Here is a 51,561-nt window from a genome sequence, read left to right on the forward strand (position 1 = left end):
CGGAAGGTGTCGCGCCCAGTCAGCTCGCGCACCGCGCCAAGCTCAACCAGCCGGTCGCAGAGACGTCGCGCGGCGCGATCCGGCAAGGGCAGCGCCGAGGGCGCCACCGCATCGCGGGTCAGGAACATCTTGACCGCGTCCCCGGCCCCCTTGGCCCGCAGCTTTGGCGCAACCGCTTTCAGATGGGCCGCCCGGCGTGCGAGGTCGGCGGAGAGACGCTCGGCGTCGACCGCCGAAGCAACAACCGCACGATGACAGGCCACGCGCAGATCGTCGCCCCGCTTGCGCAGGTCGGCGCGCTTCAGGTCCATGGCCAGGAGCGGCACGAGATGCTCCCATCCGAGCATCTGGGCAAGGGCGGCGTCAGCGAGGACGAGCGCCGGAACCTCCGCCCGTGGCGCCTCCGCGAGCACCGCCTCCAGCACCATTGCGGCGCGGGTCATCGGCGCGCCCTGCCCCGCGTCGAGCCAGCCTGCGATCTGTTCTGGTGGATGCGTAGGCAACGCACGGCCCAGTGCGTTGACCGAAACCGGCCGCTCCACCGCGCGCCGCCAGGCCATGTAGGTCTCGCCCGCCGGGCCGGGCAAATCCCCTGGGCGCAGGAGGTGCACCGCGTCGCGCAACTCGCTTGCCCTTTCGGGCCGACCGGAGAACGCGACGCAGGCCTCTGCTGCGTGCAGCGCCAGGCGATCCCGCAACAAGCCTTGGGGCACGTCCCCTCGTGCCAACACAAGATGCAGGTGAGCGAGCGACGCGCCCGATAAAAACGCCACATCTTCAAGCCTTTCAGAACGGGCGGAGGTGACCCAGGCGGGCATCCGGGGTAACCTGTCGAGGTCGTCGATGGGAGCGTGCCGGGCAAATGTCATGCTTGGAGCCTACATCTGCACGGCGCTTTCTACCAGAAAATTGCATAAAAAACGCCCCGCCTTGCCGATCTCGTTTATGTCCAATAAGTTTGCATTATCGGACATGACGCAACACGATACATGACCCGGAACTGTCGTTTTAGTTTCATGGGTGGATTCGGCCGAAATCGCCTCTCTCGTCGAGGAAATTTCCATTTAACCGGTGGACGGGCCTCTTGCTCAATCTGTGGACTCGTTCCGCTCCAGCGTCAATCGCGCGCCTTCCTTTGCCGTTCCGTAGATCTCGCCCATCCGTGAGCCACGGCAGCGGCGCCGCACGCCTGAACAGGACGAGGGCTGCCTCAGGCAAGACTGCATTGGGCACGAGGTCTGGTCCGAAGAGATCCTGCAGGATCACCAGTGTCAGGGCCCTCCAGCGCACCGATAGGTGCTGAAACGGCGCAGGCCGGCCGACGGCTGCGCGGGCCTCGTAAGGGCAGTTCCACCCCGGTTCATCGTACCAGAGCGCGAGGACAGGCCGGGCCGCCCCATCGCGATCAAGCGGCGCCCACAGAGTGCGAATTCCATGATTGAGTCGATCAAGACGGCCTGGGCCACCTCTGACGATTCCGCTGATCTGGCGTTGGAGCTCGAGAACTCCCACAGCGAAATCCGCCTTCAAAAGGTCCTCCGTCTCCCCTCCCCCGCCGGTCAGAACGGCATCGCATTTGCGACAGAAGGGGCGCAGCAAGCCATTCAGCATACGAAAGGAAAGCCTCAGGCGGCCGCGACAAGCGGGGCAGTGATCCAGGAGCATGGTCCGGTGCGCCGGGCAAACCACCTGCTCCGCCAATCGCCAATTTGCCCGCAGATAGGCATCGCGACCGGCAGCGACATCCGCATCGAAACAGGCAAGACAGACCGGCACCGCCTCGGTCCGCAACCAGTCCCGCGGCCGATCAGGATATCGGGAAGCCAGTGACCTGCGATGAAGCCGTTCCGGATCGATCCTGCAGGCCTTCGCCCAAAGCCTGAGCAGCCGCATATCCGGCGCCACATCGTCAACCTGCCGCGCGCCTGCGTCCCTACCCCCCTGCCCCGCCAGGTACACCATCAATTCAAGAGGCTCCGCCCCGTAGCGCGCGGCAACCCGCGCCATCCAGGACGAAAGCAGTTCGTCTTGATACGGCCGCGGCGCGACGGGCAGTCGGGCCGACACCATCATGCCCCGACCCGTTGTTGCACGGGCTTGCCCCGCCGCCGAGCGGTCTGGGTCATCGAGACCAGCGGCAGCACCAGATTGTCGCCAAAACTATCCGCGTCGAGGCGCTCCTTGCCCGACCGAACCGCATCTTCCGCCGCCGTTTCGATCAGGCGGAAAATGCGCGCCGTCACACCGGAGGTCAGCTTGTGAATCCGCTTTCGGGCCTCCCCACTGATCAGATCGGAGGGTTCGCGCAAGGGCAGGATACGTTCGAAACTTTTCAGGAGCCCGGCGAAGGCGGCATCGTTCTGCCAGGGCTTGAGATGGAACGCCTCGAAGCGCTCGGCCAGTTGCGCATCGGTCAGCAGCGCCTGCCGAGCCAGGTCCGTTCCGGCACAAACCAGGGGAATCCGCAGGTCATTGGCCAGAAACCGGATGGCATTGAGAAAGATGCGCTGCTGACGGAAGGTGCCGGCCAGCATGCCGTTCACCTCGTCGAGAATGATCATCTTTGCCCCCACGGTCCGCAGCAGCGACCGGCAGATATCCTTCTCGCGGGCGAGCGTACCGCCTGTCATCGCCGGCGCGCCCATGCTGGCCAGAAGTTCCCGGTAAAGATCGCGTTCAATGGGTTCGGATGGCACCTGCGCGACAACCACCGGGCGGTGGTCAACGCCGGTCACCTGGCTGAACTTTGGCGGGTGGTCGCGTTCGAACTTGCGGACGATCTTGGTCTTGCCCATGCCTGTATCGCCATAGATCAGCAGGCAGGGCATCCGGTCACGCGGCGGATAGGTCAGCAGGTTCTCCAGACGTGCCAGAGCCGCCCCGGACTGATTGAAACCGATCCAGCGGTCAGCCCGGATCCAGGCAATGCGCTCATCATCCGGCAGTGCCGCGAACCGGCGGTAGGCCGGATCGAGATGTGCAAATGCGCTGCCTTCGGTCACGACCATTCCTCGACTTCGAACCCCGGATGGTTCCTGAGCACATTCTCGTTTTCCTCTGGTCTCGGATCGGCATCCTCAGCCTCGTAGGCCCCTACCCCATCAAGCGCTCGGTCCCGTCGCTCGGAAAACCGCCTGGCCTCCCGTGTCCTGGTGCTGGCAGCATCAACCAGGGCGCGCTGTTCCTCGATCACCGCGAATATGAGGTCTTCGTCTTCGAGCGTGCGCCCGCGCTCGCGCAAAATCGCCTGCGCACGGCGATGCTCCGCAAGAGTGATCGACGGATGGCGCAGGTCCGCAAACCGCACAGGATAGCGCTGGCCCTCGGGGCTCCGGACATAGATCGTGGAGAGGTCACGAGGATCGTAGGACACCCGCAATTGCCGGTCCTGCCGCCCCGCCCAGAGGCTCAGGACATCGTCCCAATACCGCAGGCCAAAGAGATGGATTCCATCGCGGCGTACCATGCGTTCCGTGCTCGGCAGGAAGTCGATCCGGAACCCCTCCGGATCGTATGGCCGGCGCAAAGGTGCCTCGCGCCGCCCATAGGCCTCGTTCCAGGCCGCAACCGGCGGAATCCCAAGCGCGCGGTGCCGTTCTGCATGATAACGGGTAATTTCCAGCGCCAACCAGTGCTCCAGCTCATCGAGCGTCATCACCGATTTGGCCACGGAATCGTAGTCGCCGCGGTCCTTGATGCTGCTGAAGGTCGATCCCGGCAGCAGATGGACCGCCCCCATCATCGTTCCGATCAAACGCTCAATGTGACCGCCGTAATGCGGCGCCCCAATCGGCCGGTACAGCAGGGAAATCCCGTGCTCTTCCGCACCGCGCTTCATCGCTTTCGAGCGGAATTCCTTGGCATTGTCGACGTGAATGGTCTCCGGCAATCCCTCGGCTGGCCAGTCCGCGTCGATACCCAGGCTCTCCAGCCAGTCGAACTTGGGCTGCACCAGGTGCTGGATGGTCAGTGCCACCGACAAGGCCGACGGCGGCTCCAGCGTTAGGTAAAAGCCTGCCACCGTGCGGCTGGCGACGTCGATGGCGAGCGTCAACCAGGGCCGTTGCAAAGGCTTCCGATGAACCCGGTCGACAACGATGACATCCACCAGCGTGTGGTCGATCTGAACCACCTCATAGGCCCGTTCGATCTGATAGCTGCCCGGCACCGGGCGATGTCGCTGTCGAGAGACCATTGCCCCCTCACGCGCAGCTGTAAGCTCCGCCGGATCTATCGCCGCCACACGGTCCCGCAACGTGGTCCAGCACGGGGGACGCAGACCCCTTTGACTGCATCGTCTGCGCACCTCCTTTTGCAGGGCATTTATGCTCGGCTTCTGGAGGGATTTGTAGAAATCCTCGATCGCCCCCGAAATCACCGTTTCAATCTCGGCGGGCAGCCGACGGCTGCCCGTCGGTGTCCCGACCTGAGCCGCCAGCAAGGAACTGGCGACCGGGCTCGCCTTGTAGGCTGAGATCAACTCGTAAAGGCGGGAGCGCTTGAGGCCAAGGTCTCGGCAGGCCTTGAGGAATTCGGCACGGTTCGGTGACGCCTTGCTTGCAAGACGGCGGATCACAGCTTCCCGCGCGACCGCCTGTTCCCATGCTGCATCGTCGACAGTGTTGATGTCTGATCGATCCACCATGGCCAAACCCGGAAAATAGGTGTCTTATGTCCGATAATGAAACTATAATCCGGGAATGAAACAAGAACATGAATACAATGATATCAATACGTTAGTGTCCACCAATGGAACAAGAACGACATGAGCAGAACACCTGAAAATACGCCCTCAGGCGATGAGAAATCGAGTGCAGTGAACGATGCTGCAACCGGAGATCACAAGATCGACGAGAGAGAGGCTGCGGACGGCAATACGATCGCCCTGCCCGTCCATGTGGCCGGCTCCGGCAATCTCGACCGCCTTGTCGATACCGCCCGCGACTACGCCAAGGCCTCGACGGCGGAGAACACCAACAAGGCCTATGCGGCCGATTGGAAGCACTTCGCGCGCTGGTGCCGGTTGAAAGGCACGGAGCCCCTGCCCCCGTCGCCGGAGATGATCGGACTCTATCTCACCGACCTGGCTGCGCCAAGGAATGGGGTCCCTGCCCTGTCAGTTTCGACGATAGACAGAAAGCTCTCCGGCCTTGCGTGGAACTACGCGCAACGTGGCTTCACCCTGGACCGCAAGAACCGGCACATCGCCGCGGTGCTGGCCGGGATCAAGCGCAAGCACGCACGCCCGCCAGTGCAGAAAGCGGCGATCCTGCCCGAGGACATCCTCGCCATGGTCGCCACCCTGCCCTTCGATCTGCGCGGATTGCGGGATCGCGCGATCCTGCTTTTGGGTTACGCTGGTGGGCTCCGGCGCTCCGAGATTGTCAGTCTCGATCACGGGAAGGACGACACGCCGGACTCCGGCGGTTGGGTCGAGATCCTCGACGATGGTGCGATCCTCACGCTCAACGCTAAAACCGGTTGGCGTGAGGTCGAGATCGGCCGCGGATCGTCCGAACAGACCTGCCCGGTGCATGCGCTCGAACAATGGATGCATTTCGCCAAGATCGATTTCGGGCCAGTCTTCGTGCGCACGTCACGCGACGGTAAACGCGCGCTCAACGCCCGACTCAACGACAAGCATGTGGCTCGGCTGATCAAGGCGACGGTTCTCAAGAGCGGCATCCGTTCGGAATTATCTGAGAAAGAACGCTTGGCACTGTTTTCCGGACATTCCCTGCGCGCTGGTCTCGCCAGCTCCGCCGAGGTCGACGAGCGCTACGTCCAGAAGCAACTTGGGCACGCCTCGGCCGAGATGACCCGCCGCTATCAGCGTCGCCGCGACCGGTTCCGGGTAAACCTGACCAAGGCTGCTGGACTATGATATGTCATTCCTTGACGCCGCCAGCGCGGCAACATGGTGCGGAAGATCGCTTCGGGAATGCAGGATGTCGACGATGATCACTTCGTCCGGCCGATCCAGAAACACAAAGAAATGCTCCCCTGCGCTCGTGAACCGCAAATCCGCGGCATCATCGACCAAAACAGCACAGCTCCGGCTATGCGCCTGACCGTTCAGGATCGCCTGACAGCGGTCGAGCAGTTCCGTTTCATAAAGTTCGGCCTGCTTGAGCCCGAACTTCGCTATCGTCCACTTGGCAATCTCGACCAGGCTGGCCTCTGCGCGGCGCGTCAGCCGAAAGGAGCGGCTCATGAAGACGCGCGTGCTTGTCGAAAGGCCCGCCGGATCGCGTCTTCTCCGCTACCTTCGGCAAACTCGCCCGCCCTGGCTTGCGCCAATCCCTCGAGCAAGCCTTGCCGGATTCCTGCGAACTGAGCTTCTTCCTGTTCGAGCAACCGTAGCCCCGCGCGCATTGCTTCACTCACGTTCTGATAGCGCCCGGATGCCACCAAGGCCTGAACCAACTGGTCCTGGGTTTCGGTCAGAACGACATTGCGTGTCACCATTTGACAGGCCTCCTTTGTTGGCAATATATGCCAACGCAGGATTTTGGTCAATGGTGTAGACCCTCGCATCGCCGTTTTCAGACGGTCGTTGACCTGATCCCCGCAAACAGGACCGTTTGAAGGTGGAGTTTTCCGCTATGATTTCCCGGCTGGGAGAGGAGCGGAATCACATGAAGGCATCGAAGTTTACGGACGCGCAGAAGGCGTTCATCATCAAGCAGGGCGAAGACGGCACACCGGTTGCCGAGATCTGCCGGAAGGCCGGGATCAGCCAGGCCACCTACTTCAACTGGAAGAAGAAGTATGCGGGTCTGTTGCCGACGGAGATGAAGCGGCTGAAGCAGCTCGAGGACGAGAACGGCCGACTGAAGAAGATCGTAGCCGACCTTACCTTGGACCGCGAGATGTTGCAGGACGTCATCCGGCGAAAGATCTGAGGCCTGGTCGGATGCGCGAACTGGTTCGCGGGATGTGCAGCGATTGGGCGGTCTCGATCCGGGCGGCGTGTGGAGCCATCGGATTTGATCGTTCGACGTTTCACTACAAATCCCGCCGCGCCGATCAGGCTGCCGTGGAAAAGCGGATCAAAGAGATCTGCGAGACACGCGTGCGCTACGGCTATCGCCGGGTTCATGTGCTCCTGGACCGCGAGGGCTGGGGCATCAACATCAAGAAAGTCTATCGTATTTACAGGGAGTTGGGCATGCAGCTGAGGAACAAGACGCCGAAACGGCGGGTGAAGGCCAAGCTGCGCGATGATCGCGCCGAAGCCGTCGGCCCCAACGATGTCTGGGCGATGGATTTTGTCCATGACCAGCTGGCGACGGGCAAGAAGCTTCGGGTTCTGACCGTCGTGGACACGTTCTCACGATACGTGCCTGTGCTCGACGCGCGGTTCAGCTATCGGGGCGAAGATGTGGTCACGACGCTGGATCGAACCTGCCGAATGATCGGCTATCCCAAGACCATCCGTGTCGATCAGGGCAGCGAGTTCATCTCCCGGGATATGGACCTCTGGGCCTATCAGCGCGGCGTCACACTCGACTTCTCACGACCTGGCAAACCTACGGACAACGCCTTCATCGAGGCGTTCAATGGCCGCTTCCGTGCCGAGTGCTTGAACGCCCATTGGTTCCTGACGCTTGCAGATGCGGCCGAAAAGTTGGAGACTTGGCGTAGATACTACAACGAGGAACGGCCACACAGTGCGATCGGCAACAAAGCCCCGATCACGCTGACAAAATCGGGGGGCATCACCAGCCTGTCACCCTGATCCAAGCAGGAAAACTCTCGCCATCGGCGGTCGAAGGTTCGGGGTCGGACCACAACCAAAAGGGCTCTGGTTCCGGGTGGATGAAAGTTCAGTGGCAGGTCACTCCATACGACCATCGATCGCAACCACAACCTTCTGGTCGACATGCCCGAAGAGGTTCTTCGGGACGTTCTGGTCGAACTCAACAAGGAACACCTGATATGAAATCGATGACCTGCGGGTTCAGGGCCCGACGACCGCCTGCGATAGCCCGTTTCCCGCAAAAGATTCCGCTGTCATGCGCGACCGGAGACAAGCGCTTTCATTACGACAGCCACGATCAGCTGCGCGCACATCTCACAGACTTCATGGCAGCCTGCAATTCCGCCCGGCGCCTCAAGACGCTCAGCGGTCTCACGCCCTACGAATACATCTGCAAGGTCTGGACCTCAGAGCCGGATCACTTCATCCTCAACCCGATCCATCAGACTCCGGGACTGAACATCACTTAGCTAGTCTTGCAAGGACGTCGGTCCGAAATCTGTTACGGATTTCGGCATCGGCGCGGACGCTACGCTCCGCCCCATCAAGGTCGCAGCGCGACCCGGCCCGTCGCCCTGCGATCCACCAGATCACTCAGCGCGCGGGCGTAATCCTCCAGCGCGTAGACCTGCACCGGCGTTATCCGGATCGCGCCCGCGACGAACAGATCGAACACCTCGGCAAAGCATTGCCGCATCAGATCGGGGCGGCGCTTGCGGTAATCACTGATCTGCACGCCCGTCACCGCGATATTCTTGAGCAGGAGGTAATTGGCGCGCAGCGTCGGTATCCGCCCGGCGGCAAAGCCCACGACGACGAGACGTCCGCGCCACGCCAGCGCGCGCAACGCGGCGTCGAAGAAATCCCCGCCCAGCGGGTCGATGACCACGTCGACCCCCGCCTTGCCGGTCAGATCATGAACCTGCGCCCTCAGGGTGTTGCGCAGGTCATCGCGGGCGATGTCCACTGTAGCGTCGGCCCCGGCGTCCTGCACGAGCGCGGCCTTTTCGGGGCTGGCCACTCCGGCGATCACCCGCGCCCCCCTTGCCTTGGCCAGCTGGATCGCGGCGAGACCGACCGCCCCTGTAGCCCCGAGCACAAGGACGGTCTCACCCTCCTTGAGCCCCGCACGATCCGTCAGCGCCATCCATGCCGTGTCATAGGCCAGCGATATCGTCGTCGCCTGCTCGAAGCCCATCGCATCGGGCAAAGCGTAGCACTGGTCTGCCGCCGCGCAGACCACCTCGGCATAGCCGCCCTGCTCGACCATCGCCAGCACCCTGTCGCCGATCCGCAAGTCTGCAACATCCGCACCAAGAGCGCTCACGGTGCCAACCGGACCCTTGCCCGGAACAAAGGGGCGCTCTGGCAGGAACTGGTAGGCCCCGCGCATCACCAGCGTATCCACGAAATTGGCCGGGGCCAGCGCTACCTCGACGCGAACCTCGCCGGGTCCCGGTTGCGGGGTCTCGATATCCTCGACCTGCGCCGAGCCGACCGGTCCGAATTCACGTATGACGACCGCTTTCATGTCCTGTGCTCCCTGGTGTTGAATCGTCCCCGCCCGAGCGCGACGAGCGTATCTCCGGCCCGCACCTCGACATCGGCGCAGGCGATCGAGCGCCCCGCCTTGCGAAGCATCCCGCGCGCGGTCAGGCGCTCGCCGATGGCGGGGGCGAGATACTCGATCTGCAAGCCGATCGTCGGTGTCGTGCCGCCGCCATACCAGACCGCGACCGCCGCATGGCCGGTCATGTCGATGAGCGAGGCGATGATGCCGCCGTGAAACAGCATCTCGCCATCCTTACCGCTCATCTCGGGCCGGAAGCGCAATTCGGTCTCGACCGTCTGCGTGGCCCTGTCGGCTGAAATGGCGGTCGCGCCCATCCATAGATTGTGCCGGGGTTGGCGCAACTGCTCCCGCAGCAGGTCAAGTGGATCGGCCAGTTCAGGCGGTGGGGGCATGGGCGGCACCTTTCATCTGACCGACACCGGCTGCAGGTCTCCGGCTGCGATGGCGGCCACCAGGTGGCGCTTGAGCACCTTGCCATTCGCGCTGGTTGGCAATTCCGGCACGCGCAGAAAATATTCCGGCATGTCGTATCTCGACAGCCCCTCCGCCGCGAGATGCGCCAGCAGGTCGGCCGGCTCGATCCCGGTCTCCGCGTCGGTGCTCACGACGATGCACACGCGCTCCCCGAGCCTGTCATCGGCCACGGGAACCACCGCAACGCCGCTCAGCGCGGGATGCCGCATGGCGAGCCGCTCGATAAGCGCGGGCTGGATGTTGTGGCCGCCACGAATGATGATTTCCTTGATCCGACCCGTCACGCGCAGATACCCGTCCCCGTCCAGCACGCCAAGATCGCCAGTCATGAACCAGCCCTGCCGGTTGAACGCGCGCTCGGTCGCCTCCTGGTCGCCGAAATATCCTAGCATGAGGCTCGCACCACGCCCGCCGATATGCCCGGTCTCGCCGGTCGCAAGCGGCCTGTCGGGATCGTCGATGTCGAATATCCGCACCTCATATCCCGCGCAGGCGGTGCCGGAACTGCCCAGGATGCGCTCTTTCGGATCATCGGGCAGCGTGTAGTGGTGCGAACACCCCTCTGTCATGCCATAGCCGCTCTGCGGCACGACACCGTGCGCCATCAGCTTTTCCACGGTCGCCTCCGACACTGCGGCACCGGAGATGCGAAATCCCTTGAGCGTCCCGAGGTCACCAGCGCCCCGTCGGTCGATCTCGGCCACGAGATCCATCGCGTGGGCCGGAACCCCGAAGAGAAAGCTCACCCCGCACTCGCGGATGCGGTCCAGCAGCCCGGCCCCGCGCGGGGCGTCGTGCAGCACCATCGTGCCACCCGCCAGCAGCGACAGCACCAGCGCGCCGAAACCCAGATTGTGACTCAGCGGGCTCAGCGAATAGATCACCGATGTGTCGTCGAATTCCCAGTCCCGGGCCAGCGCACGGGCATTGGCCAGCAGCGTGTTGTTGCTGTGCAGCACACCCTTGGGCTCTCCCGACGTGCCAGAGGTGAAGGCAAGGTAGACGATATCGTCAGCATGGCCCGCCGCGCCCGGCGGGGCCCCGTCCCCCGGCGCAAGCATCCGCCTGATGTCCTCGGGGCCGCGCACGACGGGGGCGGGCAATTCGACATGGCGGATCAGGTGAGCCTGCCCCGCCACCGCCTCGGCGATGCTTGCCTGCCCCGCATCGGCGCCATGCCCCACCTCCGTCACGAGCACCCGCGCCCGCATCCGCTGCGCCAGCGTCGCGATCTCTGCAACCGTATGGTTGCGGTGCAATGACGGACACAACACCAGCCCCTGCCCCGAGCAGGCCAGCAGCAGCGGCGCGAGTTCCACCCGGTTCGACAGCCAGGCGGCTACCCGGTCGCCGGGCCGCAGGCCCGCCGCGATCAGTTCCGCGCCGATGCGGTCCGCCAAATGCACCAGTTCCGCATAGGTCAGCGCACAATGCGAGTCGCGGATCGCGACCCGTTCCGGCACCGCCTCGGCATGGGCGCGGGCCAGGGAATAGAGGGTATCGTCGCGCCAAAACCCGGCCGCGTATTGCGCCGCCAGCATGGCAGGGCCGAGACGCGTCAGGATGTTTTGGTCTGCGGCACCGTTATCGCGGGTCATTCGGCTCTCTGATCCTGAAGATTGCGCCGGCCCCCGCCGCGCAAGCGTAACTCAATCACAGCGTCGTCTCAATTTCAATACTTGTTCCAAAAATATGTCAAAGCCGCTCCGCCGCCCACAGCGCTGCGCCCAGCAAGTCACGATCCCGGAACCGGCAACCGACCATCTGCAGCCCGACGGGCAGGTCAGCCCCACCCATGCTCAGTGGCAGGCTCAGGCTTGGCAGGTGCAGCATCGTCCAGATTTCCTGCAACCTCGGGTCTCCGGTATGGTCATGTCCCTCGAGGGCGGGGCCAGGAGCCGTCGGCGTCACCAGCACGTCGATATCCGCAAACATTCCTTCCGTCGCGGCGGCAAAGGCGGCGACGGCCTCGCGCGCCGCGACGTAGTCCTCACCGGAAATCGCCTGCCCGCGCGTGCACACGTCGCGGCTCTGGCGCGACATGCAAGCGCCGTCTTTGAGCCACTCCGCGGTCAGATCGCCCGCGCGCTCATAGGCGTTCACGATGGCCCGCTGCTCGGTGATCGTCTCGAATCCCGGCGGCGGGGCAACCTCCGACAATACGGCCCCGCACCGCTCCAGCCGCGCCAACGCGTCCTGCATGGCATCGCGCATCCCGGTCTCGACCGTGTCCCACAGATGCGACCTGAACACCCCCAGGCGCGGTGCGCCCTCCCGCGCGGCGGCAGGCACCGCATTCATCAGCACCGCATGGACATGCGCCACATCGGCGACGTTGCGCGCCAGCACGCCCACGGTGTCGAAGCTGCGCGCCGCCGGTTTCATCCCCGCGACCGGATAGAACCCGAATGTGGGTTTAAAACCCACAATCCCGCAGAAGGCCGCCGGTCTGAGGACAGACCCACCGGTTTGCGTGCCAAGCGCGAAGGGGACCATGCAATCCGCGACCGCCGCGGCGGATCCGCTCGAAGAGCCGCCCGGCGTGCGATCTGGATCGCGCGGGTTGCGCGTATCGGTCGGCTGGGTGCCCGCGAACTCGGCGGTGGCGGTCTTGCCGATCAGCACCGCTCCCGCCCCGCGCAGCCGCGCGACACTGGCCGCGTCAAATCGCGGCCTGTGCCCGGAATAGAGCCGCGACCCCATCTCCGTGGGCATCCCGGCGCTATCAAACACGTCCTTCGCTCCAAAGGGCACCCCCGCCAGCGGCAGCCGCGACCCTGCCGCAACCCCGGCGGCCTGCCGCAGCGCCTCCGCTCCGTCGTGACACACCCACGCGCCCAGATGGGGCTCGCGCAGCCGTATACGCTCCAAGCAGGCCTGCACCACCTCCTGCGCGGAAAACACCTTGCGGGCCACGCCCTCAGCGATGTCGACGACGCCCAATTCGTTCAACGGCCCGTTGTTGTAACGTGTCGGTTTCATCGCTCCGCTCCCCTTGCATCGGCCCACGCGAGATGCCGCCCGGTTGTTGACCTTCCCGCCGCCATGTTCAAAGACTGGTGAGAAATGTCATTATCGAGACGTTGAACATAAATGATACGTTCCCACCCGCGGAAGGAAAAGGCCACCCGTCAAGCACGTCCGGCCATAGAAAGACCATGAGCAACACTCCCCCTGTCACCACACTGCGCTATGACGAGATCGGCCAGCGCCTGCGCGCGTTTCGCCTCGGCTCAGGCCTCAGCGCCGACGAGATCGGCCAGCGCATTGGAATCTCCCGCACCGCCGTCTACCGTTTCGAGAAAGGCGAGGTCGTCAAGATCGAGACGCTGCTCAGCCTCGCGGAGCTTCTCGGCGTGTCGCTGCCCTCGCTTCTGGGGGTCGAGATCGAGTACATCTCCTCCGCCGTCACCTATTTCGAACGGCTGCGGCAACTCGAGGAAACGGCGGACCGGATCATCGTGCTTGCGGGGCCGATATCCTACCTGCTCGCGTCCGACAGGTTCTGCGGTTTCCTGCAGGAATTGCTCCGGGAAAGCGTCGCCGGAGAGACACACGACCGGGACCGGCTCTATCGCGACGTGGACCGGATCATGGAGATCCTCGAAGCCCGCAAGGCCACCTACCGTGACCGCCGCCCCTCGGTCATCAACCTGATCTCGGCCCTCGACATGGAACGCCTGCTGCGCTCGGGCCTCGTTGGGCGCACCCTCGTGGCCGAGGCGGAACTCGACAAGCGGCGCGCGCTCGCGGTAGAGGAGGTCGAGCATTTCGCCCGCCTGATGGAGGCCGAACCGATCGGCGTTCAGATCGGGTTGGTGACGGGCACTCTGCCCCGCACTGGACTTCAGGTCTTTCGGTCCGGTGACCGAAAGACATTGTCGATCAGCCCGTTCCGCCTCGGCGAACAACCGAATATCCGGCTGGGCGTCGCGATGATCACCGAAACTCAGGAGGCGCTTCGGCTGCACGAAACCATGATTGACGAGATGTGGGATGGTGCCTTGAAGGGGGACGTGGCGGCACGATACCTCCGAGACCTGATCGCGGCGGTGGAGGCACGCGACGCAAGCTAGACACGCGGGACTGGCGCTCCATCCAGCGGCGGCGGGGCGTCTTGCAACACCTCAAGAAACCTTTGCAGCAACGGTGTCTGCTCGCCCCCCTTGCGAAGGCATATCCGCAACTCGCGCTGCGCCCAGGGCTCGGCTAGCCGGACGATCCCGATATCGAGCGCACGCGCAAGCGGGCGCGCGACCGCTTCGGTCATGATGGATATGCCGACACCCGCCTCCACCAGTCTCGCGGCTGCGTCAAAGCTTGAAACGCGGACCCGCGTGTCCAGTTTGCGCCCCAGCCGCCCCGCCGCGCGCTGCATCAATGTCTCGATCGCCCCCGAGGCCTCCGACCCGATATTGGCGTGGTCGAGAATACGCTCGAACCCCACCGCCCCGTCCTCACAGTCAAACGTCAGCGAAGCCGGACAGACCGCCACAAGCCGATCGCTGCGATAATGCACGACGCGCAGATCGCCAGTCGGCTCCTGCCCTGTGAAAATTCCGATATCGCTCGCATTATCCAGAACCATGCGGATGACGGTCGGGCTGGTCGCAACCTGCATGTCGACCTTGACGAAGGGCGCGAGCGCCAGAAACCGATTGATATCGCCTGGCAAATAGCCGATGGCCGCGCTTTCGTTGGCGGCCAGCCGGATTAGCCCCCGCATGCCTTCTCCGAATTCGGACATGTCGGCGAAAATCTGGTCGATCCGCGCCAAGATCGCGCGGCAATGCAGCAAAAGCGCGTGGCCTGCGGGCGTTACTTCCACACCCTGACGGTGACGCAGCAACAGGTCAGTACGCAAGTTCGCTTCGAGATCCGAAATCCGCTTGGACACCGCCGATGTGGTGATGTTCTCGCGGCTTGCGGCCTTTACGATGCTGCGCTCTTCCACCACCGCGACAAAGAGCCGGATGCTGAGCAGGTCGAGGCGGCCGACGGGGAGCACCATGTCAGCGCAGTCAGATCGGGTTGAGGGTGATCAGGCGTTCTTCGGTCATGTCGTGGATCGCGAAACGCGGCCCCTCGCGCCCGAACCCGCTGTCCTTCAACCCGCCATAAGGCATCAGATCGACCCGGCTGCTGGAGGTGTCGTTGACATGAACATTGCCCATGCGCAGTCGGCGAATGACCGACAGCGCGCGCGTGATATCGCTGGTGAAAATGCCGCCCGCGAGGCCGAAGGGCGTATCATTGGCCATGTCGATGGCCGCGTCGAGTCCCGGAACCGGTACCATCGATACGATGGGCGCAAAGACCTCGGCGCAGACCACGCTCATCTCCGGACCCACGTCTCGAAGGATCACCGGCCAGAGCACTGGCCCCTCGCGCCGCACCCCGGTCAGCGCGCGCGCGCCGCCCGCGATGGCCTCGTTGACCCAGGCCTCGGCGCGCACTGCCTCGCGTTCGTCGATCATAGGGCCGACGACGGTATCGTCGGCCCGTGGGTCGCCCACCGGAAGGGCGGCGGTGGCCTCGACCAGCAGGTCGGCGAACCTGTCCACCACCCGTTCATCCACCAAGATGCGCTGCACGGAGGTGCAGACCTGCCCCGCCTTGCGAAACGCCGCGTTGGCGCATTTGCCGGCCGCGACGTCGAGCGCGGCATCCTCGCAGATGATCGTCGACGAGATATTGCCCAGCTCCAGCTGCGTGCGCCGCAAACCGGCCGCCTGCTGGATCACCCGGCCTACCTCGGTGCTGCCGGTAAAGGTGTAATAGTCGATGCCCTCATGCTCCAGCAACTGCTGCCCGACGGTGCCACCACCGCCGATCACCATGTTGAGCAGGCCCGCCGGCAGGCCCGCCTCCTCGAATATCTCGCACAGGATGACGGCGCAGAGCGGCGTGTAGGTCGCGGGCTTAAGCACCACGGCATTGCCCGCGGCGATGGCCGGCGCGATCTTGTGCAACACGGTATTGAGCGGTGAATTGAACGGCGTGATCGCGCACACCACCCCTATCGGCAGCCGCAAGGTAAAGGCGAGCCGCTCGTCCGACTGCCCGGGCGCTCCCTGGATAGGGATCATCTCGCCGACGATGCGCTTGGCCTCCTCGGCGGATTGGTAGAGCGTCTGCATCGACCGGCCGAAATCGTTGCGTGCGTCGGTCATGGTAAAGCCGGTCTCGCCACTCAGCGCGCGCAGCACCTCGTCGCGCCGCCGCTCCAGACCGGCGGCGGCCCGCATCAGCACCTCGTAGCGGCGATAGGGCGACAACGTTCTATGGACGAATGCCTCCCGCGCCGCCGCGACCGCCGCATCGACCTGCGCCGGCTCGGCGATGCCGACACGACCGATCTCGCTCCCCATATATTTGTCCAGCACTGGTTGGGTGGTCGCGCAGGCTGTCCATTCTCCCGCGATGAAAAGGCGGCCGTCTTGCATTGGATCACTCCTCGGGGCTCTGGTCCATTCAGGTTGACTCGATCTTGGAAACGACATCGGAGGGCAGCGCGTCCGCGGGCATGTTGCAGGCATAGCCCGCCACCTCCTCGCGCCGCCGCAGACGAAAGGCGAACGATTCTGGAAACAGCGTAAACGGATCGGGCTCTCCCAGCGCCTGCGCCGCGTGTACCGGCCAATCCGCATGGTACATCAGCTCGCGCGCCAGCGCGACGATATCGACGCTGCCGTCGCGCAGCGCGGCCTCGGCCTGTGCGGGCTCGCGGATCAGGCCGACGCCCACCGTGGCGATACCCGCCCTTTCGCGCACCGCCCGCGCGAACGGAAGATGATAGCCGGGCACGCGCGGCACGATCGGCATCGCCGATGTGCCCGACAGCCCGCCTGACGAGCAATCCACCATGTCGACGCCAAGCGTGCGAAGCTCTGCCGCGAGCGCGACGGTGTCGTCGAGATCCCACAGCCCGCCCTTGCCGTCCACCGCCGACACCCGGAAGAAAAGCGGCAGGTGCGCGGGCCAGTTGCGCCGCACCTCGTGCGTCACGGCGAGCGCGAACCGCATCCGGTTCTCGCGCGGCCCGCCCCAGTCATCCGTGCGCCGGTTGGTCACTTCGCTCAGAAACTGCTGGATCAGGTAGCCATGCGCGCCGTGGATTTCGAGCACCTCGAACCCCGCCCGCGCCGCGCGCGCAGCCGCCGCGCCCCAAGCGCAAATCACGCTTTCGATCCCGGCTGCATCAAGGGTCTCGGGGTCCGGGCCGTCCCGGCTCGTGGCGATCCCGCTGGGCGAAATGGCGGACCAGGGCGACAGCCCGTCGGCGGCATCCTCGGGCCGCAGCTTGGCCCAGTCGCGCATCGCGCCATGCGCCGAGGCCTTCGCCCCGGCATGGCCAAGCTGGATCGCGGGAACGGCACCGCACTGACGGATCAGGTCGGCGATGCGGGCAAAGGCCGGGATCTGGTCATCTCGCCAAAGTCCCGCGCAGTGATGGGTCTTGCGCCCGCGCGCCTCGACCGCGGTCTCCTCGTGAAAGACCAGAGCCGATCCCCCGATCGCCAACCGCCCCAGATGCGCGAGATGCCAGTCCTGCGGCATCCCATCATCGGACGCGTACTGGCACATCGGCGACGCCATGATGCGATTGCGCAGCGTCACGGACCGCAGCCGCAGCGGCGCGAACAGCAGGCAGCCCGGGGTCTCCTCGATGCGATCCGTTCCGGTCAATTCTCTCACATCCATCATGGCTGCCCGCGGCGTCACCATCGGGAAGCGTACGTAACTTTGTTTTTTTTCAGCGCACTAGAACGAAAACCTCGGCCCTACGCGGCTCCATGCATTCTATTGCATTTTTTTGTATACACAAGCGCCTTCGCCTGATTATATCACGATAACCCAACCGGGTGCATTTCCCTGGCGACCGCCCGGCGCGATCGCGCGCGATCAGGCGTGCCGCATCTACATGACGCAAATTGGGCAAAGGGTGTAACGTATGTACAGACTGGCTTTCGACATCGGCGGGACATTCACCGATTTCGTCCTCGAGGATACGCGCGATCATTCCTTGCGGCTGTGGAAGGTCCCCTCCTCCACCGGCGCGCCCGCCGATGCGGTGGTCACCGCCTTGCGCGACATGCTAGCTGATGGCGGAATCGTGCCTGGCGACATCTCCGCGATCCTGCACGCCACCACCGTGGCGACCAATGCGATCCTCGAACGCAAGGGCGCGCGAACGGCGCTGGTCACGACGCGCGGCTTCCGCGACATCGCGCTGCTTGGGCGCCAGAAACGTCCCGACACCAACGACATGAACCTGGGCAAGCAGAAACCGTTGCTGTCGCGCTCCGACATCTTCGAGGTAACCGAGCGCATCGAGGCAGATGGCAGCGTCAACACCGCACTTGACACCGAAGAGATGGACCGTATCGCAGAGCAAATCCGGGACGCCGGATACAAGGCCATCGCGGTCATGTTCCTGCATTCCTACGCCAACGCCGCCCACGAACGCGATGCCGGTGCCCGGCTCGCCCAGCTCTGCCCCGACGCGCAGGTTTCGCTGTCTTGCGATGTCTCGCCGAAGTATCGCGAATACGAGCGCGTCACGACGACCTCGGCCAACGCCTATGTGCAGCCCATCGTCCACCGCTACCTTGAACGACTGGAGGGGGCTGTGCATTCCGAGGGGCTCTCCGCCGAATTTCAGATCATGCAGTCGAACGGTGGCCTCGTGTCACCCTCCATCGCCCGCGCCTTCCCGATCCGCATAGTCGAATCCGGGCCCGCCGCGGGGGTGCTCATGTGCGCGCAACTCGGGCGCGAGGAAGGGCTGGATCACCTGCTGACCTTCGACATGGGCGGCACCACGGCCAAGCTGGGGGCGATTGATTTCGGCGAACCCTCCATCGTGCCGACCTTCGAGGTCGACACGATCAAGTTCCGCAAGGGCAGCGGTCTGCCCCTCAACATCACCGCCATCGAGCTTCTGGAAATCGGTGCCGGCGGGGGCAGCATCGCCGAGACCGGCATGGGGCTGATCCGCGTCGGCCCGGCCAGCGCCGGGGCGGTGCCAGGGCCGATTTGCTACGGCGGCGGAGGCACCCGGGCAACGATCACCGATGCCAATCTCGCGCTCGGCTATCTTGACCCGGACTATTTCAACGGCGGACTCATGTCGCTCGATCTCACGGCGGCCGAAAGCGGCATCTACGAGCAGATCGCCGCCCCCCTCGGCCTCAGCACGCCCGAAGCCGCCTGGGGCGTGCATTCCGTGGCCAACAGCAATATGGAACGCGCGATGCGCGTTGTCTCGGTCGAGCGCGGCCGCGACCCGCGCAAGCATGTGCTGATCGCCTTCGGCGGGGCCGGTCCGCTGCACGCCACACGGCTGGCGCGCGCCCTCGGCGTGCCGCGAGTGATGATCCCCTACGGCGCCGGTGTCGGCTCCGCGCTCGGCCTGCTGACGGCGGACAAGAAACTAGACAACAGCCTGACCCGGGTCCTGCCGCTGGACGCGTCACAGACCAGCCCGATCCGCGAGGTGTTCGACCACCTGCGCCAGCGGCTCGACGACGAACTGCGCCATGTCACCGGCGACGGCAGCGGCATCGTCTGGCGGCGCGGCTGCTCTATGCGGTATCGCGGGCAGGGCTACGAACTGCGCGTCGATCTGCCGGATGGCGAGATCGACGAGGGCTTCGTCGCGGCGGCCAAGGCCGCGTTCGAGGACGCCTATCGCGCGAATTACGGCTATGTCGACTCCACAGCCCCGATCGACGGGATCGACTGGCACCTGATGGCGGTGATCCCGCAGGCGACACCGGCCTCCCTTGGACGCATGGCCAGCAACGCGGACGTGTCTGAACCGGCGCTCAAGGGCACGCGCAAGGCCTGTTTCCCCGAGGCCGGAGGCCCGCCCGGCAACTATGTCGAGGCGCAGGTCATCGACCGCTACCTTATGCGCCCCGGCGAGACATTCTCCGGCCCCGCCCTGATCGAGGAGCGCGAATCGACCACCGTCGTACTCCCCGGCGACACCGCCCACCTCACCGAGACCGGGCACCTGATGATTGAAATCAATCTGGAGGGAACGCGATGACCATGCAGGCCACGAAAGACGTCGATCCCGTCACCCTTACTGTCGTCTGGAACAAGTTGATCTCCATCACCGACGAGATGGGCGGGGCGCTGCGCCGCACGGCCTTTTCCGAGGCGGTCCGCGAGGGCGAGGATTTCTCGACCGGGCTTTTCGACCGCCATGGTCGGCTGATGGCCCAAGGCAATTTCACCCCCGGCCATCTCGGGGCGATGCCCTACGTGGTGGGGCACTTGGTCAAGCAGTTCCCGCCCGAGACGCTGCGCGAAGGCGATACGATCTGCACCAACGACTCGTTTCTCGGCGGCAGCCACTTCCCGGATTTCTTCATGATGACTCCGATCTTCCTTGAGGGGCGGTTGATCGGCTACGTGGTCAATACCGCGCATCACGTCGATGTCGGCGGCGCGTTCCCCGGCTCGCAGGCCGTGCAGGGCGTGAGCGAGGCCTATCAGGAAGGCATCCGCGTCCTGCCGGTCAGGATCGGTCGCAACTGGCAACTCGATGATGACATCGTCCGGATCATCCTCGGCAACGTCCGCCTGCCCGACAAGGTGCTGGGTGATCTCAAGGCGCAGCAGAACGCGAACTATGTTGGTTGCAAGCGCGCGGAGGAACTGTTCGCAGATGTCGGCGTCGAGATGATGGACAACATCGTCGAGACCATCCTCGACCGCTCCGAGGCGCGCGCGCGCGAACTGATCGGCGCACTGCCTGATGGTGTCTACAGCTTCGACGACAAGCTAGACGATTACGGACCGGGCAGCCCGCCGGTGGAGGTGTGCGTCGACATCACGATCTCGGGTGACACGGTCACGATAGATTTCTCGCGCAGCAGCGATCAGGTTCCCGCCGCGCTGAACTGCTACATCAACTACACTCGCGCCTATGGCATGTTCGCGATCCGCATCATCTCCGAATTCGACGTGCCGCAGAATGCCGGGGTCGAGCGGGTGGTCAAGGTGATCGCGCGCGAGGGCAGTTTCTTCAACGCGACATTCCCGGCCGCCAGTGGCGGCCGGGCCTCCGTACAAGTGCGTATCTTCGACGCTGTCAACGGCGCCATGTCCAAGGCCGTCCCAGACAAGACGCGCGGCGCGTTCACCCATTGGTGCAACCCCAATATCGGCAGTAACCACAAGTCGAAGAGCCGGTGGGTGATGTATGACCTCATGTTCGGCGGCTATGGTGGGCGCGCAGGCCATGACGGCGAAGAGGGTATGGCCCCGGTGATGAACTGCGCCAACATCCCGGTGGAGGTTCACGAGACCAACAACCCCATCCTGATACGCAGGCTGGAATACCTGCCTGATACCGGTGGCGCGGGCCAGTTCCGCGGCGGCTGCGGTCTGCGCAAGGACGTAGAAATCCGCGATGCGGCTGTTGTTACGCTTCTGGCCGACAGGCACAAGTTTCCGCCCTACGGTCTCCTCGGCGGCCAACCCGGCGCGCTATCGCGCACGGTGCTCATGCGCGACGGACAAGAGCAGGATCTCGGCTCCAAGGAGGTGCGCGAACTGGAACCGGGCGATGTGCTCAGCTTCCGGCTGGCCGGAGCCGGCGGTTACGGCCCGCCCGAAAGACGCGCCCGCGAGAGTATCGAGAAGGACCTACGCGAGGGGTATATCACCCCGGAGGGCGCGCACGCGGCCTATGGCCATACGCCGGAGACCGGCGAGTGATGTCCGCGCGGCTGCTGTCCTTGCAGGATGTCTCCGCCGCACGGAAATTCCACGCCGACGGACACTGGCAGCACTGGACGATGTACGACCGCCTCTGCCACTGGGCTCGGGCGCAACCGAATGCCTTGGCACTCGAGGACAGCGCCGGGACGTTCAGCTATGGCGACCTGATCGCGTGGGTCGATGGGCTGACCGCGACGCTTGGCGAGGCCGCGCTTCGGCCCGGCGACCGCGTAGCGGTCTGGGCACCGAGCCGGATGGAATCGGTGGTCACCCTCCTGGCCACCTCGCGTATGGGCTGCGTCTGCGTCCCTTCGCTGCACCGAGATCATAACGCGGACGATATCCTCGACATTCTCGACCGCACGAGTGCCCGCGCCCTTGTGGTGGAGCGAGGATACGGGCAGGTTCCCGAGGGCCGGGATTTCATAGCCGAGGCCAAGCGCCTGCCCTCCATGCGCCTAGTCCTGTCGCTCGATCAACTGGTCTTGGACGCGGGGCCAGACATGCTGCGTTTCGGCGGCGCGGTCTCGCCCCGCTCCTGCGCTACGACACCTGCGGACGATCCCGATCGCATCAGTTACCTAGCGTTCACCTCTGGCACCACCTCGCGCCCCAAGGGTGTCCTGCACAGCGATAACACACTGCTTTCCAACGGCCGCGCCATCGTCGCGGATTTCGGCTTTGATACCCGGACGGTGGTCTACACGTTCAGCCCGATGAGCCACAACATGGGCACCGTCAGCCTCGCTGTAACACTGAGCTGTGGCGGGCGGCTGGTGCTTCACGGCCCGCTCGATGCCAGGCGCGCACTCGACCGCGTGACCGCGACCGGCGCGACCTATCTCGTGGGCGTGCCCACCCATGGGCTCGACCTCGTGGAACAGCTCGCCCCCGGCGAGCCGTTGGGCAAGGCCCGCGTGTTCCAGCTTGCCGGCGCACCAGTGCCGATGCGCCTCGCCAAGGCGCTACTCGACCGCGGCATCCGCGTTCAGAACTGCTATGGCATGACCGAGAACTGCTCGTTTCTCTACACCCGCGCCGATGACCCGATCGACGTGGTCACCACGACCTGCGGGCACTGTTGCGCGGGCATGGAACTGGCCGTGTTCGACAGCGAAGACTCCGACTGCCCCCTCCCCGAGGGCAGCACGGGCGAGCTTGGCGTGCGCGGCGCGAGCCAGATGCTGGGCTACTTCGACGACCAGGCGATGACCGAACAGGCGCTCAACGCGGCAGGCTGGTTCATGACCGGCGATCTCGGCATGATAGACGCCAGCGGCAACGTGCACGTCACCGGGCGCAAGAAGGACATGGTCATCCGCGGCGGCAAGAACATCCACCCCGCCCGCGCCGAAGAGCTTGCAATGCGGCACCGCGCAGTGTGGAAGGCGGCGGCCTTCCCGGTACCCGACGACCGCCTGGGCGAGCGCATGTGCCTCGCCGTGATCCCACGCCCCGGGACCACGCCTCCTTCACCGCAGGACCTGCTCGCGCATCTCGCCGAACACGGCCTACCCAAATCGCAGATGCCCGAATACCATCTCGACATGAGCCGGTTTCCAATGACGGCGAGCGGCAAGATCCTGAAGCGCAGCCTGACGTCAGAGGTGGCCGCAGGCCGTCTCGTGCCGACCCTGGTGAAATGGTCCGGGGGCTGAGACCAGCTGCCCGGCGGCTACATCCCGAATTGCAACTGCATACGAATGCGCTGCGCCACGCGAATATGCTCGCGGGCGGCGGCCTCGGCGGCGTCGTGGTCGCGCGCCTTGATCGCCTTGACGATCCGGCGGTGTTCCTCCAGCGCGGTCTCGGCACGGCCCGGCGCGTGATAGGTCGTCTTGTGCAGCAGGAGCATGTAATCCTGCGCCGTGCTCAGCAGCCCCAGCAGGTACCGGTTGTGTGCGGTCCGGTACATCATGTGATGAAACTGCCGGTTGATCTGCGACAGGGTTTCGGGGTCCTCGCCTGCATCACGGTGCTTTTCCAGCAGATGCTCCAGCACCTGTATCTCCGACTCGCTGGCATAGCGGGCGGCGAATTTGGCGGCCGATCCCTCCAATATCTCGCGCACGGCATAAAGCTCGGCCGCCTGCTCGGGCGTCAGTTCCGATATGATCGACCCGCGCCGCGAGGCATAGACCGCAAACCCCTCGCTCTCCAGCCGCTTGATCGCCTCGCGCACCGGCGTGCGGCTAACCCCCAGCATGTCCGACAACTCGATTTCCCGAAGTCGCTGACCCGGCTTCAGGCGTCCATCCACAAGCCGCTGGCGCAATTCGTTGTAGACCGACGTGCCCAGCGACGTGGACGCATCCGGTTGAATGGGAGATGCTCGCGCGATGTCCTCACCGTCACGCATGTGTTAAACCTAGTTTGACCATTTCTAAATCCCACAATGCATGACCCCTCCTGTGTCATCGGAACCGTTTGCCGACGCATTATCGTGAGTTATCGGCCGAAAAACCATCCCTAATACAAAACTATCCCTCCCTTACAATAATACACCACCGTCGCGCGAGACCACAACCGTAGCATGTCACACATGCCCGGCGTCCCCAGCACTCCCGGCCCGCGCTACAGGAAGGACGGCAGCAGCAACGCGATTTCGGGAATGAAAAACAGCACGAACAGCACTCCGATATCGGCGATCCAGAATTGGACGGAGCCCTTGAAGATATCGCTCGTTTTTACCTCCGGCGCGACGCTCTTGACGGCATAGAGGTTGAGGCCCACAGGCGGCGTTACGGCTCCGATCTCGATGAGCTTGACGAGGATCACGCCGAACCAGATCGGGTCCCACCCGGTGGTCAACACGATGGGCAGGACGATCGGAACGGTCAGCGCCAGAATGCTGATCCCCTCCAGAAAGGTCCCGAGCGCGATATAGAACAGCAGCAAGGTGATAAAGAGCTGGAACGATGTCAGCTCCGCCGCCTTTATCATCTGCGTCAGATTTGTAGTGACGCCGCTGAGCGCGAGGAACTTTCCGAAAAGGATGCTGCCAATCACCAGCAAAAGCACTGCCGCTGAGGTCACGACGGCGTCGATGCTCGCCCCGAAGAAGCGACTCATCGTCAGCTTGCGCTTGGCAAAGCCGATGATCGTCACCACGACGACACCCGCCGCCGAAGCTTCGGTCGGGGTCCAGATGCCGAGCAGGATACCCCCCACCAACACCACCAACACCAGGATGAACGGGCTCGCCCGGACCGACGAGGACGCCACCTCCCGCAGGGGAAAGCGCGGGCCCGGCGGCGCGATGGAGGGGTTGATCCGCGCCCGTACGAGGATGACGGCGGAGAAGACCAGCGCCGACAAAAGCCCGGGCAGGATGCCCGCGAGTAGCAGCTTGCCGATGGATTGCTCCGCGACGATGCCATAGAAAACCATGATGAGACTGGGCGGCAGCATCATCGCCAGCGTGCCCGAGACCGCGATGATGCCGGTGCTCAACCGGATGGAATACCCGTATCGCTGCATTTCGGGCAGGGCCACCTTGGTCATCGCCGAGGCTGAGGAAATGCTTGATCCGGTGACCGCCCCGAACGCTGCCGACGCCAGACAGGCGGCGACGGCAAGACCCCCGGCGAACCGCCCCACCGCCTTGTAGGCCGCGTCGAACAGCTCGCCCACGATGCCCGTATGCGAGGCGATCGCGCCCATCAGGATGAACATCGGGATCACCACATAGGTGATCGACGACGCCACATCGAAGCCGGCGACCAGCAACAGGCTCGTCGCCGCATGCAGGCTGCCAATGATGAGATAAAGCCCGGCCATAGCGGAAAACGCGAGCAACGGCCCCACCGGCACGCCAATGAACAGCAACAGGCCGCCAACACACATCACCAACGCTACGACCGTCCCCTGATCCATCTTGCCGTTCCTTGCCTGCGTCTGCCTTCGTTCGTCCGGTCTCGATCAAAGGCGGAATTCAGTTCACGTTCTCAAACCCGGTGCGCCAGTTTCCGTATGATCGCGAGCGCCGCCGCGACCACCGACATCAATGTTCCGATCATGATCGTCCCCCACGGGATCCACATCGGGATCAGCAGACGTCCCTCCAGGTAGACACCCCGCGCCCAGTTGTCCTGAAGCCGCTCAACGCTGAACCAGAAAATCATCGCAAAGAAGGCGAGCGTCACCAGGCTGGCCAAAACTTCGATCAACCGCTCGACTGGCGCCGGGAAAAATCCCCGCAGCACATCGACCCGAATCTCGCGATCCTGCGTAATGAGATGCGCGAAGGCGAGGTAGACGCTCGCCACGAACGTCACGCGCACGACCTCGCTTGCGCCGATCAGCGGGATGCTCAACGCGCGCATCGTGACCTCGAGCATGATGATGACCGCGATGGCGACCAGCGCGCTCCCGGCGAGCACAGCCAGCGCGAGGGATATCCGGTTTACAAAATGGTCCAGTCTCTGCACGGCAATGACCTCTGTTACGGACACGAAACGACGGTGGCATCAAACTGCTGCGGAACCGGATGATCCGCAACTCCTCTGTGGCCAGCGGTGGCGCGAATGCTTGCGAATTTCGGACCCAATGCGCGCCGGCCAGCAGAGGTGGTGATGAAAACGACAGGGCGTAGCGCCCTGCCGTTCATTGGCGAACGCCGCCCCGTCACTCGTCTTTTGGCCACTCACCAGCGACATAGGCAGCCGAAAGATCGCGGTACCGGCTGATGATCGCGTCGCCCGGATAGCCCGCCTCGTTGAGATCGGCGGCAGCGCGGTCAAGCTGATTGGGCGTGTTCGCAGCCCAGCGCTTCATATCCGCTTCGCTCATGTAGTTGATCGTTCCCTCACCGTCACGCAGAAGGTTCTCGATCCCCGCCTCGTAGACGCCTTCCATGGCCTGCCCGATGAAGCCGGTCATCTCGACCGAGACTTCCTCCATTATCTGCTGGATATCCTCGGGCAGCGCCTCGAAGCTGTTGGTGTTCATCGCCACAACCGAGGTGGCGAAGAGCTGCGGCCGCGCCTTTTCCGTCCCGGGGATCAGGATGTGCGGCGCGACCTCGTGCAGAGAATTCGCGTGCAGCCAATCAGGCGTCGAATAGACACAATCCACAAGTCCGGTGGCCAGCGCCTGATAGGCCTCGGAGCCCGGCACGACGATGGGCTCCACCCCGAGCGCCTCTTGCAGGATCGGGAAATACCGCCCGAAGGTCCGCATCTTCAGCCCCTGGAGGTCATCAATGGATGTAACCTCCCGGTTGCAGATGATGACATAGGGATCCGCCGGCAAGGGCAGCATCATGCGCATGTTGCGGTTGGCGTATTCCTCCTGGAACTCGGGAAACTCCGAATGGAGCTGCGCATGGATCAGCGCGACACCCTCCAGGTCGGGCACCTCGTCTGACCAGATGTCGATGATGTTGGTCAAAGCCCCCTCGATCTGGAACTCGCCAGGGAAATAGATCGGGTAGAAGCTGGTGAAGTCCACCAGGCCGGCCGATATACCGTCGACATGGTCGCCCAGACTCAGCAGCGCGCCGCCATGGATGATGTCGTAGGTCAGGCGCCCGTCGCTGCGCTCGGCGACACGGCTGGCCCATTCCTCTAGGTTCTGGCCACTCTGTACAAAGGCTTCGGGGAAAATATGCGCCCCGCGCAGATGCTCCGTCTGCGCCAAGGCAGGGGTCGTGGCTACGCCCATCGCCAGAACGGCGGATGCCAGCCAGGTTGTTGTAAGTTCCTTCATTTCATCGTCTCCCTATTGCTGATGCGCGGCGGCAGACCGCCATTCGCGCTGTCACTTGAGATCACGGCTCGACCTCGTCATTTTTGTTCTTTGCATTCAACGCACGGCCACTGGCGGCTTCTCTCCTTTCTCCTTGGCCTTCACCGGTCCGCGCGTTCCCGGTAGCCGAGACAACGGCATGCTGTTCGGCCCGTCATTTCTCGTTCACCGCAGCGGCGGCGGCAGTCCCAGCCATCTTCCCGAACACCGCGCCCGACATGAGGCCGGTCCCTCCGGGATAATTGAAATAGAACAGCCCCCCGACCATCTCGCCCGCCGTGTAAAGCCCCGGAATCGGCTCGAGATCGACATCAAGCACTTGCGCCGTCTGCGGATCTATCCGTAGCCCGCCAAAGGTGAACGTGATCCCGCAGCCCACCTGGTAGGCTTCGAAAGGACCCTCGTCGATGGTGTTGGCCCAGTTGGATTTGGGTATCTCCAGCCCCACGGTCGACCGCCCGTCCTTGACGTTGGCATTGAACGGGATATCCGTGTTCACCGCCTCGTTGTAGCGGCGGACCTCGTCGAGAAAATTCGCCGCATTCACCCCTTCCAGCTTCTCCGCCAGTTCTTCCAGCGTGGGCGCGGTCACCTTTGACACCTGCTTGATCCTGTATTCGTCGCGCAAGGTGTGAAGGACTTTCTGATCGAATATCTGCCAGGCGAACTGGTTCGGCTGCTCCAGGATCACCCGCCCGTATTTCGCATAGGTATAGTTGCGGAAATCCGCCCCCTCATCCACGAAGCGGCGCCCGTTTGCGTTGACCATGATGCCGAAAGGGTAGGAGTGTTTCTGGAAACCATCTCCCACCGCCAAATCGCCGAACTCTGGGGCGTTGCGGTCCCAGCCAACGGCGTGACAACCCGACCAGTTGCCCGCCGACGACGCCCCGATATCCAGCGCGATCCGCAACCCGTCACCGGTATTGAATCGCGAGCCCCGCGTCCGCGCCAGCTCCCAGCCGGGGCCGAGATAGCGCGTACGCCACTCGGCATTCGACTCGAAGCCGCCACAAGCCAAGATGACGGTCTTGGCGTGGACCTCCTCGATGGCCGTCCTGGTCTTGACCTTGACGCCTTGGACCGCGTGCCCGTCATGCACCAGCGACACCACCCGCGCGTTGTACCTGATCTCGATCCCGCGCTCGGTGGCGATCTCCGTCAGCCGGTCCACCAGCCCGGGCCCGCCACCCCATGTCTCGACGGTCAGCCCACCCCAGAACTTGAACTTGCCGTCGATCTTGAACGCCTGCCGCCCGTAGATCGGCACGAATCGGATCCCCAGCCCGTGCATCCAGCGCATCGTGCCCTGAGACTGCCGCACCAGCGCCTCGCACAGGTCCGGGTCCGAGCGGAACTCGGTCACCCGGAACATGTCATCAAAGAACTGCGATTCCGTATAGGTGCCGAAATCGGTCATCGCGACCTCGTCATCGGTAAGGTCCGGCATGATCGCCCGAAGGTCATCCACCCCGTCATAGGCAAAGCGGATGGCCCCGGCCGTGAAGCGGGAATTTCCGCCATTCTCCTCTTTCGGCGCGCGCTCCAGCATCAAAACCCGCGCACCGGATTCCGACGCGGCAAGCGCCGCACAAAAGGCCGCATTTCCCGCGCCTACAACGATGACATCCCACTCGACCAAAGCGCTTCTCCTCCGCAACATCAAATCTTGGATACAAGTGTACACAAGCGCATTCATGAATCAAGCACGCAATCGACCGCCATCGCCCCGGACAGGCGAAACGCCCCGGCGCGGCGGCACCAACGGGCGATGCAATCCTGAAAATGCCGTGTGATTGGTCGCTCAGCCGAGAGAATCGATACCCGCGCAGATAAAGCGTTTGAGCCGTGCGATGGTTTCTTGCGGGCAGCTGTCGGCATGCACCAATTCGGCGGTACCCGCCGGGATGCGCGCGAGATTCTCCTGCCCGGCCAGGGTGAAGACGAGAATGCCGATCATGTAGTTGTAGCCCCAGACGACGGCAGTGGGCGTCAGCCCCGGACGCGCCGTCTGAATCGCCGCAATGAACGCCCGCGCCACCTCGTCGTAATATTCCTGAAGATACTCATGCTCTCCGGGATTGGACAAAAGCTGCTTGGAAAACAGCATGATCATCCGCGCCGCCTGCGCCGGGTCGGGCTCGTCGGGATCGAAGAGCGGTTGCAGATAGGCGTCCATGACATCTTCGAGATCGGTCCGCCCGGCAGCCCGGTAGCGCTCCAGGAGGTCGAGCCGCCGGGCGTTCACCGGCACGATCCTTCGCAGGAAGGCAGCTTCGAACAGCCCAACCTTAGATCCGAAATAATAGTTCGCCGAGGCAAGATGCCGCCCCGATGCGGCGGCAATCTCGCGCATCGAGACCGCCGAAAATCCCTTGGTCGAAAAAAGCCGCTCCGCGGCGTCGAGGATGGCCCGCGCGCTTTCCGTATAGGCGGGCGCCTCGTCCTCGGCGGACGCAGGGCGCTCGTTTCCTGGCAATTTCCGGGTCATGTCAGCCGTCATTCCGTTTTCCTCCAGGCGACTATGCGGCCCCGGCCCCGCATCGGCAAGGTCGCAAACTTAGCTCTTGAACGAACGTTCGAATTATGCCGATACTCATATCGGGAATCCAGTGGGGAGGCGGACATATGTGGCGGATTGGCGTGGACATCGGAGGAACATTCACCGACGTCGCCGTGATCGACGAGGGCGGATCGGCCATCGGGCTCGCAAAGACCGCGACCACCCAGGACGATTTCAGCCGCGGCGTCATGGAGGGGCTGCGCGACGCGTTGCGCGACCAGCAGGTCGTGCCCTCCGAGGTCAGCCTACTGTCGCACGCCACCACCGTCGTCACCAACGCCCTGCTCGAGGAAAAGGGCGCGCGCGCCGCGCTCGTCACAACGCGGGGCTTCCGGGATGTGCTGGAACTGCGCCGCTCGGCCCGGGCCGACCTCTACGATCTTTTCCAGGACCCTCCCTCGGTCCTTATCCCGCGCCACCGCAGGCTCGAGGTGAACGAACGGATATCGGCCCGGGGCGAGGTAGTCACCGCGCTGGACAGTGCCGACGCCGAACGCATCATCGAGCAGTTGCGCGCGATGGATGTCGAGGCGGTCGCCATCACGCTGCTCTTCTCGTTCCTCAACGATTCGCACGAGCGCGCGCTGGGCAACATGATCCGCGCCGCCCTGCCCCATCTCAAGGTGTATCTCTCCTGCGATATCCTCCCCGAGGTGCAGGAATTCGAACGCACCAGCACCACCGCAGTCTGCGCCTATGTCGGCCCGCTGCTGCACTCCTACCTCCACGGCCTGCAGGAGGCGACGCAAGCGCTCGGCCTGCCGAAACTGCGCGTCATGGGCTCGGCGGGCGGCGTGGTCGACGTGCCCGAGGCGCTGCGCATGCCCGCCGCCATCGTCGAATCGGGGCCCGCCGCCGGTGTCATGGCGGCCCGCCTCATGGGGCGTCAGACCGGACGCGACACGCTGCTCTCCTTCGACATGGGCGGCACCACCGCCAAGGCCTGCCTTATCCTCGACGGCAAGGTCGAGACGACCGCCGAATACGAGGTCGGCGGCAGCGGCAACCAGAACCGCTGGCTGCACGGCACCGGCCACGCGATCCGCGTGCCGGTGGTCGACCTCGCCGAGGTCAGCGCCGGGGGCGGCAGCATCGCCTGGCTCGACCGCGCGGGGGCCTTGCAGGTCGGCCCGCACAGCGCGGGCGCCACCCCCGGCCCCGCCTGCTACGGGCGCGGCGGCGATCAACCCACGGTCACGGATGCCAACCTGGTGCTGGGCTATCTCGACGCGGCGTCGCTACTGGGCGGGCAGATGGATATCGACAAAGAGGCCAGCATCCGCGCGCTGACCGATCGGATCGCCACCCCTCTCGGCCAGACCCCGCGCGAGGCGGCGGCGGCCATCCTGCGCATCGTCAACCACTCGATGGCCGAGGCGCTGCGCATCGTGTCGGTCGAGCGCGGCCACGATCCGCGACAGTTCGGCCTCATCGCCTTCGGCGGCGCGGGCCCGCTGCACGCCGCCGCCCTCGCCGAGGAACTCGACATGCCCGAGGTGATCATCCCGCCGGTCCCGGGCGGGTTCTCGGCGCTCGGCCTCGTCGGCAGCGATGTCCGGCGCGACTACGCCCAGACGCTCTATGCCGATCTCGCCACCCTCGACCCGTCAGAGGCCGAGGCGATCTGGCAGGAGATGGAGACCGACGGCCGCGCCATGCTGGAACAGACCGGCATCGATACAAGCCGCTGGTCGGTCGCGCGCAGCGCCGGGCTGCGCTATTCCCGGCAGGCCTACGAACTGACCGTGCCCTACGACGGCACCGAGGCCACGCGCGACGGGCTCGATGCGCTCGCCCGAGCGTTTCACGATGTCCACCGCCAGACCTACGGACATCACAACCCCGACGAGCCGGTTCACCTGATGACCCTCCGGCTCACCGTGAGCGGCGCGCTCCCGCCGCTGGAGCTTCGCCAGGACGGCACCACCGGAGGCAACAGCCTCAAGGGCCGCCGCACGGTCTGGTTCGAGCGGACCGGCGAGGTCGATTGCGCCATCCACGACCGCGCCCGGATGCAACCGGACGAGACGCTCACCGGCCCGGCGGTGATCGAATCCTACGACAGCACCATCGTCGTTCCGCCGGGCTGGATCGCCCGCAACGATGATCGTGGCTGCATTTGCATGGAGCGCAGAACATGACCGACCAATCCCCCCAGGGGCCCGCCATGACATCGGGCGCCGATCCCGCGACCTTCACGATCATCCGCAACAGCCTGCTCAAGGCGACCGAGGAAATGAAGATCGTCCTCGCCAAGACCGCCTTTTCCCCGGTGCTCAAGGTGGCGGGCGATTATTCCTGCGGCATTTTCGACGCCCGGGGGCGCATGGTGGCGCAAGGCCCGGATCTGCCGGTCCATCTCGGCTCCATGCCGGTCGCCGTCATGGCCGTCGCCCGCGCCTTCGACGGCGATATCCACGACGGCGACATATTCATCCACAACGACCCCTACCAGGGCGGCACCCATCTGCCCGACGTCAACGTCGTCACTCCCGCCTTCCATGACGGGCGGTTGCTGGGCTTTGCCTGCCTGCGGGCGCATTGGCCCGATATCGGCGGCGACACGCCGGGAAGCTACGGCACCGTGACCAGCATCTTCGGCGAGGGGCTGCGCCTGCCGCCGGTGCGGCTCTATTCCAAGGGCCAGCCACAGCGCGACATCCACGCCATCATTACCGCGAACGTGCGCACGCCCGACGAGCGCATGGGCGATCTCAACGCGCAGGTGGCCGCCAACGCCCGCGCCTGCACCCGCCTTTCGGCCCTTGCCGGGCGCTACGGCACCGAGCTGCTGGTCGCCGTTATGGAGGATATTCTCGACTACTCGGAACAACTCATGCGGATGCGCCTCGCCGACCTTCCCGATGGCGACGCCGTGTTCGAGGACTGGCTCGACGGCGACGGCATACTCGAGAACGGCGAGACCACCGACGCGACTATCCCCATCCGCATGCGGCTGCAAAAATCCGGGCCGGAAATCAGGGTGGATTTCGACGGCTCGTCGCCCGCGGTCGCAGGCCCGATCAACGCGCCCCTCGCCGTCACAGCGTCCGGGGTCTATTGCGCGCTCAAGATGATCATCGACCCCGACGACCTGATCCCCCCCAATTCCGGGGCATGGCGCGCGATCACCATCGACGCCCCCGAGGACAGCGTCGTCAACGCGCGCTACCCCTCGCCGGTGGTCTATGCCAATACCGAGATGTCGCACCGCGTCTGCGACATGGTCTTTGGCGCCGCAGCCGCCTTCTGGCCCGGAAACGTCATGGCCTGCTCGCAAGGCACCTCCGGCGTCGTCACCTTCGGCGGCAGTGACCCGAGAAATGCGCATGGCTATGTCAGCTACGAGGTGGTCAAGGGCGGCATGGGCGCGCGCCCCGGCAAGGACGGCATCACCGCGATCTGCGCGGGCATCGCCAACACCATGAACACGCCGGTCGAGATCGTCGAGCTTAGCTTTCCGCTCCGGGTCGAGCGCTACGAGATCGTCGACGACAGCGGCGGTCCGGGCCAGTTCCGCGGCGGCCTCGGCGTGCGGCGAAGCTGGCGGGTGCTCGACGGACGGGCTGAGGCGACCGTCTGTTTCGAGCGCACGATATCGCCGCCCTTCGGCGTCTGCGGTGGCGATGACGCGGCCCCGGCACAGGTCCGGGTGATCGACCCCGAGGGCCGCGAGACCCCCCTCAACAGCAAGCAATCGGTGACGCTCGAACCGGGCTGGGTCGTGGACGTGATCGCCCCCGGCGGCGGCGGCTACGGCCCTGTGGCGGAGCGCGACCCCGCCGCCATCCGCCGCGACCTGCGCGAAGACTATATATCCGACGAGAGCGCCCGCGCGGCCTACGGCATCACGCCGGACACCCGCTAGCAACGCTCCGCATAGAGAAGGCCGCACCGTGACATATCCGAAAATCGACATGCTGATTGATGGCCGCTGGATCGGCGGCGCGGCGGCGATCCCCGTATTTGATCCGGCGACCGAGTCCATCATCGGCCACGCCCCGGCCATCGACGCGCCCACGCTCGCGGGCGCGGTGGCAGCGGCCGCACGCGGCTTCTCGGTCTGGCGCGACACGCCCCCGGCCGAGCGGTGCCGGATCATGCTCCGAGCCACCGACCTGATCCGCGACCGCCGCGAAGAGATCGCCGCGACCATGACCCTCGAACAGGGCAAGCCCATCGTTCAGGCTCGCGCCGAGGTGGATCGCGCCGCCGACATCCTCGCCTGGGATGCCAACGAGGGGCGGCGCGTCTACGGGCGCATCATCCCGGCGGCGCCGGGCCTCACCCACAGCGTGCTGCGGCGGCCCATCGGCCCCGTCGCGGCCTTTTCCCCATGGAATTTTCCCGCCAGTTCACCGGCGCGCAAGATCGGCGGCGCGCTCGCGGCGGGCTGCTCGATCATCCTCAAGCCGTCCGAGGAAACGCCGGGGACGGCGGTCCTGATGGCCCGCGCCTTTCAGGATGCCGGGCTTCCCCCCGGCGTGCTCAACCTCGTGTTCGGCGATCCCGCGCATATCTCGGAGGCCCTGATCGCCCGGCCAGAAATCCGGCTGGTGACCTTCACCGGCTCGATCCCCGTCGGCAAGCACCTCGCGGCGCTTGCCGGTGCGCAGATGAAACCGACGATCATGGAGCTTGGCGGCCACGGCCCGGTCATCATCTGCGCGGATGCCGATATCGAGCGCGCCGCCCGACTCTGCGTCGCGGCCAAGGCACGCAACGCGGGCCAGGTCTGCGTTGCGCCCACCCGGTTCCTTGTCGAGGCCCCGGTGCATGCCGATTTCATGGATGCGGTCCTACGGCACGCGGCCACCCTCGTGACGGGCAACGGCATGAACGAGGATACCCAACTCGGCCCCCTCGCCAATGCCCGCAGGGTCGCGGCGATGGAGGAGTTCGTCTCCGACGCCACGGAACGGGGCGCCACACTCCGGGCGGGGGGCGCGCGGATTGATGGGCCGGGCCTGTTCTATCCGCTGACGGTTCTCGACAGCGTGCCGCTCGATGCCCGCGCCATGCACGAAGAGATTTTTGGGCCGATCATGGCGATCCGCCCGGTCGCGGATATCGACGAGGCGATCACGATCGCCAACGCGACCGATTACGCCCTCGCGGCCTATGCCTTCACCCGGTCGGCCCGAACCATCGACCGGCTCGGCCGCGAGCTTGACTGCGGCAACCTCGCCGTCAATCACATGACCGCCTCCCTTCCCGAAACGCCGTTCGGTGGCGAGGCACAGTCAGGCCACGGTCGCGAAGGCGGCACCGAGGGGCTCGACGGCTACACCGTGACCCGGCTCGTGTCCGTCGATACCCGCTGAGCGCGCCGCGCCTCACGCTTTGGCAAAGGCGGCCTCGAGCGATGGCCTCAACCGGCGCATCATCTCGTCGATTTCCGGCTCGGTGATGATGAACGGTGGCGCAAAGGCAAGCCTCTCGCCGATCAGCCGCAGGATCAGCCCGCGCGACCGCGCCTCGCGGTCAAGCCGCGCCATGACGCCGGAGGACAGGTCCAGCGGCGCGCGGCTCTCGCGATCCGACACAAGCTCGATCCCCGCGATAAGCCCCACGCCGTTCACGTCACCGACGACGTCGTAATCGTAGAGCGAGCGTAATTGCTCGATCATGTAGCCGCCAACCTCCCGCGTGCGACGCGCGACGTCCATCTCCTCGTAGATGCGCAGCGTCTCCAGCGCGACGGCGGAACTCACCGGATGTCCCGAATAGGTGAACCCGTGGGCAAAATTGCCCAACTTCTCGCTCTGGGACAGCATCGCCTCGTGCACCCGCTCGCCGATGAGCAGCGCCGAAATCGGCATCATCCCCGCCGACAGCGCCTTCGCGCAGGTCATGATGTCGGGCTTGAGGCCATAGGTTTCGGTCCCCCACATGTTGCCGGTGCGCCCGAACCCGCAAATCACCTCGTCGGCCACGAGCAGAACGTCATACCGGTCCAGCACCGCCTGTATCTTGTCGAAATAAGTGCGAGGCGGCAGCACGGCGCCCCCTGCCCCCATCACCGGCTCAGCGAAAAACGCCGCGACTGTCTCAGGCCCCTCGTCAAGGATGAGGTTCTCGAGCGCGTCGGCCATGCGCGTGGCGAAATCCTCCTCGCTCTCGCCTTCTTGGTGAAAACGAAAGTAATTCGGAAACTCGGTATGGCGGAACATCGACAGCGGCAGGTTGAAATCCACATGCATGTCGCGCTTGCCCGACACGCTGTTCGACGCGATGGTCGTGCCGTGATAGGCGCGCTCGCGGCCGATGATCTTGCATTTCTCCGGCTGTCCCTTGGCAGCGAAATAATACCAGACCAGCTTGATCGCCGTGTCGTTCGCCTCCGAGCCCGAGCACTGGAACAGCACTTTCGAGATGCCCTCGGGCGCCATCTCGATGAGCTTTTCAGCAAGCAGGATACTCGGTTCGTTCGAGTGGTGGCGAAACGTATGATAGGCGCCCAGCCTGCACATTTGATCATAGGCCACCCGTGCCAGCCGCTCGTTGGCATAGCCTAGCGACGAGCACCACAGCCCCGACGAGACGTCGAGATAGGCGCGCCCGTCATCGTCGCGCACGAAAACGCCGTCGCCACCCTCCATGATGACGGGGCCCGATGTCATATGCTCCGCAAGGTTGGTCTGCGGATGCACGGCATAGGCCACGTCGCGCGCGGCCAGCGAATTCGGCTTGAAGCGGTCGTTCATGTTCAAATCCTGCAAAGTTCGATCCAGCATTCGCGCACGCGGGCCGACCTGCTCGGAAACGGACCGCTGCGCCACCACAGCTTACCCGGATTCCCGCGGTCCTGAAGTCTTCTCTCACGAAGGGCACTTCGTGAGACGCTCGGTCAGCCGGTAGCCGCGACAGGAGCTTGCCGAGCCATAAGGCAATAATTGGAACTGATCCCATTAATGGGAGTGCTTGTGGGAAAATTTCGCCCCACGGCCCACGAACCCCGCCCGGCATGAAGTTGATCCCCCGCGCGCGTCAGAATCGCGGCCTCCGTAAACCACGCCTTTCCTTTCGTGACAAAAGGCCGATACGCCCCACCCCGGCCTCTCCATCCCCCGCAGGAAAAACACCTCGAGAGCGCCTGGGTCCGCAAGAACACCCAGTTCCAAAAATTTGACAAGCACGGAATTCCATGCATCAACTACGCGGACACAGGGGGGTGGTCGCAACAGGATCACCAACATCCGAGACCGACCGGAGGCGACATCGCAGCAATGGCAGATTTCACCATCGAATACCCCGGGACGTTAGCCGAGGCGCTGTCGTTTCTCGATCCCGATGACCCCTCGGTGCGCCCCGTCGGCGGCGGAACCGCCCTGATGCTGATGATGAAGTCGCAGATGTTCCATCCCACCCGGCTGGTCTGCCTGTCGCGGCTTTCCGAGCCGATGACGGGATGTCGCGAGGACGGTGACCATATCCGCATCGGCGCCATGACCACGCTTTCGCAGGTTGAGCATTCCGCGCTCATCGCTGCCGAGTTCCCTGTGATCCACAACGCCATGAAGAACCTCGCCAATGTCCGCGTGCGCAACGTTGCGACCATCGGTGGCAATCTGGCACATGGCGATCCGCATCTTGACCTGCCGCCGATCTGGGCGGCGCTGGGCGCAGAGGCGATCATTCACGGTCCCTCCGGCCAACGCAGCGTAAAGGTCGAGGACCTCTTCCAAGGATACTACGAGACCGACGTCGCGGATGGCGAACTCATCACCGAAATCCGCGTGCCGCGCCTGCCCGGATGGCGCGCGACCTATCGCAAGGTGACGACGCGCGCCCTCCATGACTGGCCCGCAATTGGCCTTACCCTGGCAGCACGCTTCGACGGCGACCGGATCGCCGATATCCGCCTCGTGCTGAGCGCCGCCGTCGACATCCCCCAGCGCCTTAGGGGGGCCGAGGAAGTGCTGCGCGGGCACCGCCCCGACGCGATGCTGCTCGCCCGCGCAGGCGACTCCGCCGCAGCGGAAGCGCCGATGGAACACGACAGCCGCGGATCGGTCGATTACAAGGTCCACCTCCTTAAGGTCCACATCCTGCGCGGCATGAACGAAATCGGAAAGGGCTGAGCACATGTCGGCGACAAAAGCGAGCCACGCCATCGGCCAGTCGATCCCGCGGCTCGAATCCCGCGACAAGGTCACCGGGCGCACCGAATACGTCCATCACTTCGTGCTGCCGGGGATGCTGCACGGCAAGATCCTCCGCAGCGACCGCCCCCATGCCCGCATCCGCGCCATCGATACCGCCGCCGCCGCCGCCCTGCCCGGCGTGTTCCGCGTCGTGACCATCGACGATATCCGCACGGTCATCCCGCATCCCTATTATGGCCCCGCCTTCCACGATCAGCCGATCCTCGCGGATGGCAAGGTGCGCTTCGCGGGTGAGCCCGTAGCCGTGGTGCTGGCGACTGACAGGCATATCGCCCAACAGGCACTGGAGCTTATTGACGTCGATTACGAGGAACTACCGTTCGTCGAGAACGAGATCGAAGCGCTCCACAGCGACGTTCGCGTGCATGACACGCTCAAGCCCGCGGCCACCTTTCCGGACCTCAAACACCTCAAGGGCGTCCGCGACACCAATGTCGCGCTCCAGTACAGGCTGGATCGCGGCGACACCGAGGCCGCCTTTGCTAGCGCCGATCACGTCTTCGAGCACAGTTTCAAGGCACAGCCGGTCATGCACACGCCGATGGAGCCCTTCGTCGCGGTGGCGGATATGCGCGACGACCGGCTGACGCTCCACACCTCGACGCAAAGCCCTTCCTTCGTGCGCATCGAGATCGCCCGCCTTCTCGGCTGGCCCGAAAACCGCGTGCGGGTGAAGGTGCCCCATCTCGGCGGCGGCTTCGGCGGCAAGCTCTACATCAAGCTCGAGGCGCTCGTGACCGCCCTCTCCATGCTGGCTCGGCTTCCGGTCAAGATATCGCTCACCATGGAAGAACAGTTCTTCATGGTCACCCGCCACGGCTGCACCTTCCGGATCAAGAGTGGCGTGGACAAGGATGGGCGGCTCGTGGCCCGGCGCTGCGACATCGTGTGGAACGGCGGCGCCTATGCCGATATCGGCCCCCGTGTTACGCAAAAGGCCGGGTTCACCTCGGCGGGCCCCTACGACATCGACAATCTCACCATCCGCTCCTCGGCGGTCTACACAAACCGGCCCCCCGCGGGCGCGCTGCGCGGCTTCGGAGCCCCGCAGACGGCTTGGGCCTATGAACGCCACACCGACATCATCGCGCGGGAGCTGGGGATCGACCCGCTCGATTTTCGCCGCAGAAACCTGCTGCGCCAGGACCGACCGCAGGCCACCGGCACGCCCATGACTGACGCGGCGCTTCTGCCGGTCCTCGACCGGGTCGCGCAGCTTCTCGACTGGAAGACGCCCCTCGTCCGCAGCGAGGACCACATCCTAAGGGGGCGCGGGCTGGCCGTTGGACTCAAAGGGATCACCGCGCCGACCACATCGGTCGCCATCATCAATCTCTACGCCGACGGCAGTTGCGGTCTCTATATCAGCACCGTCGATATGGGCCAGGGTTCCGACACCGTTATGGCCCAGATCGTCGCCGAGGAACTGGGGCTCGATCCCGCCTCTATTCGCGTCATCAACCCCGATACCGACGTGACGCCCTATGACATGGCGACTCTGGGATCGCGCTCGACCTTTCACATGGGCAACGCGGTGCGCCGGGCGGCCGCCGATGTGCGCGACAAGACCGCCGCCCTCGCCGCCGCGCTCGGCCTTCCCGAGGGGCACAACGTGCCACCCTCCGAATTGCTGCGCAAGAAATACGGGATGCAGGCGGGCAACATCGTAGGCGTCGGCAGCTTCATCCCGGATTATCAAAAGCCTGACCCGGCCACCGGGCAATCGCAAAAGGCGACGCCTTTCTGGGGCATCGGCGCCTGCGGGGCCGAGGTCGAGGTCGACAGCGAGACCGGCCATGTCACCGTCACGAAACTGGTCAGCGTTGGCGATATCGGCACCCCGATCAACCCGCGTCTCGTGACCGCGCAACTCTCCGGTGCGGCCATCATGCAGCTTGGCTTCACCATGACCGAAAAGATGGATTTCTCCGACGGCCAGCTCACCAACGGATCGCTCGCCGATTACAAGATCCCCGGCCTGCTCGACATACCGGTCAGCTTCATCAACGAATACGTGGAAAACACCCAGGGCACCGGCCCGTTCGGCGCCAAGGGTGCCGGCGAGACCAGCAGCATCGCGCTCTCCCCGGCCATCGGCAACGCCGTCTCCGACGCCATCGGCGCCGAGGTGACGGAAACGCCGCTCACGCCCGAAACCGTCTTCCGCGCCATGCAATCCGCCAGCCGCGCCGACCGCTCCTAAAGGTGACCCGATGACCACGCGCCATATAAGTTTTACCCTCAACGGCAGAGCCGTCACCGCCTCGGTGCAGCCGCATGAAAACCTGATCGACATGCTGACCACCGCCTTCGGCCTCCGCGGCGCACGCGAAAGCTGCGGCCAAGGGCTGTGCGGCTGCTGCACGGTCCATGTCGATGGTCAGGCGGTCTCGGGCTGCCTCTTCCTCGCCGACATGGCCGAGGGCACGCGCATCGACACGATAGAGGGGCTGGGTGGAGCCGACGGCACGCTCGACCCTGTCCAACAGGCCTTCATCGACGCAGGCGCGTTTCAATGCGGCTTCTGCACGCCCGGTTTCGTCATGATGGTGAAAACGCTCCTGGCAGACGACCCCGACCCCTCCGACGACACCATCCGCCATTACCTCAGCGGCAACCTCTGCCGCTGCTCCGCCTATCCCGAGATCGTCGCCGCCACGAAACTGGCCGCCCGCCGCATCGCCGCAGAGGGCCGCCCCTGAATGCACGCATCAGGCAGGCGGAAACAACCCCGCGTAATGCCGCGCCACCTCCCCTGGCGTCGTGATCCACACCTCCTCTCGCACTGCCGCGATATGCGCCAGCGCCCGCCGCAACGCCCGCAGCCGATAGGGCTGCCCGATCACAAAGGGATGCAGCACCACCGTGCAGACCAGCGGATATTTCGCCGACTGAAGCATCATCTCGTCAAACTGGTCGATCATCATCCGCTCAAAATCCGCGCTCCCCTCCTGCCGGAACACCATCACCGGCGAATCGTTCACCTCAATCGAATAGGGCACCGACAGGATCGGCCCGGCGCGCGTGCGCATCCAGAACGGCTGATCGTCCGCCGGCCAATCGAGCACATAGCCATAGCCCGCCTCGCGCAGCAGGTCGAGCGTCACCGCACTCTGCGCCAGGTAGGGCCCGAGCCAACCCTCCGGTGCGCGCCCCGCATGGCGCGTGATCGCCTCGGTCGCCTCGGCGATGAGCCGCCGCTCCTCGGCCTCGGGCAGCACGTCCTGCCGCTCGCCATTGGTGCGCCCGTGGCCCACGAACTCGTCTCCGCGCGCGAGGATGCGCGCCGCGATCTGCGGGCAGGTGTCGAACAGCAGCGAGTTGAAATTGTGCGAGGCGGGCATCGCCATCTCGTCCAGCAGATCGAACAGGTACCAGATGCCCACCCGGTTGCCATAATCGCGCCAGGCATAGTTGCGCGTGGTCTGCCCCGCCCCCGGCATCGCGCTGTCGCTGCCGAGGCCCGACAGAAAGCTGAACACCTCGATATTGTTGCAGATGCAAAAGGCCAGGCGCCTGCCCCCCGGCCAGGTGAAATCGGGCCGGTCGCAGATCGGGACATAGGGGTAGCGGTCATGATGTTCGAGGGTTAATAAATCCATGCTAAGCCTTCCGGTTGCGCTCCCGTCGTCGCGGAAACAGGCAGTCCCGCTCACGCGGTCAGGCCCGAGGAAACCAAACCCTCGTCCCCTTTTCAACGCATTTCAAGGGAGCGTTCGGCAGGGTATACGCGCGGGCGCAACGGTAGGCACCACCGCGCGCCGCCGTTAGTGTTCGCGCACATTCTATATCACCTTTGTCAACGACTGATCATCTTGTTTCATTCTGCGTGCCGGACTCTGGGGTTCTCTCCGCGGTCGCCGCAAGGGGCGCCGCATGTTTGCGTTCAGGGCCGAGTGGATCGAAGTGGTGTACGCGGTCGTTGCCGCAGTCTCGGGGACGATCTCGCCCTCGCCGGGCGTCCCGGCTGGACGCATTCTGTCGTGCTGAGGATCAGCGTCGTTTCGGTTTCGCGTCTATGCCAGTGCTACTTCCCGGAAGGCCGATCATGCCACCCTCCAAATAATGTCGTCATGAAGATGGAATCAGCAGATCGCGCGTTTTTCGACAGCCCCACGCGGCAGCGTTGCCAGCCGACTCCCAGAGCCTTGCGCGCAGCGGCCTTCAGCCCCTCATGGGCATCGCTGATCACCAATTGCACGCTGCGCAGGCCACGTCGGGTGAGCGAGCGCAGAAAGTCGGTCCAGAGCGTCTCGGCCTCGGACGGCATGACGGTAATCCCTAGGTGTTCAGCCCCGGCATCTGGTGGATCGGGTCGAGGATGAATCGATCCGGCTCTGAGGTCCAGATTTTGCAGATGTATTCGTAGGGCGTGAGGCCACCGAGGGTCTTGAGACGCGGAGCGAAATTGTAGGCTGCCATGAAGTCTGTGAGATGTGCGCGCAGCTGATCGTAGCTGTCGTAATGGAAGCGCTTGACCGTCGCGTCCTTGATCGTCCGGTTCATCCTCTCGACCTGGCCGTCCCTCGGGAAAACAGTCCCCCGGACTGTTTTCTGATCCTCGGAACTCCACGGATGATTGGGCTTGGTCAACCGGTGCTCGATCCCGTTCGCCTCACAGATCATGTCGAAGCGCATAGGTCGGGAGATGATCGTGTTCCGGTTCCTCGGCTGCTCTGCGAACTGGACGCCGTAGCACGTCGGGAAGAAGGGCTGCCGAGAGGTCATGGCCATGCGCGCCGACCTTGCTGGTCGCCATCGACATTTCCAAGCTTCGCCATGAGGTGCTGATCGGCATTCCGGGCAATACGCGCCGCCGCTGCTTGACGAGTTGGGTCACCGCGAACTTGCTTGTGCGGTCAATGCCGACGAAGAGATAGAGACTCAGAATTTCTGGGACGTAAGCCAATCCTTGAACACCGCAATCTCGGGACTTTTATTCGTGTCCTCGTACTGAACCAGAAAGAACTTCTGCAGCATGGATATCTGGTAGGGAACGGGTGCGATAAGCGCACCTGTTTTTAGATAATGTCCGGCAAAGCTGCGGCTAATGAGGGAAGAGCCGTGTCCGGATGTAAGGATCTGCAGGGCGACCAGAGACGAGTCCGCCTTCATCCAATGCACCGGCGCTGGCAAATCGAGCCCGTACTTGTCAGACAGGCGCCCCCAGTCGGTTTCCGATCCGACGACCTGGACGACACTGGCGGCGGCCAGCCCTTCAATCGAGAGGCCGTCGCCCAGGGATGACGCATGGTCGGGATGACAAACGACTACCGCATCATCGACCTCGAGGGGCCAGATATTCCGTTCGGGCCAGTCACCATCGCCGTAGCGGATGTCGAGATCGATACCCGCGTCGGTCATGCGATCCGACCAGACCGTAGTGAACAAGTCGATCTCGATCTCGGGGTGCCGTTCGCGAAACGCGTTCAGCCGCGGTGCCAGGACCAGCGCGCCAAACGAAATGGACGACCGAACCCGAAGTGTCGCCTTGCGCTGTCCGCGAAACAGGCCGTCGGTCGCCTGTTCCATCTCAAGAAAGGATTTCCGAAGCGGTTGTGCATAGGCTTGACCGACATCGGTCAGCGCCACGCCCTTTGGCAGCCGCTTGAACAGCTCGGCCCCCAGTCGCTTTTCCAGAAGCCGGATCTGCTGGCTGACGGCTGCCGGGGTCAGATGAAGCTCGTCCGCGGCCGCCGTGAACGAACTGTGACGCGCCGCAGCATCGAACGCGCGCAGCCAGGTAACATGGGGCAGTCTTCGCATCCGGCGTTTCCTTTCGGGGCACAACATGGCCTTGGACGCGACCGTGCGCAATTCACTGAGACCGAAATAATATGAGGCCTAGGCGGCGAAAGTCGTTGTTTGTGACTGTGCCGCTTCTATCCCCATATGTGATCGGCGGTCAGGAGGAGAGAGCAGATGGATGAAGTCGACTACGTGATCGTTGGGGCAGGATCTGCAGGCTGTGTGATGGCCAACCGCCTGTCCGCGAACGGCCACCACCAGGTGCTGCTGCTCGAGGCCGGGGGCGGAGATGCACGCATGTGGATCAAGATCCCCGTAGGCTATGCCATGACCTTCTCCGACCCGACACTGAACTGGGGCTACATGACCGAGGCGGATACCGGCCTGTCGGGTCGTCAGAGCTATTGGCCGCGGGGGGCGTGTCATCGGGGGATCAAGTTCAATCAACGCCATGGCCTATGTCCGCGGTCAGCCCCGCGATTTCGATGACTGGGCGGCGGCCGGTGCGACCGGCTGGGACTGGCAGGCGGTAGAGGATGCCTATGACCGGATAGAGACACGCGCACCGGGTGCATCGCGGGCAAAGCCGTCCGGCGAAGGACCGGTCTGGGTGCAGAATCTCTCGGATCAGATGCATCCGTTCTCGAGGAACTTTCTCGAGGCGGGCCGCAACGCCGGATTTGCAGTGATCGACGACATGAATCGGCCTGGCGCCAATGGTCTCGGGTTCTACCGCAGCACCGTGCGCCGTGGCCTTCGCTGGTCTTCGGCGGATGCATTCCTGCGGCCCGCCACCCGCCGGGACAATCTGCGGGTCATCACCCATGCGCATGTCACCCGGTTGGAGTTCAGCGGCGCGCAGGTGAGCGGCCTTGCCTATATGCGGGGCACCCAAATGCGCCGGGTGCGCGCGCGCAAGGAGGTCATCCTCTGCGCCGGGGCCATCAACAGCCCGCATCTGCTGCAACTGTCGGGTATCGGCCCGGCTGACCTCTTGAAGGCGCAGGGGATCGAGGTTCGGCACGATCTGGCCCATGTGGGCCAAGGGCTTCAGGATCATCTGGCGGTGTCCTGGCAGTTCCGGGCCCGTGTGCCGACGCTCAACAACATGCTGGGCAGCCCCTCGGGCCGGCTGCGCGCGGCGCTGCGCTACGCGCTCACCCGCAAGGGCGCGCTCTCTGTTCCGGTCAATCAGGTGGGCGGCTTCGTACGGTCCACGCCACAACAGGCGGTGCCCGATGTGCAACTCTTCTGCAACCCGGCCTCCTACGAGATCAACCGCGCCGGCAGGGTCGTTCTTGACCGGCAGCCAGGATACCTGCTCTCAGCGCAACCCTGCCGCCCGACCAGCCGCGGGCATGTGCGGATCGCCTCGGGTTCCTGGCGCGATGCGCCTGTCATACAGCCCAATTCCCTTGCGACCGATGACGACCTTGACGCGGCCGTGCGGGCCAGCAAGGTCATCCGTACCCTCGCGCGGAGCCCGCAATTGCAGATGGTGACCGAGTTTGCCAAATCTCCGGATTTCGACACGATGGACGATGCGGCCCTTCTCGACGACTTTCGCAACCGCGCCTCGACCGTCCATCACCCGTCTTGCACCTGCCGCATGGGGCACGGCCCGCATGACTCGGTGCTCAACGCCCGGCTTCAGGTTCACGGGGTGCCGGGGCTGCGGGTGGTCGATGCGTCCGCCTTCCCCAACATCACATCCGGCAACATCAACGCCCCGACCTTGATGCTCGCGATGCGGGCCGCCGACATGGTGCAGCAAGACGCCGGGTGAGCGCCCCCCAAAAGCGCCGCAAAAGGAGACACGGCATGATCACACTCGACACATTCTACATCGACGGGGCCTGGGTCGCGCCTGCCTCGAGCGAGACGATGCCGATACGCTCGCCCGCCACCAACCGTCAGATCGGCACCGTCGCCATGGGCAACGCAGAAGATGCGGTTCGCGCCGTTCAGGCCGCCAAACGCGCCTTCGAGACGTTTCCCATGACCTCCAAGAAGGAGCGTCTGGCCTTGCTGCGCCGCCTAGCCGAGGTGACGCGGGCGCGCCTGGACGATCTGGCCCATGCCATGACCACCGAGATGGGCGCGCCGATCACCATGTCGCGCGCGGTGCAGGCCGATGCCGGCATCGGTCACCTCGAGGCCTTCATCGCCGCGCTGGAGAGGCTGGACGAGGAAGAGATCCTGCCCAATGGCGATATCCTGAGCCGCGAGCCGATCGGCGTCTGCGGGCTGATCACGCCGTGGAACTGGCCGATCAACCAGATCGCGCTCAAGGTGATACCCGCGCTTGCCGCCGGGGCGACCTGCGTGCTCAAACCGTCCGAGCATACGCCGCTCTCGGCGCAGGTCTATGCCGAGATCGTGCACGAGGCCGGGTATCCGGCGGGGGTCTTCAACCTCGTGCAGGGCGACGGGCCGACGGTGGGCACGGCGCTGTCGCGCCACCCTGACGTGGCGATGATGTCCTTCACTGGCTCGACACGTGGCGGCAGCGCGGTAGCACGCAACGCTGCCGACAGCTTCAAGCGGGTGACGCTGGAACTGGGCGGCAAATCCCCGAACCTGATCTTCGCCGACGCCGATCTTGAGAAACGCGTGGCCGAGGGTGTGGCCGCGTGCTTCTTCAACTCCGGACAATCCTGCGATGCCCCCACCCGCATGCTGGTAGAGCGCAGCGTCTATCCCCGCGTGCTCGAGCTGGCCCAAGCCGCCGCAGAGGCCACAGTCATGGGCGATCCCGAGCAGGAAGGCGATCACCTCGGGCCGCTCTTCGACGAGATCCAGTATGACCGGGTGCAGACTATGATTGAGACAGGGCTCAACGAGGGGGCGCGCCTTCTGACCGGAGGAACGGGCCGCCCCGACAGATTGCCGGAAGCCCTGCAATCCGGCTGGTTCGTGCGCCCGACGATCTTTTGCGATGTCACGCCGGAGATGGTGATCTGGCGCGAGGAGATTTTTGGCCCGGTGCTCACCATCACCCCGTTCGACACCGAGTACGAGGCAATCGCGCTGGCCAATGACACCGAATATGGCCTCGCGGCCTTCATCCAGACCGGCAGCGAGGAGCGCGCCCTGCGGGTCGCACGCCGCCTGCGTGCAGGCGGCATCCATATCAACGGGCGCGATGCCGATTACGGATCCCCTTTTGGCGGATTCAAGCATTCCGGCAACGGCCGCGAGGGCGGTGTTCAGGGGCTTGAGGATTACATGGAAATCAAGGTCCGCCCGCCCTTCGCCGCCTGACAGGGCGTGCTCCCCAAACGACAGAACGGCGCGGGGCAATCCGCGCCGTTCCCACTTGTCCGTGCTGGTTGCCGGATCAGGCGCGCGCCCGGTCCTTGACGACAGACGTCTCGCCGGTGAAGCCCTGCCGCGCCAGTACACGGTAGGTGCTACGAAGCGCGCCGCGATCAGTGTAGCAGCCGCGCAGGTGGCGGCGGCCACTATCGGCCACGTAGCCTTCACGGCCATGCACGATCCGGTGGTTGTCGAACACCACGCAATTGCCGAGCTCCGAGCGGAAGCGCATCAGAAACCGCTCCTCCTGCATCATGCGGATGAACTTGAGGAATGCCGGGTAGTAGCGGTCCAGAATCTCCTGCGGCAGGTCCATGTTGTCCTGCAGGTGCTGGGAAATCGTGACGCCGGTCACGTTGCCGTCGAGATCGGTCTCGATCACCCGCTGATGCGCGCGGTAATCCCAGTTGTCATGCCGGTAGAAGAACGGAATGTAGTGGCGGGACAGGAGATCGAATGCCTCCGGGTCCTCTGCGCGCAGCGCCTCGGCCACGGCCGCGCCGTCGAGAAACAGCGACAGCCCGCCCTCGACGGTGTTCTCCAGACAATGCAGAAACTGCACCCCCGGCGCGGTTTCCTCGCCCGGCAAGTCAGTGTGCATCTCCAGCGGGCCTGCGGTGAAGGCGAGGTTGGTCGGATCGATCTCGACCCGGACATCGAAGAACAGCCCCTCCGCCGAAGGGGTGATGGGCCCGATCGCCCTTGCCAGACGCGGCAGGCTCTCGGTGCTGTGCTCCATGTCGTTGACGATGGCGATGCCGTCCTCGATCAGGGCGCGGCTCAGCCGCGCGCGTCCCTCGTTCGTGTCGGTCACCGCCTGCTGGCTGACGCGGACGATGTCGGGCAGGTGGTCGTTGTACCAGAGGTTGCGCGCGATATCCGCGGGATCGTCGACGCGGCCCTTGGCTGCGACCTCTTCCAGCAGGGCGATTGGCACGTGGCTCGCCTGCGCCTCGTCCTGCCAGCCGATCACCACCATGTCGCCATCGACATGGGCAGAGGTCGCACGCGGCGAGGACGACAATTCCGACGTGTCGAACACTCGCTCGCGTGTCTGTGGGTCAATGCAGGAGACACAGGCATCGCGCAGCCAGTAATAGTTGAAATAGGCGCGGCCGCCGGGCAGCCCGACGACCATGCCATTTTCCTGGAATTCGAACGTGATGTCGCTCATCGGTTGGTCATCCTTTCAGCAATTTCATGGTGTCTCAGGTGGCGTATGGGTCCGCCTCGGCATCGAGGATCGCGCGGATTTCGCGCAGATGTGCCTCGGCCTGCCCGGGATACTCCTCGAGTTCCCGCGCGGTCTTTTCCGCGATCTCGTCCGACAGCCGCCGCAGGGGCTGCCCGGTCTGAAGCGCGCGTAGATAGGTTTCCGCCGCGCGTTCGAAGTAATAGAGGCGGTTGAACGCATCCGCGACGCCGCTGCCGATGACGAGCAGGCCGTGGTTGCCCATCACCATGACCTTCTTCTTCGGGTCGGACAGCAATTCAGCACAGCGCCTGCCCTCCTCCTCGAAGGCCAGACCGCCAAATCCGGTATCCACCACATGACGGTCATGGAACGTCGCGGTGTTCTGGTCGATCGGCGGCAGCGTGCTGTCGGCGAGGCCGGCCAGCACCGTGGACCAGATCGAATGGGTGTGCATCACGCAGCGCGCGTGCGGACAATGGCGGTGGATCGCCCCGTGCAGCCCCCATGCCGTGGGATCGGGCGCCTCCGGCCCCTCGAGCGTTCCGGGATCGTCGGCATCGAGCAGCAGCAGGTCCGAGGCGCGGATGCGCGAGAAATGCACCTGGTTGGGGTTGATCAGGAATGCGGTGCCGGTCTCGTTCACCGCCAGGCTGAAATGGTTGGCGACCGCCTCGTGCAGGCCAATCCGCGCGGTCCAGCGAAAGGCAGCCGCGAGATCGGCCCGCTCCTGTGCAAAGCCTGTTCCGCTCTCGGCATCTGGCGCAAGATTCTCCATCGGATCACTCCGCGGCAAGGGGCTTGGCGCGGCCGGTGGGGAACACCTCGTAGCCGGGCTCCTCGGGCTCGTCATCGACCAGTTCAGAAGGGAAACCCTCTGCCCGAATGCTGAGGCCGGTTGCATCCTCCAGCCTGCGGATGATGTTGGGCGACAACTCGCGGTCGCCGTAGCGGGCGATGCCGTCATCGAAGATGCTGACAAGCAGCGGGCTGACCTCGAGCGTTACATTCGCCGCTTCGGCGATCTTCTGGAACAGGCCGATATCCTTTTTCACCAGGTCCATCGTAAACGAGACATCGCGCGAGCCATTGAGGATCAACTGGCTTTCGGTTTCATGCACGAAGGACGTCCCCGACGAGATCTTCATCGCCTCATACGTGGTGTTGAGATCCATGCCGGCGGCCTTCATCGTCACCAGCGCCTCGCAGCAGGACAGGAGGTTCGCCGTCGCCAGGTAATTGGTCATCACCTTCAGGATCGAGGCGGTGCCGATCTCGCCGGTGTGCAGCACCCGGCGACCCAGCGCCGTCAGGGTCGGCAACATGCGATCGAACGTGGCGCGATCGCATCCCGCAAAGATCGAGATGTTTCCGGTATCCGCCCGGTGACAGCCGCCCGAGACCGGGCATTCGATGGCCGAGCCACCATGCGCCTCCACCAGCGATGCGAGGCGCTTTACCTCCTCGGCATCCGTGGTCGACATTTCGAGCCAGATCTTGGTGTCATCGACGGCGGGTAACATCTCTTCAACCACGGCGGCAGAGGCTGCCGGCGACGGCAGGCAGGTGATCACCGCGTCGCAGGCCTGCATCAGCGCAAGCGGTCCGTCTACCGTTGCGGCCCCACGTTCGATGAACTCCGCGACAAGCTCACGGTTCAGGTCGTGAACCGTGAGGTCAAAGCCGTTGCGTAGCAGGCTTCCTGCCAACTTGCCGCCGACATTACCCAATCCGATAAATCCGAGTTTCATCTTGCTGTGCCTTGCCCGCTGTGACCCCTGATGTTCTCAGCAGCATGGCGCAGCACCGGGCGCCCGTAAAACAATGGCATTGCACCCTGAGGGTTCAGTTTCGTTGACAGAAAAGTGGGAAATCAGACCGATTTCATCGGTGGAACGGACTGGATAGGGCGTTTTGTGCCTTCTTAGGATGAAGTTTTCCGTGATTGCTGCCGATCCGCTTTCGAGTTGACTGGCCGCTGGCCGACTTTCTGCGCCGGATTTGCCGCACCTGCATGAATGCGTTTTCATCATGCATGATCGTGTCACTGAAAGGGTTAGACATCACCACGACCGGCAAGAAGGGGCTATATTCAGACCTATGCCACGCCGAGGGCGAAGGCCCGCTGTGGGTCGTCACGTTCTGAGCGGCGACCAAGGTTCTCAACTTTGCAGCGTCGGCTCACTGCGTATTGCTGCCGCCAAGACTGACGTGGCGAGCGGTCCCGGTCGCTGTGTCTCACGTCGGCGTTGCCAAAGAGTCATCGGCAGCTCTCTCTTCGCGCCCTCGACAGGTGATTTCAGCGCGCCTCGAGCCTCTGTTCTCCCGGTTTATAACCAATGGGCCACTCATCCAGCTTCGACCACCGCCGAGTTGAAGCAAGCAAACACTGGGAGAAAGGGCGTGGTGGTGATCATCAGTCGAACCAAGTGGACAAAGATCAAGGCTTCGATCCTCGCCGCCCAGTGATGCTCAGGTATCCTTGCGCAACCGGACGCCTGCGCCGCCCCCGTTCTCTGCGATGAACTCGACCCCGGCGGCTTCGAGGGCGACGCGGATCTTGGCCACGTTGTCGGGATTCATGTCATAACGCCCGGTCTCGAAATTCGAGATCGTGTTGCGATGAACGCCGGAGGCTTTTGCAAGATCGGCAAGAGACCAATTTAACGCTCCCCGCGCCATTCGCACTTGTGCGGATTTCACAACTATCTATCCTTGTGCTATTGTCACATGTGGCAATATCACAATTGGAGATCGAGACAATGACGAACATTCCCGACCATGTCCGCCGAAATCACGAAAGAACCTCCGAGAGACTGGATGAGGCGCGCGCAATGCTGCGCGCCGTCGAGCAGATGGCGGAGGCTGCAAGGCTGCCCCACTCGCCCGAGACTGAAAGTATGTTTGTTCTGATTGCGGCCACGCAAGACAAGTTGTTCGAGGCTGACGAAGCTCACGTTATCGAATGGGTGGGGCACGGCGGCAAGACAAGCGAGATGATGCTCGAGGGAACCGCTGCCGAACGCGATGAGGCCGCGGACGTCCAGCACTGAGCAACTATCCGGACTCATGCAAGACAGCTGCACCATAGCCAGCATGTTTGAAGGGCTGGACGCCCTCCACCACGCCGCAGCCAGGCGGGAGGATTGCCTGTTTGCCAAGCGCGCCGAACCCGAGTGACGCCTTCAACGATCGACAAGGACCGGGCGGGATCCGCCCGGTCTTTTCTGCAATTGTGAAACCCGGTGACAAATTCGGTGACAAGGGCAAAAGAAA

43 protein-coding genes and 3 pseudogenes are annotated in these 51,561 nt (G+C 64.3%); 17 read left to right on the forward strand and 29 right to left on the reverse strand.

What is annotated here, in order from left to right; translation table 11 throughout:
• The 4 genes from CRJ03_RS08785 to CRJ03_RS08800 all read right to left on the reverse strand — a co-directional run.
• Window positions 1–869, reverse strand: an 869-nt coding sequence (locus CRJ03_RS08785; protein WP_104018138.1) for a DUF1403 family protein, incomplete at its 3' end; no start/stop codon positions are given.
• A 145-nt stretch (window positions 870–1,014) separates the two neighbouring features.
• Window positions 1,015–2,073, reverse strand: a complete 1,059-nt coding sequence (locus CRJ03_RS08790) for a TniQ family protein (protein WP_338066340.1) — start codon at window positions 2,071–2,073, stop codon at window positions 1,015–1,017.
• Window positions 2,070–3,008: a TniB family NTP-binding protein gene (locus tag CRJ03_RS08795; RefSeq protein ID WP_104018125.1), complete on the reverse strand. Its 939-nt coding sequence runs from the start codon at window positions 3,006–3,008 to the stop codon at window positions 2,070–2,072. Before CRJ03_RS08795 ends, CRJ03_RS08790 begins: the two co-directional genes overlap by 4 nt.
• The gene (locus tag CRJ03_RS08800) at window positions 2,999–4,645 is read right to left on the reverse strand and encodes a TnsB C-terminal domain-containing protein (protein ID WP_104018126.1); all 1,647 of its coding nucleotides are present in this window, start codon (window positions 4,643–4,645) and stop codon (window positions 2,999–3,001) included. The genes CRJ03_RS08795 and CRJ03_RS08800 overlap by 10 nt, the downstream gene beginning before the upstream one ends.
• Window positions 4,646–4,765: 120 nt before the next feature.
• Here CRJ03_RS08800 and CRJ03_RS08805 point away from each other — a divergent pair, with 120 nt between their 5' ends.
• Complete coding sequence (locus CRJ03_RS08805; RefSeq protein ID WP_104018127.1) at window positions 4,766–5,884, forward strand: tyrosine-type recombinase/integrase; 1,119 nt, start codon at window positions 4,766–4,768, stop codon at window positions 5,882–5,884.
• Here the strand turns inward: CRJ03_RS08805 and CRJ03_RS08810 are convergent.
• Window positions 5,879–6,214: a type II toxin-antitoxin system RelE/ParE family toxin gene (locus tag CRJ03_RS08810; protein ID WP_104018128.1), complete on the reverse strand. Its 336-nt coding sequence runs from the start codon at window positions 6,212–6,214 to the stop codon at window positions 5,879–5,881. The genes CRJ03_RS08805 and CRJ03_RS08810 overlap by 6 nt on opposite strands.
• Window positions 6,211–6,468 (reverse strand): type II toxin-antitoxin system ParD family antitoxin, encoded by a 258-nt coding sequence (locus CRJ03_RS08815; protein ID WP_104018519.1) that lies wholly within the window; start codon window positions 6,466–6,468, stop codon window positions 6,211–6,213. The genes CRJ03_RS08810 and CRJ03_RS08815 overlap by 4 nt, the downstream gene beginning before the upstream one ends.
• Window positions 6,469–6,638: 170 nt before the next feature.
• Between CRJ03_RS08815 and CRJ03_RS08820 the strand changes: the two genes are divergently transcribed.
• Window positions 6,639–7,741 (forward strand): IS3 family transposase gene (locus CRJ03_RS08820; protein ID WP_104018520.1). Its coding sequence is split into 2 segments (ribosomal slippage): window positions 6,639–6,900 and window positions 6,900–7,741, totalling 1,104 coding nucleotides; the frame shifts between segments, so codons are not numbered across the junction.
• A gap of 293 nt (window positions 7,742–8,034) precedes the next feature.
• Window positions 8,035–8,232 (forward strand): annotated as a pseudogene (locus tag CRJ03_RS08825) (IS481 family transposase); the annotation flags it as partial.
• A gap of 74 nt (window positions 8,233–8,306) precedes the next feature.
• Here the strand turns inward: CRJ03_RS08825 and CRJ03_RS08830 are convergent.
• The 4 genes from CRJ03_RS08830 to CRJ03_RS08845 form a co-directional block, all read right to left on the reverse strand.
• The gene (locus CRJ03_RS08830; protein WP_104018521.1) at window positions 8,307–9,293 is read right to left on the reverse strand and encodes an NADPH:quinone oxidoreductase family protein; all 987 of its coding nucleotides are present in this window, start codon (window positions 9,291–9,293) and stop codon (window positions 8,307–8,309) included.
• Window positions 9,290–9,727: a PaaI family thioesterase gene (locus CRJ03_RS08835; RefSeq protein ID WP_104018522.1), complete on the reverse strand. Its 438-nt coding sequence runs from the start codon at window positions 9,725–9,727 to the stop codon at window positions 9,290–9,292. Before CRJ03_RS08835 ends, CRJ03_RS08830 begins: the two co-directional genes overlap by 4 nt.
• A gap of 12 nt (window positions 9,728–9,739) precedes the next feature.
• Entirely contained in the window at window positions 9,740–11,407 is a 1,668-nt protein-coding gene (locus CRJ03_RS08840; protein ID WP_206018338.1) for a class I adenylate-forming enzyme family protein, read from the reverse strand.
• Between the two features lie 97 nt (window positions 11,408–11,504).
• Window positions 11,505–12,791, reverse strand: coding sequence for an amidase (locus CRJ03_RS08845; RefSeq protein WP_104018523.1), 1,287 nt, complete (start codon window positions 12,789–12,791; stop codon window positions 11,505–11,507).
• A gap of 176 nt (window positions 12,792–12,967) precedes the next feature.
• On the opposite strand from CRJ03_RS08845, the gene CRJ03_RS08850 reads away from it, so the two are divergent.
• On the forward strand, window positions 12,968–13,885 hold the full coding sequence (locus tag CRJ03_RS08850) for a helix-turn-helix domain-containing protein (RefSeq protein WP_104018524.1): 918 nt from the start codon (window positions 12,968–12,970) through the stop codon (window positions 13,883–13,885).
• Here the strand turns inward: CRJ03_RS08850 and CRJ03_RS08855 are convergent.
• The 3 genes from CRJ03_RS08855 to CRJ03_RS08865 are packed head-to-tail and all read right to left on the reverse strand — an operon-like array spanning window position 13,882 to window position 17,537.
• Window positions 13,882–14,820, reverse strand: a complete 939-nt coding sequence (locus CRJ03_RS08855; RefSeq protein ID WP_104018525.1) for a LysR family transcriptional regulator — start codon at window positions 14,818–14,820, stop codon at window positions 13,882–13,884. The genes CRJ03_RS08850 and CRJ03_RS08855 overlap by 4 nt on opposite strands.
• 10 nt (window positions 14,821–14,830) lie before the next feature.
• Entirely contained in the window at window positions 14,831–16,255 is a 1,425-nt protein-coding gene (locus CRJ03_RS08860; protein WP_104018526.1) for an aldehyde dehydrogenase family protein, read from the reverse strand.
• Between the two features lie 28 nt (window positions 16,256–16,283).
• On the reverse strand, window positions 16,284–17,537 hold the full coding sequence (locus CRJ03_RS08865; RefSeq protein ID WP_206018339.1) for an NADH:flavin oxidoreductase/NADH oxidase: 1,254 nt from the start codon (window positions 17,535–17,537) through the stop codon (window positions 16,284–16,286).
• A 226-nt stretch (window positions 17,538–17,763) separates the two neighbouring features.
• Here CRJ03_RS08865 and CRJ03_RS08870 point away from each other — a divergent pair, with 226 nt between their 5' ends.
• Genes CRJ03_RS08870 through CRJ03_RS08880 form a run of 3 tightly spaced genes read left to right on the forward strand, consistent with a single transcriptional unit; the run spans window position 17,764 to window position 23,206 of the window.
• A complete protein-coding gene (locus tag CRJ03_RS08870) occupies window positions 17,764–19,866 on the forward strand; it encodes a hydantoinase/oxoprolinase family protein (protein WP_104018527.1) in 2,103 nt (700 codons plus the stop codon).
• Window positions 19,867–19,868: 2 nt separating this feature from the next.
• Window positions 19,869–21,545 (forward strand): hydantoinase B/oxoprolinase family protein, encoded by a 1,677-nt coding sequence (locus tag CRJ03_RS08875; RefSeq protein ID WP_206018340.1) that lies wholly within the window; start codon window positions 19,869–19,871, stop codon window positions 21,543–21,545.
• Window positions 21,545–23,206, forward strand: coding sequence for a class I adenylate-forming enzyme family protein (locus CRJ03_RS08880; protein WP_104018529.1), 1,662 nt, complete (start codon window positions 21,545–21,547; stop codon window positions 23,204–23,206). Before CRJ03_RS08875 ends, CRJ03_RS08880 begins: the two co-directional genes overlap by 1 nt.
• 17 nt (window positions 23,207–23,223) lie before the next feature.
• Here the strand turns inward: CRJ03_RS08880 and CRJ03_RS08885 are convergent, their stop codons facing one another.
• The 6 genes from CRJ03_RS08885 to CRJ03_RS08910 form a co-directional block, all read right to left on the reverse strand.
• Window positions 23,224–23,907 (reverse strand): GntR family transcriptional regulator, encoded by a 684-nt coding sequence (locus CRJ03_RS08885; protein WP_104018530.1) that lies wholly within the window; start codon window positions 23,905–23,907, stop codon window positions 23,224–23,226.
• Between the two features lie 215 nt (window positions 23,908–24,122).
• Window positions 24,123–25,424 carry a TRAP transporter large permease gene (locus CRJ03_RS08890; protein ID WP_104018531.1) on the reverse strand — a complete coding sequence of 434 codons (1,302 nt, stop codon included), beginning with the start codon at window positions 25,422–25,424 and terminating at the stop codon, window positions 24,123–24,125.
• A 71-nt stretch (window positions 25,425–25,495) separates the two neighbouring features.
• Window positions 25,496–26,002, reverse strand: coding sequence for a TRAP transporter small permease (locus tag CRJ03_RS08895; RefSeq protein ID WP_206018341.1), 507 nt, complete (start codon window positions 26,000–26,002; stop codon window positions 25,496–25,498).
• Window positions 26,003–26,174: 172 nt separating this feature from the next.
• The gene (dctP, locus tag CRJ03_RS08900; RefSeq protein ID WP_104018533.1) at window positions 26,175–27,257 is read right to left on the reverse strand and encodes a TRAP transporter substrate-binding protein DctP; all 1,083 of its coding nucleotides are present in this window, start codon (window positions 27,255–27,257) and stop codon (window positions 26,175–26,177) included.
• A gap of 193 nt (window positions 27,258–27,450) precedes the next feature.
• Window positions 27,451–28,938 (reverse strand): FAD-dependent tricarballylate dehydrogenase TcuA, encoded by a 1,488-nt coding sequence (tcuA, locus tag CRJ03_RS08905; RefSeq protein ID WP_240611620.1) that lies wholly within the window; start codon window positions 28,936–28,938, stop codon window positions 27,451–27,453.
• 162 nt (window positions 28,939–29,100) lie between these two features.
• A complete protein-coding gene (locus tag CRJ03_RS08910; RefSeq protein ID WP_206018342.1) occupies window positions 29,101–29,787 on the reverse strand; it encodes a TetR/AcrR family transcriptional regulator in 687 nt (228 codons plus the stop codon).
• Window positions 29,788–29,924: 137 nt separating this feature from the next.
• On the opposite strand from CRJ03_RS08910, the gene CRJ03_RS08915 reads away from it, so the two are divergent.
• From CRJ03_RS08915 to CRJ03_RS08925, 3 genes are read left to right on the forward strand one after another with little or no spacing between them, the layout of a single operon-like run.
• Window positions 29,925–32,000, forward strand: coding sequence for a hydantoinase/oxoprolinase family protein (locus CRJ03_RS08915; protein WP_165375287.1), 2,076 nt, complete (start codon window positions 29,925–29,927; stop codon window positions 31,998–32,000).
• Window positions 31,997–33,727, forward strand: a complete 1,731-nt coding sequence (locus tag CRJ03_RS08920) for a hydantoinase B/oxoprolinase family protein (RefSeq protein ID WP_104018537.1) — start codon at window positions 31,997–31,999, stop codon at window positions 33,725–33,727. Before CRJ03_RS08915 ends, CRJ03_RS08920 begins: the two co-directional genes overlap by 4 nt.
• A 28-nt stretch (window positions 33,728–33,755) precedes the next feature.
• Window positions 33,756–35,183 (forward strand): NAD-dependent succinate-semialdehyde dehydrogenase, encoded by a 1,428-nt coding sequence (locus CRJ03_RS08925; protein WP_240611621.1) that lies wholly within the window; start codon window positions 33,756–33,758, stop codon window positions 35,181–35,183.
• A 12-nt stretch (window positions 35,184–35,195) separates the two neighbouring features.
• Here CRJ03_RS08925 and CRJ03_RS08930 read toward each other — a convergent pair whose 3' ends face one another.
• Window positions 35,196–36,566, reverse strand: a complete 1,371-nt coding sequence (locus tag CRJ03_RS08930) for an aminotransferase (RefSeq protein WP_104018538.1) — start codon at window positions 36,564–36,566, stop codon at window positions 35,196–35,198.
• A gap of 522 nt (window positions 36,567–37,088) precedes the next feature.
• Between CRJ03_RS08930 and CRJ03_RS08935 the strand changes: the two genes are divergently transcribed.
• From CRJ03_RS08935 to CRJ03_RS08945, 3 genes are read left to right on the forward strand one after another with little or no spacing between them, the layout of a single operon-like run.
• Complete coding sequence (locus CRJ03_RS08935) at window positions 37,089–37,943, forward strand: FAD binding domain-containing protein (protein ID WP_104018539.1); 855 nt, start codon at window positions 37,089–37,091, stop codon at window positions 37,941–37,943.
• 4 nt (window positions 37,944–37,947) lie between these two features.
• The gene (locus CRJ03_RS08940; protein WP_104018540.1) at window positions 37,948–40,230 is read left to right on the forward strand and encodes a xanthine dehydrogenase family protein molybdopterin-binding subunit; all 2,283 of its coding nucleotides are present in this window, start codon (window positions 37,948–37,950) and stop codon (window positions 40,228–40,230) included.
• 10 nt (window positions 40,231–40,240) lie between these two features.
• Entirely contained in the window at window positions 40,241–40,729 is a 489-nt protein-coding gene (locus CRJ03_RS08945) for a (2Fe-2S)-binding protein (RefSeq protein WP_104018541.1), read from the forward strand.
• Window positions 40,730–40,738: 9 nt separating this feature from the next.
• On the opposite strand, the gene CRJ03_RS08950 is transcribed toward CRJ03_RS08945, so the two are convergent.
• The 5 genes and pseudogenes from CRJ03_RS08950 to CRJ03_RS08965 form a co-directional block, all read right to left on the reverse strand.
• Window positions 40,739–41,629: a polysaccharide deacetylase family protein gene (locus CRJ03_RS08950; RefSeq protein WP_104018542.1), complete on the reverse strand. Its 891-nt coding sequence runs from the start codon at window positions 41,627–41,629 to the stop codon at window positions 40,739–40,741.
• Window positions 41,630–42,123: 494 nt separating this feature from the next.
• Window positions 42,124–42,300: pseudogene (locus CRJ03_RS20295) on the reverse strand (transposase); the annotation flags it as partial.
• An 8-nt stretch (window positions 42,301–42,308) separates the two neighbouring features.
• Window positions 42,309–42,719: pseudogene (locus tag CRJ03_RS08960) on the reverse strand (integrase core domain-containing protein); the annotation flags it as partial.
• Entirely contained in the window at window positions 42,643–42,867 is a 225-nt protein-coding gene (locus tag CRJ03_RS20115) for a hypothetical protein (protein ID WP_206018344.1), read from the reverse strand. The gene CRJ03_RS20115 and the pseudogene CRJ03_RS08960, both read right to left, overlap by 77 nt.
• Window positions 42,868–42,911: 44 nt before the next feature.
• The gene (locus CRJ03_RS08965) at window positions 42,912–43,820 is read right to left on the reverse strand and encodes a LysR substrate-binding domain-containing protein (protein ID WP_104018543.1); all 909 of its coding nucleotides are present in this window, start codon (window positions 43,818–43,820) and stop codon (window positions 42,912–42,914) included.
• A gap of 129 nt (window positions 43,821–43,949) precedes the next feature.
• On the opposite strand from CRJ03_RS08965, the gene CRJ03_RS20500 reads away from it, so the two are divergent.
• The 3 genes from CRJ03_RS20500 to CRJ03_RS08975 are packed head-to-tail and all read left to right on the forward strand — an operon-like array spanning window position 43,950 to window position 47,039.
• A complete protein-coding gene (locus CRJ03_RS20500) occupies window positions 43,950–44,264 on the forward strand; it encodes an NAD(P)-binding protein (protein ID WP_338066344.1) in 315 nt (104 codons plus the stop codon).
• Window positions 44,227–45,561, forward strand: coding sequence for a GMC family oxidoreductase (locus CRJ03_RS20455; RefSeq protein WP_338066345.1), 1,335 nt, complete (start codon window positions 44,227–44,229; stop codon window positions 45,559–45,561). The genes CRJ03_RS20500 and CRJ03_RS20455 overlap by 38 nt, the downstream gene beginning before the upstream one ends.
• A gap of 35 nt (window positions 45,562–45,596) precedes the next feature.
• A complete protein-coding gene (locus tag CRJ03_RS08975) occupies window positions 45,597–47,039 on the forward strand; it encodes an aldehyde dehydrogenase family protein (RefSeq protein WP_104018544.1) in 1,443 nt (480 codons plus the stop codon).
• A gap of 76 nt (window positions 47,040–47,115) precedes the next feature.
• Here the strand turns inward: CRJ03_RS08975 and CRJ03_RS08980 are convergent, their stop codons facing one another.
• From CRJ03_RS08980 to CRJ03_RS08995, 4 genes are all read right to left on the reverse strand, one after another.
• Window positions 47,116–48,267 (reverse strand): TauD/TfdA family dioxygenase, encoded by a 1,152-nt coding sequence (locus CRJ03_RS08980; RefSeq protein ID WP_104018545.1) that lies wholly within the window; start codon window positions 48,265–48,267, stop codon window positions 47,116–47,118.
• A 34-nt stretch (window positions 48,268–48,301) separates the two neighbouring features.
• A complete protein-coding gene (locus CRJ03_RS08985; protein WP_104018546.1) occupies window positions 48,302–49,063 on the reverse strand; it encodes a class II aldolase and adducin N-terminal domain-containing protein in 762 nt (253 codons plus the stop codon).
• Window positions 49,064–49,067: 4 nt separating this feature from the next.
• Window positions 49,068–50,036, reverse strand: coding sequence for an NAD(P)-dependent oxidoreductase (locus tag CRJ03_RS08990; RefSeq protein ID WP_104018547.1), 969 nt, complete (start codon window positions 50,034–50,036; stop codon window positions 49,068–49,070).
• A 721-nt stretch (window positions 50,037–50,757) separates the two neighbouring features.
• The gene (locus CRJ03_RS08995; protein ID WP_240611518.1) at window positions 50,758–50,988 is read right to left on the reverse strand and encodes a helix-turn-helix transcriptional regulator; all 231 of its coding nucleotides are present in this window, start codon (window positions 50,986–50,988) and stop codon (window positions 50,758–50,760) included.
• A gap of 59 nt (window positions 50,989–51,047) precedes the next feature.
• Here CRJ03_RS08995 and CRJ03_RS09000 point away from each other — a divergent pair, with 59 nt between their 5' ends.
• Window positions 51,048–51,338, forward strand: a complete 291-nt coding sequence (locus tag CRJ03_RS09000; protein ID WP_165375207.1) for a hypothetical protein — start codon at window positions 51,048–51,050, stop codon at window positions 51,336–51,338.
• The last annotated feature ends 223 nt before the right edge of the window (window positions 51,339–51,561 follow it).

The organism is Roseovarius nitratireducens (assembly GCF_002925845.1).
Taxonomy (GTDB): domain Bacteria; phylum Pseudomonadota; class Alphaproteobacteria; order Rhodobacterales; family Rhodobacteraceae; genus Roseovarius; species Roseovarius nitratireducens.

What these genes read in the sequence shown, in the direction of transcription:
- CRJ03_RS20500 (WP_338066344.1), top strand. Translation starts at nt 43,950, where the DNA reads ATGGATGAAGTCGACTACGTGATCGTTGGGGCAGGATCTGCAGGCTGT.
- CRJ03_RS08885 (WP_104018530.1), bottom strand. Translation starts at nt 23,907, where the DNA reads ATGCGTGACGGTGAGGACATCGCGCGAGCATCTCCCATTCAACCGGAT.
- CRJ03_RS08990 (WP_104018547.1), bottom strand. Translation starts at nt 50,036, where the DNA reads ATGAAACTCGGATTTATCGGATTGGGTAATGTCGGCGGCAAGTTGGCA.
- CRJ03_RS08890 (WP_104018531.1), bottom strand. Translation starts at nt 25,424, where the DNA reads ATGGATCAGGGGACGGTCGTAGCGTTGGTGATGTGTGTTGGCGGCCTG.
- CRJ03_RS08975 (WP_104018544.1), top strand. Translation starts at nt 45,597, where the DNA reads ATGATCACACTCGACACATTCTACATCGACGGGGCCTGGGTCGCGCCT.
- CRJ03_RS08880 (WP_104018529.1), top strand. Translation starts at nt 21,545, where the DNA reads ATGTCCGCGCGGCTGCTGTCCTTGCAGGATGTCTCCGCCGCACGGAAA.
- CRJ03_RS08840 (WP_206018338.1), bottom strand. Translation starts at nt 11,407, where the DNA reads ATGACCCGCGATAACGGTGCCGCAGACCAAAACATCCTGACGCGTCTC.
- CRJ03_RS08980 (WP_104018545.1), bottom strand. Translation starts at nt 48,267, where the DNA reads ATGAGCGACATCACGTTCGAATTCCAGGAAAATGGCATGGTCGTCGGG.
- CRJ03_RS08810 (WP_104018128.1), bottom strand. Translation starts at nt 6,214, where the DNA reads ATGAGCCGCTCCTTTCGGCTGACGCGCCGCGCAGAGGCCAGCCTGGTC.
- CRJ03_RS08945 (WP_104018541.1), top strand. Translation starts at nt 40,241, where the DNA reads ATGACCACGCGCCATATAAGTTTTACCCTCAACGGCAGAGCCGTCACC.
- dctP (WP_104018533.1), bottom strand. Translation starts at nt 27,257, where the DNA reads ATGAAGGAACTTACAACAACCTGGCTGGCATCCGCCGTTCTGGCGATG.
- CRJ03_RS08985 (WP_104018546.1), bottom strand. Translation starts at nt 49,063, where the DNA reads ATGGAGAATCTTGCGCCAGATGCCGAGAGCGGAACAGGCTTTGCACAG.
- CRJ03_RS08965 (WP_104018543.1), bottom strand. Translation starts at nt 43,820, where the DNA reads ATGTTGTGCCCCGAAAGGAAACGCCGGATGCGAAGACTGCCCCATGTT.
- CRJ03_RS20455 (WP_338066345.1), top strand. Translation starts at nt 44,227, where the DNA reads ATGGCCTATGTCCGCGGTCAGCCCCGCGATTTCGATGACTGGGCGGCG.
- CRJ03_RS08795 (WP_104018125.1), bottom strand. Translation starts at nt 3,008, where the DNA reads ATGGTCGTGACCGAAGGCAGCGCATTTGCACATCTCGATCCGGCCTAC.
- CRJ03_RS08800 (WP_104018126.1), bottom strand. Translation starts at nt 4,645, where the DNA reads ATGGTGGATCGATCAGACATCAACACTGTCGACGATGCAGCATGGGAA.
- CRJ03_RS08860 (WP_104018526.1), bottom strand. Translation starts at nt 16,255, where the DNA reads ATGCAAGACGGCCGCCTTTTCATCGCGGGAGAATGGACAGCCTGCGCG.
- CRJ03_RS09000 (WP_165375207.1), top strand. Translation starts at nt 51,048, where the DNA reads ATGACGAACATTCCCGACCATGTCCGCCGAAATCACGAAAGAACCTCC.
- CRJ03_RS08845 (WP_104018523.1), bottom strand. Translation starts at nt 12,791, where the DNA reads ATGAAACCGACACGTTACAACAACGGGCCGTTGAACGAATTGGGCGTC.
- CRJ03_RS08815 (WP_104018519.1), bottom strand. Translation starts at nt 6,468, where the DNA reads ATGGTGACACGCAATGTCGTTCTGACCGAAACCCAGGACCAGTTGGTT.
- CRJ03_RS08805 (WP_104018127.1), top strand. Translation starts at nt 4,766, where the DNA reads ATGAGCAGAACACCTGAAAATACGCCCTCAGGCGATGAGAAATCGAGT.
- CRJ03_RS08865 (WP_206018339.1), bottom strand. Translation starts at nt 17,537, where the DNA reads ATGGTGACGCCGCGGGCAGCCATGATGGATGTGAGAGAATTGACCGGA.
- CRJ03_RS08940 (WP_104018540.1), top strand. Translation starts at nt 37,948, where the DNA reads ATGTCGGCGACAAAAGCGAGCCACGCCATCGGCCAGTCGATCCCGCGG.
- CRJ03_RS08850 (WP_104018524.1), top strand. Translation starts at nt 12,968, where the DNA reads ATGAGCAACACTCCCCCTGTCACCACACTGCGCTATGACGAGATCGGC.
- CRJ03_RS08870 (WP_104018527.1), top strand. Translation starts at nt 17,764, where the DNA reads ATGTACAGACTGGCTTTCGACATCGGCGGGACATTCACCGATTTCGTC.
- CRJ03_RS08875 (WP_206018340.1), top strand. Translation starts at nt 19,869, where the DNA reads ATGCAGGCCACGAAAGACGTCGATCCCGTCACCCTTACTGTCGTCTGG.
- CRJ03_RS08950 (WP_104018542.1), bottom strand. Translation starts at nt 41,629, where the DNA reads ATGGATTTATTAACCCTCGAACATCATGACCGCTACCCCTATGTCCCG.
- CRJ03_RS08830 (WP_104018521.1), bottom strand. Translation starts at nt 9,293, where the DNA reads ATGAAAGCGGTCGTCATACGTGAATTCGGACCGGTCGGCTCGGCGCAG.
- CRJ03_RS08915 (WP_165375287.1), top strand. Translation starts at nt 29,925, where the DNA reads ATGTGGCGGATTGGCGTGGACATCGGAGGAACATTCACCGACGTCGCC.
- CRJ03_RS08910 (WP_206018342.1), bottom strand. Translation starts at nt 29,787, where the DNA reads ATGACCCGGAAATTGCCAGGAAACGAGCGCCCTGCGTCCGCCGAGGAC.
- CRJ03_RS08855 (WP_104018525.1), bottom strand. Translation starts at nt 14,820, where the DNA reads ATGGTGCTCCCCGTCGGCCGCCTCGACCTGCTCAGCATCCGGCTCTTT.
- CRJ03_RS08930 (WP_104018538.1), bottom strand. Translation starts at nt 36,566, where the DNA reads ATGAACGACCGCTTCAAGCCGAATTCGCTGGCCGCGCGCGACGTGGCC.
- CRJ03_RS08835 (WP_104018522.1), bottom strand. Translation starts at nt 9,727, where the DNA reads ATGCCCCCACCGCCTGAACTGGCCGATCCACTTGACCTGCTGCGGGAG.
- CRJ03_RS08790 (WP_338066340.1), bottom strand. Translation starts at nt 2,073, where the DNA reads ATGATGGTGTCGGCCCGACTGCCCGTCGCGCCGCGGCCGTATCAAGAC.
- CRJ03_RS08935 (WP_104018539.1), top strand. Translation starts at nt 37,089, where the DNA reads ATGGCAGATTTCACCATCGAATACCCCGGGACGTTAGCCGAGGCGCTG.
- CRJ03_RS08920 (WP_104018537.1), top strand. Translation starts at nt 31,997, where the DNA reads ATGACCGACCAATCCCCCCAGGGGCCCGCCATGACATCGGGCGCCGAT.